Source organism: Streptomyces sp. NPDC059861 (assembly GCF_042731435.1).
In the GTDB taxonomy this organism is placed as follows: Bacteria; Actinomycetota; Actinomycetes; order Streptomycetales; family Streptomycetaceae; genus Streptomyces.
Genome location: NZ_JBHWJQ010000057.1, coordinates 1 through 41,054, shown reverse-complemented (window position 1 = coordinate 41,054; position 41,054 = coordinate 1). Strand labels below are relative to the sequence as shown.

Genomic DNA, 41,054 nt, shown 5'->3' with positions numbered 1-41,054 from the left:
GGACGGCAGGAGCCGTCGGCCCCGGGCGCCGTGCCGTGCGTCCCGGTCAGCCGGAGGCCCGGGCGCCGTCCGTCGCGTCCGTGGAGTGCAGCAGGCGCAGGAACGCCTTCACACCCGCGATGATCTCCTGGTTGTCGGTGAGACGGTTCACCGTGGCCTCGAACTCCCTGCCCAGCGCGGCGATTCGACGGTCCGCCTCCTCGGCGCGTTCGTACGTGCTCATGGCGAGCGCGTCCAGCGTGCGGCGCAGTTCGGCCAGGGCTCGGTACTGTTCCTCGGTCTTCTCCTCCAGGACCCGCGTCCCGGCCTCGGTGCGGTCCAGTCGGCCGTGCAGTTCCACGACGTCGTCCCGCGGATGGGTGACGTCCTTGAGGAGAGCGCCAAGGCGCCGCCGGAGCTGGCCGAAGTAGGCACCCGCCGGGCGGAAGAACGTGCTCAGCAGAAAGAAGGCGGCGAACCAGTACCCCGTGAACTCGCCCGTCGCCCAGGTGACCGCCAGGACGAGCGCCGCGGTCAGGATGTGGCCCGCGACGGCCGTCCGGAGCATCGTGCGGGCGATGCGGGTGGCTTCGGCGTCCCGGGCAGGGGAGACCTCGATGCCCTTGTCACGGCTCACCGCGATCTCGGCGAGCACCGCGTGGGCCCGGAAGTACAGGTTCCACGGGAGCGTGAGCAGGAGCAGCAGCCACAGAAGACTCAGCACGCCCGCCCCGGCGGCGAACACCACCTGCGGCGGCGCCCCCGCCACGTAGGCGAGGACGAGTGCCCCGGCTGCCGTCATGACCGCCAGCACCGCCGCCAGAAATCTCCCCATGCCCCCGCCTCCCGGCTTCCGCCCCGACGTCCGGAAAGCCCATCGTCCCGGACCCGGTGCGGGCGGGCATGAGTAGGCGTACTCAGGACGCTGCTGGTCGAACAGGGGTGTGACGACAGGGCCTAGGGCCGAGGGGCCCGCCGGTCCTTGCGCTGCTCCAGTTCCTCGTCCTCGACGAGGACGAGCATCGGTTTGTCGGGTTCGCACATCATCGTGACGACGAACCGACTCGGCATGTCGGTGCGGTTGTTGCCGTCCTGGTAGTGGATCACGTCGCCGCCGGGCTCCCAGAACGCCTCCCCGGCCCGGACCACCCGTTCGGGTTCGCCCTCCAGCTCGAACAGCATCTCGCCTTCCAGCACGTAGCCGAAGGCCGGTCCGAAGTGCCGGTGCGGGGGTGTGCCGGGGTCTCCCGGGGGAAATTCGACGAGCAGTGTCATGACGTGTGCGCCGTCCGGAACCGAGGGCGGTTTCGCCTCCTGGATGACGGTCACGGCGGCCTTCCAGGCTTCGGATCGCCGGCCCTTGCTTCCTGGAGAGTTTGCGTCTGGTCCGTTGTCCGGCATCACGCGACCTCCTGTCCGTGCCTCGCAGCACGGGTGCGACACACCAGAACAGATTACTCTTTTTCTGTACATTCCAGCGATCAGAAGGGTGTGGTCATGAAGTTCACCGTCCTGGGGGGAAGTGGCCTGATCGGCTCACAGGTGGGGGAGCGACTGAGGGCGGCCGGCCACGAAGTGGTGTCCGCTTCACTGTCCAGCGGAGTCGACGTGATCAGCGGGAAGGGCCTGGACGAGGCTCTGCAGGACGCCGATGTGGTCGTGAACCTGACAAATTCGCCGACTTTCGACAACTCCTCCATCGACTTCTTCGAAACGTCGATGCGCAACGTCGCGGCCGCGGCCGAGGCGGCCGGCGTCCGTCACCATGTGATCGCCTCGATCGTCGGTGTGGACCAGGTGCCCGATCTCGACTACTACCGGGCCAAGATGATCCAGGAGAAGGTGCTCCGGGAGAGTCCCACGCCTTACTCGATCGTGCGGGCCACGCAGTTCTACGAATTCGTCGAGGCGATCATGTCCTGGACCACCGAAGGTGACGCCGTCCATCTGCCGTCCACTCCGGTGCAGCCGATGGCCTCGGCCGACGTCGCGGCGGCGGTCGCGCGGGCAGCGTCCGAAGCTCCGCTGCAGGGCATCCGCAATGTCGCCGGTCCGGGGGTCTACAACCTCGACGAGCTGGGCCGCATCACGCTGGCGGCGCACTCCGACGGACGCCATGTGGTCACCGACGAGGAGGCGGGCATGTTCGCCCAGATCAGTGGCGACGTGCTGACGGCTCCGAAGGACGCCGACCTGGCCACCACGACCTACGAGGAGTGGATGCAGCGGCAGAAGCAGAGGTAGCACGCGCACCGGGTCATCCACACCTTTCACACGGTCACACGGTGGGACCACCCGGCCCACGACTTGTCTCGCGAGCGAGATATGCTGGGTTTCGCGGAATAGGCCCCGCCCGATGGAGCACGTCAACAAGCAGTTCTGCCAGGCAGCGCCGTGCATTCCGGTGCACCCACCCCCACCGCGGTGCGCATCGACGATCTTCTCCTGCCATGAGGACCTTGTGGACTCCAGCAACGAGGCCGAACGCGGCCTGACCGACATCGAGGGCTTCCTGTACTGGGAGGCCCATCGCCGCACCGCCTACTGCCGCGCGACCGACTTCGTCTCACGCGTGACCGGGCTGAGCGAGACGCAGAAGGCCGAGATCGAGTCGTGGTACGTGCGGGAGCAACTCCGTGTCTGCCGGTCGATCACGCGGCACATCACCGACCACATCACGGCGGTGGAAGAGCATCACGCCAAGCGATACACCAGTTGCGCCGTGGTGCGTACGCCGCGACGGCGCTCTTCACCACTCTGATCCTCACCGTGTGCGTCGCTGTGCTGCTCGGCACCGCCGGGTGATCGCGTCCGTCGACGGGTGACTCATGGCGCCGTTTCGAGCCTCACCAGCAACTTACGCAGAGCGTCGGCAACGGCGGCCTTCTCTTCGGGTTCCAGCACGGACACCAGATTCCGCTCCAATGCGAAATAGGCCGCGATACGACGGTCCAACTCCGGCAGTGCGTCCTCCGTCAGACTCACCCGCGAGCTGCGCCGATCATCGGGCGAGGCGGTGCGGTTGATCCAGCCCGCACGCTCCAGCCGCTTGAGCCGGCCGCTGAGTCCCGCGGAGGAGACGATCAGTGACTCCCTGAGCTGACCGGGCGTCAGCACATAGGGAGGACTTGCCCGGCGCAGCGCCAGGAGCACGTCGAGATCCCCCACGTTGGCGATGCTCCTGCCCTCCTGGCGTCGCAGCCCGTCCTCCATCAGCTCCTCGGTCAGCCGTGCCGCACGGAGCACGCGCCCGATCACGCCACCGGAAGAGACGTCCAACTGGGGCCGCTGCCGCTGCCATTGCCCCAGCATGGCATCCATGCTGTCGCCCCCGCCCGGATCGATGTCAAATCTTGTATCCATGTTGTGATCAGTGTGAAGCGCGGTGCCGTCGGGAGGGCCCGCTGCATCGCACGGTGTCGGCATCACGTCGGACGGCGTCGCGTCGGCTACGAGCGCTTGGCGCGATAGAGACCCCGGCCGGTCCGCCGGATACGGGAGGTGCCGACGAGACGGTCAAGGGTGCTGCGGACCGCGTTGATGCTCCCGCTGTCGGTGTCGCGCCCGAGTGCCGCGGCCACGTCACGGGCCCGCACGTCCGCCTGACCGACCGTGGCGAAGTACTCGAGGATCTGCTCGGTGAGCTGGCCGTACTTCCTCTGCCTGTCGGCGTCGGCGTCGGCGTCCGTGTCGGCGGAGGCGGAGGCCTCCGAGTGGACGGCATCCTCGGCGGCGGGCAGGTCCGCCTGCGCCTGCGCGTTCGCCGGCGCTGCGGCGGTGGTGTCACGCATCAGGGCCTCGATGGCGCTGAGCGCGCGCTGGACGGAGCCGAGGTGGGCCACGACCGCGGCCAGTTCCCTCTCCAGTGCCTGCTTCTGCAGCTCCAGGCGTGCCAGGTCCTTGTGGAGGCTTTCAGCGGTGACCGCGATGGTATGCGGAGCGCGGGTGCCGGAGACCATGTGTTCCTCTCGTTCTCAACCCATTGTGTCGCGTCCCTGATGACGCGTACTGCGGTGCCGCTCGGCCGTGCACCGGAATGGGCGCCTTCATCATAGGCATTACGGCACCCCGGAAGACAGACGATGCGCTCGAATGCGCAACACGGTGCTGCGCGGGGGAGGTGAGCGCCACACGCCTGACACCGACTCGTGGAACGAAATGCTGTCACAAAATGTGGACGGGCCTGGTCAAAGGTGCAGACGTGACGGATCAGCTGTGACTGATCGCGGCCAGGAACGGAGACAGCAGGACGATGCACCTCGAGACGTCCCCCGAGGAGAGTTCCCTGGAGGAGGCCGTTTCCGTCTTCGTGCACTGCCGCCCGCGCCTTTTCGGCATCGCCTACCGGGTGCTGGGAAGCGCGGTCGAGGCGGAGGACGTCGTACAGGAAGTGTGGCTGCGCTGGCAGAAGACCGATCGAGCGGCGGTGGTCAGCCCCGTGGCGTTCCTGTCGACGACGACCACGCGCCTGGCGATCAACCTGGCCCAGTCCGCCCGTGTGCGTCGCGAGACCTACATAGGCCCGTGGCTGCCCGAACCCATCGACACGAGCAGCGACCCGCAGGTGGGCGCCGAGCAGGCCGAGGCTCTCGAACTGGCCCTGCTCCTCCTGCTGGAGAAACTGAATCCCACCGAGCGCGCCGCGTACGTCCTGCGCGAGGCGTTCGACTACTCCTACGAGGAGATCGCCGAGATCCTTCAGCTCACTCGTGTCAACGTGCGCAAGGTCGTGAGCAGGGCCCGCAAGCATCTCGCGGCGGAGGGGCGCAGGACTGTCGACATGGAGGACCACCGACGGCTCCTCGACGCCTTCGTCCGTGCGTCGCGAACGGGAGACGTCGCCACCCTGGAGGCTCTCCTCGCGCCGGAGGCCGACCGCCCGGACGACCGCGACGGCAGTCGCGAGGCCGCTTCCGACCCGGACCTGAGCGCGCCTGCCGCGGCGCCGCCCCCACGGCGCTCTCGTCGTTGCTTCCGTAGATGACGTTCGCGCCGGACAGTCCGGCCGTGCCGCGTCCAGCGAGGCGGCTCAGGATGGGGCGCCGTCGTCCAGCTCGCTCCAGGTGCTGAGTTTGTCCGGATTGAGGATGACGCAGATCCGCTGGATCCGGCGTCCGGTGACGCCCAGGCTGATGACGGCGGCCACCTGGCGGTCGGAATACACCACGAGACCGGTCAGTCCGTTGACATCACGGGTCTGCAGGCTGGTGCGGGGGCTGCTGGGCAGCAGTGTCAACAGGGTGCGGGTGACCTGGCGGCTGCCGTGCACCGGCGTGACCAGGGCCCTGACCTTGCCGCCGCCGTCGAAGACCGCCGTGGAACCCGGTGCCAGCAAGGACTCAAGGAGCGCCTCGTCCTCCGTGAGGCATGCCCGCCGGAAGGCATGGGCCACCTCGTCCTGCCGCTGCGCTCCCGGGGGCGGGGAGCGTCGGGGCCGGGGGCTGTCGAACGCCGTGTGGGTCTGTTCGGTGTCTTCCGGCTGCGCGACGGTGCCGGCCGCCGCGCCCGGCGCGATCCCGAACACCTCGTTGAGCATGAACGACGCCCGCTCGGCCGGAGAGAAGGACCGCAGCGCACGCCGCAGCATCGCGCCGACCTCGTGCCCGAGCTTTTCCTCCGGCTGTGCCGCCCGGCCGTTCCCAGGGCCCGTCCCGGCCAGCCGGGCCCGGCAGATGCTGCCGGCGACGTCGGCGAGCCAGGGACCGGGCGCTTCGATCCGCGCCCGCGCCGGACCGGGCAGCTCGTACCACCGCCGGTACGTCTCGGCGATGACGCTTTCGGCCGCACTGGTGCTGCCCAGCATCCGGTAGGCGAGTTCCAGCAGATGCCGTCGCTCGTCGAGCAGATCCACGAGCGGCGTCGCGTCATAGGCACGGTCCATACGGCATCCTCCCTCTCTCGCACGGCGCTACGCCGCAGCCGGGAGCCCTGGAGACTCAGTAGGCAGCTTGCTCGTTCCACATCTCGTGCGTTCTACAACTGAGACCGGACGCGTGCTGCACTTGTGACATCGGCCCGGCGGAATCGCTGCTCGGACCTGTCGGTGATCGCCTCGAGCGTACGGAATGCCACGGTGTACCGTTCCGGCTCGTGAATCACACTATGAGGGGGGATGCCCTGGGGGGACGTCGGTGAGTCTCATTCCTCGACAGCGGTGGACTCGGCCCCGGAACGGGCCAGTCGATGCAGCGCGTCGGATACGGACAGCATCTGCTCATTGATCTCCGCGATCGCTCGGAGCAACTCGTTGACACGTGTTTCGAGTTCGGCGGCCTTGCCGGTCAGTGCCTCGATCGTGGCCGTGAAAGCGATGCGGTTCTCACAGGACGGGGGTGTCAAACCGTGGCCTCCTGGGCGACCTGCGCGCCGTGCACCAGGTCAATGAGCGCATGGCTGGTCGCCTCACTTGTGCGATGGGTGCCGGCTCGGACGGGCCGGAGTACAGGGTGGCCCCTGCCGCGCGGGGGCCACCCTTGAGGACGCGTCTACTGCTGCTGCGCGAGCCAGTCGGTGAACCGGGTCTCGGCGATCTGCGCGTCGGGGCCGGGAAGAAGGCTGGCTTCCTCCAGTTCGGAACCGAAGTACTGGGCGTGGGCATCCGCCACCACGGTGCGGGGGTCGTTGTGGGGAGCGAGGCCCTGCTCGATGAACTCCTTGAAGTCGAAGGCCTCGGGACCGGCGATCTCCACCACGTCGTTCAGCGGCGCGCCGACGGCCGTGCGGGCCACGGCGGAGGCGACGTCGTCGGAGTACATGGGCTGGATCTTCGCGGTGGGGACACGCACCGTGTCGCCCTCCGTCATGGAGTCCGCGATGCCCGTCACGAACTCGAAGAACTGAGTGGCGTGGACGATGGAGTACGCGATCCCCGACGCCTTGATGAGCCGCTCCTGCGCCAGCTTGGCGCGGAAGTAGCCGTTCTCCTCCAGCCGTTCGGTGCCCACGATGGAGAGCGCGACATGGTGGGTCACACCTGCCTCCGCCTCCGCCGCGAGGAGGTTCGTGGTGGAGGTGCGGAAGAACTCCATGACGGCGTCGGGCGCGAACGAGGGGGAGTTCGACACGTCGACGACGACCGAAGCGCCCTTCAGGACGTCCGTCAGACCCTCACCCGTCAGTGTGTTGACGCCGGTGTTGGGCGAGGCTGCCACCGCCTCGTGACCGTGGTCGTTGAGCTTGCCGACCACCTTGGAGCCGATGAGGCCGGTCCCGCCGATCACTACAACCTTCATGTGATTACCTCGAAAATGCTTGATGGTCCGTGCACATGAACCGCGCGCGCGGCGCGGCTCATGAGCTCTGCACAAGGGAAGACAGAACGCCGACCGTGTTTGTGACAGGTCGGCCGAAGCGGTCGGCTACTCCACGAGCTTGCCGTCGGTCGAGACCTCGTGCATCAGAGCGGAGATCTCCTCCGGAACGGCGGGAATGGCTTCGCGGGTGACCCCCGTGCTCGGCGACCACACGAGGTTGACCCGCAGCTCGGGATCCATGTCCGGGTAGTCGCTGCGGTTGTGGCAGCCGCGCGTCTCACGGCGTTCGAGCGCCGCTTCGAGCGTGGCCCGCGCGGCCAGGGCGGCGGCCTTGAGGTCGAAGGCGTGCGCGAGGTCCTGGAAGCCGGCGATGTCGGGATGAACGCCGATGTCGTCCATGCGCTTCTCGATCGCGCTCAGCTCCGCCAGCCCGGTGCGCAGCCCCTGCTCGTCGCGTACTACGCCGGCGTGTTCTGTCATGGTGTTGCGCAACGCGCGCTGCAGGGCGCGGACGTTCTCGTGCCCGTCGGCCGCGAGCAGGCCGTCGACCTCGGCACGGGCCGCGGCCACCGCGGATGCCGACCGGGGCTGCGCCTTCAGCGACTCCGAGTACGCGGCAGCCGCCTGGCCCGTGATGCGGCCGAAGACCAGCAGTTCGATGAGGCTGTTGCCGCCGAGGCGGTTGGCGCCGTGCAGGCCGCTCGACGCCTCGCCGATGGCGTACAGGCCACGGACGTCGGTGCTGTGGTCCTCGGGCCGGACCCAGACACCGCCCATCGAGTAGTGCGCCGTGGGCGCGACCTCGATCGGCTCGCGGGTGATGTCCAGCATCTGCAGGTCGAGGAGCGTCTGGTAGACCCGGGGAAGCCGGTTCATGATCGTCTGCCGGGGGAGGTGGGAGACGTCGAGCCACACTCCGCCGTTGGGCGTGCCGCGGCCTTCCTTGATCTCCGTGTAGGACGCGAGGGCCACGCGGTCGCGGGTGGAGAGCTCCATCCGCTCGGGGTCGTAGCGGTCCATGTAGCGCTCGCCGAGCGCGTTGCGCAGGATGCCGCCCTCTCCGCGCGCCGCCTCGCTGACCAGGGTGCCGGCCGCGTTCTCCGGCTCGATGATCCCGGAGGGGTGGAACTGCACCAGCTCCGGGTCGCGGAGCCGGGCCCCGGCCTCGACCGCGAGCCGGAACGAGTCACCGGTGTTCTCGTCGCGTCGCGAGGAGGTGCGGCGCCAGATGCGGGTGTGGCCGCCGGCCGCGAGGATCACCGCGTCGGCGTGGATCAGGTAGCGCTTCCCGTTCGTCAGGTCGAAGCCGTAGGCCCCGAAGACGGCCCCGTCGTGGACCAGGAGCCGGGTGATGTACACGCTGTCCAGCATGGGCACCTTGAGCTGAGCGGCCCGCGCGACGAGGGTGCGCTGGATCTCCAGGCCGGTGTAGTCGCCGGCGAAGGCGGTGCGGCGGAACTTGTGCGCGCCGAAGAAGCGCTGCGAGATACGGCCGTCCTCCTCCCTGGCGAAGGCCATGCCGTAGCGCTCCAGGTCGTCGATGCCGCGGGCGGCACCCTGGGTCACCATCTCGACGGTGCGGGGATCGGCGAGGAGGTAGCTCTCCTTGAGCGTGTCGGCGGCGTGCTGCTGCCACGTGTCCCCGGGGTCCATGGTGGCCAGGGCCGCGTTGATGCCTCCCGCGGCGAGGGCCGTGTGCGCGTCCTCCTTGGCGCGCTTGCCGACGGCGAGGACGTCGATTCCGGCCTCGGCCAGCTCGATCGCCGCCCGCAGGCCGGCTCCACCGGTGCCGATCACCAGCACCATGGTGGAGAGACGTTGTTCAGTGAGAGACACGATTGCTCCGATCGGCTTGTTGGTCACTCAGTACGACCGGACGATCGAGGTATGTGTGACACATGAGCGGGCTTCCGGCGTAAGGGGCCGGAGGGCGGAGCGCCCGTCAGGTGACGAGGGTGTCCAGCGGGACACCGGGGTCGCTGAGGCGGGCGTCGTCGATGTCGGCCCTGGAGAGGACCAGGTCGCGGATGGGGTCGATGACGTCCCACACGTTGACGTTCATACCCGCCAGGACCCGGTTCCCCGACATCCAGAAGGCGATGAATTCCCGTGCCGCCGTGTCACCCCGGAAGACGACGCGGTCGGAGCCGCCGGGCTCGACGTAGCCCGTGTACTCCATGCCGAGGTCGTACTGATCCGTGTAGAAGTACGGCAGCCTGTCGTACACGGCCTCCTTGCCCAGCATGCTGAGCGCGGCCGTTCCCGGCTGGTTCAGGGCGTTGGCCCAGTGCTCTACGCGGAGGTGTCGGTCCAGCACCGGGTGGTAGGCGTTGGCGACGTCGCCGGCCGCGAAGATGTCGGCCGCCGAGGTCCGCAGATGCGCGTCGGTGACGATGCCGTCGCGTACCTCCAGGCCCGCTTCCTGGGCGAGGCGGACATTGGGGGTGATGCCGATGCCCACGACCACCGCGTCGGCGTCGAGGTGGGTGCCGTCGGCGAGCTGGACGCCGTCCACACGGCCGTCGGACCCGGTGAGGCGCTCGACCTCCGCGTGCGGGCGCAGTGCCACGCCGTGATCCCGGTGCAGCGCGGCGAACACCTCGGCGGCCTCACGCCCCAGCACCTTCAGCAGCGGCAGCTCCGAGTGTTCGAGCACGGTCACCTCCGCCCCGGCCGTCCGGGCGGCCGCGGCGGTTTCGAGCCCGATCCATCCGCCGCCGATCACGACGATCCTCGCCCCCTTGGTGAAGGTGGCCTTGAGGCGCTCGCTCTGTCCGACGCGCCGCAGGTACAGAACGTTGTCGAGATCCGCACCGGGGACGGCCAGACGACGCGGGGACGAGCCGGTCGCCAGGAGCAGCTTGTCGTATGCCACACGGCGCCCGCCGTCCAGCTCCACCTCCTTGGCGCCCGGATCCACCACTCGCGCGCTCGTGCCCAGCAGCAGCTCGACCTCGTGCTCCGTGTACCAGTCCTCGGAGTGCACGAAGATCGAGTCCCGCTCCTCCTTGCCCAGCAGGTAGCCCTTGGACAGCGGTGGCCGGATGTACGGCCGCTCCTGCTCGTCGCCGACGATGAGGAGCGGGCCGCTGTGGCCCTCTTTCCGCAGCGCCTCCGCCGCCTTGCCCGCGGCCAGACCACCGCCGACGATCACAAAAGTGTTCGAAGGGGACATGATGCTCCTCGTCTCAGATCCGCAGCGCCGCTGTGCGCTGCTGCGGGCCGTAGCTGTGAAAATCATCCTTGAGGCCGCCTGAGCGCGCCCCCTGTGACCGGTCGCCCGCTACGTCGTCCGGGCCTGGGAGCCGCCGGGGGGTGCGACGACCGTCGGCACGGTGACCACCGAGACGTCCCCCGTCAGCAGCCGATGCACAGGGCAACGGCCGGCCACCGTCAGCAGCCGCTCCGTGTGCCGGGGGTCCAGGTCGCCGGTGAGCCTGATGCTCTTGACGATCTGCCCCCGTGAGTCGAACTGCACGTCGACATCGACCCGGTCGAGAGGCCACCCCTGCCGGTCCGCATAGGCGCGGACCGCCATGGAGGTGCACGACCCGAGCGCGGCCAGGAGGACTTCCACCGGAGTGGGCCCCGTGTCCGCGCTGAGCGGCTCGGGCTCGTCGGCTGTCAGGTTGTGCGGCCCGACCGCGATGGAACGGGCGAGGCGCCGGCCTTCACGGACCGAAACGGGGCGTCCGGACATCAGTGTCCGCCTCTCCGGGGGTGGGGGGTGCACCGCTCAGGTCGGTGATCACCGGATCAGGGGAGCGAGTCGCGGGAAGGCGGCTCGCCCGGTACCAGTAGGACAGCGCGGGTACCGCCCGTGTGACAGCGTCCGTTTCGCGCGTCCCCGGTCGTCCGGCCGGGGACGGAGCGAGTGCCCGCCGTCGAAGGGCAGGGCCGGGTCAGCCCTGCCAGTGGTAGCGGTCGCGGGCCTTCGTGACCGTCTCCTGGTCGACAGCCCCCGTCCGGGCCAGCCGGTCCAGGGCCGCCACCACGATCGATTCGGGGTCCACGTGGAAGTAGCGGCGCACCGCCTCCCTGGTGTCGGAGAGTCCGAAGCCGTCCGTCCCCAGGGACGAGTAGTCCTGCTCCACCCACTGACTGATCTGGTCCGGCACCTGCCGCATCCAGTCGCTGACAGCCAGGACCGGACCTTGCGCCCCCGCGAGCGCACGGGTCACGTACGGCTCGCGCTGCTCACCGCGCAGTCGTGCCCGGTCGGCGCTCAACGCGTCGCGGCGCAGCTCCGTCCAGGAGGTCACCGACCAGACGTCCGCGTGGACGCCCCAGTGGGACGCCAGGAGGTTCTGGGCCTCCAGCGCCCAGTGGATCGCCGTTCCGGAGGCCAGCAGCTGGATCCGCGGCCCGGCACCGAGGGCCTCGGCCTGCCGGTAGCGGTAGATGCCGCGCAGGATCGCCTCCTCGATCGACGGTTCGGCAGGCATCGGGGGCTGCGGCTTCGCCTCGTTGTACACCGTCAGGTAGTAGAAGACGTCCTCGGGCCGCTCGCCGTACATCCGCCGCAGCCCCTCCCTGACGATCACCGCGATCTCGTAGGCGAAGGCCGGGTCGTAGCTCACCGCCGCCGGATTGGTGGACGACAGCAGGTGGGAGTGCCCGTCGGCGTGCTGCAGGCCCTCCCCGGTCATCGTCGTACGGCCGGCTGTCGCGCCGATGACGAAGCCGCGGCCCAACTGGTCGGCGAGCGCCCAGAACTGGTCACCGGTGCGCTGGAACCCGAACATCGCGTAGAAGATGTAGAACGGGATCATGGGTTCGCCGTGCGTGGCGTACGAGGTCGCCGCAGCGGTGAACTCGGCCGTCGAGCCGGCCTCGGTGATGCCCTCGTCGATGAGCTGGCCGTTCTTGGCCTCCCGGTAGTGGAGGAGCTGGTCCGCGTCCACCGGGTCGTAGGTCTGGCCGTCCGGTGAGTAGATCCCGGCCGTGGGGAACAGCGACTCCATACCGAAGGTACGGGCCTCGTCGGGGATGATCGGCACCCAGCGTCGCCCTGTCTCCGGGTCGCGCATCAGGTCCTTGACGAGGCGGACGAGCGCCATCGTCGTGGCCACCTCCTGCTTGCCGAAACCCTTGTGGAGCGCCTCGAAGGGCCGGGACGGCGGCGGTGGCAGCGGCTTGGCGACGACCCTGCGCACCGGGGCCGGGCCTCCCAGGGCGGCGCGGCGCTCCCGCAGATACCGCGCCTCCGGTGACTGTGCCCCGGGGTGCCGGAACGGCACCACGTCCCCGTTCAGCGCGCTGTCGGGTATGGGAAGCTCCAGCGCGTCGCGCAGATCCCGGAACTGGCTTGGCGTCAGCTTCTTCATCTGATGGTTGGCGTTGCGCGACTCGAAGTCAGGCCCGAGCATGTGCCCCTTCACCGTCTGTACGAGGATGACGGTCGGCGCCCCCCGGTGCTCGACCGCGGCCCGGTAGGCGGCATACACCTTGAGCGGCTCGTGGCCGCCGCGCGAGTGCCGGAACATCTCGGTGAGCCGGGCGTCGCTCAGCCCCGCGGCGACACCGGCGAGCGCGTCGCCGGTGAAGAAGTGCTCGCGCAGGTAGGCGGCGTCCCGCGCGGCGTACGTCTGCATCTGGGCGTCGGGCACCGCGCCGAGGCGGCGTACGAGCGCGCCGTCGGTGTCCTGGTGCAGCACGGTGTCCCAGGCCTCGCCCCAGAGGGACTTGACCACGTTCCAGCCGGCACCGCGAAAGCGCGCCTCGAGCTCCTGAACGATCTTGGAATTGGACCGTACCGGACCGTCGAGGCGCTGCAGGTTGCAGTTGACGACGAAGGTGAGGTTGTCGAGGCCCTCGCGGGCGGCGAGCGTCAGCGCGGCCGTCGCCTCGGGTTCGTCCGTCTCTCCGTCGCCGAGGAAGGCCCAGACCCGCGAACGCGAGGTGTCCTTGATTCCCCGGTCGTGCAGATAGCGGTTGAACCGGGCCTGGTAGATGGCCGCCAGGGGGCCGAGGCCCATCGAGACCGTCGGGAACTCCCACAGCCACGGCAGGCGCCGGGGATGCGGGTAGGAGGGCAGGCCGTTGCCGCCGGTCTCGCGTCGGAAACCGTCCAGCCGGTCCTCACGCAGCCGCCCTTCCAGAAACACGCGGGCGTAGATGCCCGGCGACGCGTGCCCCTGCACGTACAGCTGATCGCCGGAACCGTCCTCGTCCTTGCCCCGGAAGAAGTGGTTGAACCCGATCTCGTAGAGCCACGCCGCCGAGGCGTAGGTGGCGATGTGGCCGCCGAGACCCAGGTGGGAGCCGCGGGACACCATCGCTGCCGCGTTCCATCTGTTCCACGCCGTGATCCGGGATTCCATGGCGAGGTCTCCGGGAAACGGCGGCTGCGCCGAGGCCGGGATCGTGTTGACGTAGTCCGAGGAGAGGAGCCCGGGCAGCGCCACGCCGGATCGGGCCGCGTGCTCGTGGACGCGTCGCAGCAGGTAGGCGGCCCGTTCCGGCCCCGCGTTCCTCATCACCGCGTCCAGCGAGGCCTGCCATTCCGCAGTCTCCTCGGCATCACGGTCGGGTAGCTGGTCGAGCTCGCTCGTCGCAGCGGCCTCTACGGGGCGGGCCGGGTCACTCATGGCAGCCTTCCTGTCACGGCATGGGGGAGGGGGAACGGCGGTGACGGACCCGGACGTGTCGGGTGCCGGTCGCTCTCGCCCGACAACAGCGGCGCTGCCAGTGTTGTGACACCGTTGCACGCGACTGTGCCACCGACGAGTGCCGTCGTACTACTGACCGGGCCCCTGGCCGGAATGTGACACGGCCGGCCGGGCGGCAGGACGGTCACGGTGAGCGGCAGGCTCGCGCTGCTCGCGCGATAGTGGAAGGGGGCCGGGGACCTTCGCCGTGAGCCGTTGCTCGAAGGGAGCCCGTCATGTCGTTTCCCGAATATCCGACACCGCGCTATCTCGGGGACGGGGGTGAGATCAACGCGGTCTTCAGGGACGCCGACACGCCGGCCGACCTGACCGCCGGATCGGGCAACCGGACCAGTTACGTGGCGACGCATGCCACGACGGGCGGCGAGTTCGGCCTCTACCGGGTCGAACTGGTCGCGCGTTCGCCCGGACCGAGCACGCACTTCCACCGGTCGATCTCGGAGTCGTTCTTCGTACTGGACGGGCAGCTGAGCCTCTTCGACGGCGAGCGGTGGGTCACCGGGCGCGCCGGGGACTTCCTGTACGTACCGGTCGGCGGGCTGCACGCGTTCCGGAACGACTCGGACGCGAGCGTGACCATGCTGCTGCTGTTCGTGCCCGGCGCGCCCCGCGAGGAGTACTTCGAGCGGGTCGGGGAGATGGCCGCCAAGGGCGGCGAGGAGTTCCAGAAGTTCCTCGCCCGGCACGACTCGTTCTTCGTCGAGACCGAGGGAGGGCCGGGCAAGGCCTGAGCCCGCCCGGCGACGAAACGTCCGCCCGGCCGCGACCGGGCGGACGTCACCGCACCGACGTCACACGGAGGGCTTCCCCGTGAGGCGTGCAAAGACCTCGGTCGTGCCCGACGGGACGCTGACGAGTGTGCCGAGTTCCGTCGACTCGGCGGACGACGGCGACCCGGCGTCGAGCCGCGCCTCCGCGCCGGCCAGCAGCACCCGCCACGCCCCCGGCGCGCCCTCCGCCACGACGCTGACCACGTCACCGTCCCGGCGGGTACGGAACACGGCGTCCGCCGAGCCGTCCGCGGCGGGGACCGTGGTGACCGTCGCGACGCCGTCGGCCGGCGCGTGGACGCGCAGTGTCACACCGTCCGCCCAGTCGTAGACCGCCGAGTCGTCGCTGCCGCCGAACGGGATCACCGACCCGGGACGGGCGAGGAGCGGCAGGCTGTCGAAGCCGTACCGCTCGCGTCGCCACCCGGGACCCTCGATCCGCTCACCCGACAGCACATGGGTCCAGGTGCCTGCCGGCACGTAGTACTCGACCTCGCCGTCGGCCGAGAAGACGGGCGCGACGAGCAGGTCGCCGCCCAGCATGTACTGCCGGTCCAGGGTGTGGCAGCCGGGGTCGTCGGGGAACTCCAGCACCATGGCGCGCATCAGCGGAGTGCCGTGCTCGGCTGCCTGCCGAGCCACGCCGAACAGGTACGGCATCAGCCGGTGCTTCAGGCGCGTGAAGTCACGCGTGACCGCCACCGCCTCCTCGTCGTAGTCCCACGGCACCCGGTACGACTTGCTGCCGTGCAGTCGGCTGTGCGACGACAGCAGCCCGAACTGCACCCACCGCTTGAACACCTCGGGCGTCGGCGTGCCTTCGAAGCCGCCGATGTCATGGCTCCAGAAGCCGAAGCCGGACAGGCCCAGTGAGAGTCCGCCGCGCAGCGACTCGGCCATCGCGCCGAAGTGGGACTCGCAGTCGCCGCCCCAGTGCACGGGGAACTGCTGGCCTCCGGCCGTCGCCGAGCGGGCGAAGAGCACGGCCTCGTCCGCGCCCCTGGCCTCGGTCAGCACGTCGAAGACGGTCTGGTTGTAGAGCTGCGTGTAGTAGTTGTGCATACGCTCCGGGTCGGAGCCGTCGTGCCAGACCACATCGGTCGGGATGCGCTCGCCGAAGTCGGTCTTGAAGCAGTCGACGCCCTGCGCGACCAGCACCCGCAGCTTGTCGGCGTACCACTCGCGCGCGTCCGGGTCGGTGAAGTCGACCAGGGCCATGCCCGCCTGCCACAGGTCCCACTGCCACACGTCGCCGTTCGGCCTGCGCACCAGATAGCCGTGGCGCTTGGCCTCCGCGAACAGCGCGGACTTCTGGGCGATGTAGGGGTTGATCCACACGGAGACGCGCAGATCGTGCTCGTCCTTCAGGCGCCGCAGCATGCCCTCCGGATCCGGGAAGACGTCCGGGTCCCAGACGAAGTCACACCACTGGTACTCGCGCATCCAGAAGCAGTCGAAGTGGAAGACGCCCAGGGGGATGTCACGCTCGGCCATGCCGCGCACGAAGCGGTTGACCGTCTCCTCGTCGTACGAGGTCGTGAACGACGTCGACAGCCACAGGCCGAAGGACCAGGCGGGCGGCAGGGCCGGGCGGCCGGTCAGCGCCGTGTAGCGGTCCAGGATCTCCTTCGGCGTCGGGCCGTGCACGACGAAGTACTCCAGCGACTGGTCCTCGACGCTGAACTGCACCCGCCCGACGGCCTCGGAGCCGATCTCGTAGCTGACCTTGCCCGGGTGGTTGACGAAGACGCCGTAGCCCCGGTTGGTCAGATGGAACGGGACGTTCTTGTAGGCCTGCTCGCTCGCCGTGCCGCCGTCCGCCTGCCAGACGTCCACGGTCTGGCCGTTCTTGACGAACGGCGTGAAGCGCTCGCCGAGCCCGTACACCAGCTCGCCGACGCCGAGCGAGAGCTGGGCCAGCGAGTGGTGGGCGCCGTCATCGGTGACCGCGAAGCCGGTGCCCCGGGCCTCGGCGGAGGTCAGGACCCGTCCGTCCGCGACGAAGTCGAGCCGCCAGGGGGCCGAGGTGTCCACGCGCAGGGACAGGTCGCCTGCCGTCAGCTCCAGCAGTGCGCCGTCCCGGGTGACCTTGGCCGCGTGACCGGGTTCGCCGTGCAGCGCGAAGTCGGGGCCACGCTCGGCGGCCCCCGCGTGATGGGTGGCGCGGACGCCGATGACGCCCTCGGCCGGCGACCAGCACTCGACCGTCAGCAGCGGGCTGTTGAGGGTGTGGCCGCGATCGGTCACATGGCGCACGGGTGCGTAGAGGGTGAACCGGTCGTCGGTGACGTGGACGTCGGCGACCTCCGCCGCGTACGACGCGCGAACGCCGTCACGCATCAGCCAGTAGCCGTCGGTGAACTTCATCAGGTGTTCCTTGGGGTGGCGGTGTCAGGGGCGCCGGTGCGGGCGCGGTGCGCGGCGATCAGCTGCCGGTACCAGTGGTAGCTGTCCTTGGGGATGCGCTGCAGCGTGTCGTAGTCGACACGGACGATGCCGAAGCGCTGGTCGTAGCCGCGGGCCCACTCGAAGTTGTCGAGCAGGGACCACACGTAGTAGCCGCGGACGTCCACGCCCGCGCGCATGGCGGCCGCGAGAGCCTCCAGATGGCTGCGCAGGTACTCGACCCGGTCGGTGTCGCGGACGCGGCCCTCGGTGTCGACGGTGTCGGCCTCCGCCGAGCCGTTCTCCGTGATCAGCAGCGGCGGCAGCGTGGGATAGCGGCCCGCCAGGTCGACCAGCAGGTCCGTGAAGGTGTGCGGGACGACGGGCCAGCCCATGGTGGTGTGCCGCACGTCGTCGCGCCAGGTCTCCGCCGCCCGGACGTCGACTGCCGTGCGCGAGGCCGGGTCCGGGTCCTCGTACGGGGCGTCGGCGACCGTGATCGGCCGGTAGTAGTTGATGCCGACGAAGTCGAGCGGAGCGCCGATGAGGTCGAGGTCGCCCTCGTGCCGGAACGATTCGCCCGACTCCAGGAGCTCGCCCCAGGTCTCTGCCTCGTGCGCCGGATAGCGCCCGGCGAACAGCGGCTCGAACCACACGTCGTTGTGCAGCGTCTCGACGCGGCGTACGGCGGCCAGGTCGGCGGGCGACTCCGTCGCGGGCAGCAGCCGGTCGGGGTTGAGCGTGATCCCGACCTCCTTGACACCCGCGGCCCGCAGCGCGCGCACCGCGAGCCCGTGGCCGACGAGGAGATGGTGGGCGGCGGCGAGCGCGCCGCGGCCCTCGCGGGCACCCGGGGCGTGGCCGCCCGCCGCGTAGCCGACGAAGGCGCTGCAGAACGGCTCGTTGAGGGTGATCCAGCGGTCCACCCGGTCGCCGAGCCGGTCCGCCACGATCGCCGTGTACTCGGCGAAACGTTCCGCGGTCCCGCGCACCCGCCAACCGCCCCGGTCCTCGAGCGCCTGCGGCAGGTCCCAGTGGTAGAGCGTGGCGGCGGGAGAGATCCCGGCGGCGAGCAGTTCGTCGACGAGCCGGTCGTAGAAGTCCAGTCCCGCCGCGTTCGCCGGGCCCGACCCGGTCGGCTGGACGCGCGGCCAGGCGACGGAGAAGCGGTAGCTGTCCACGCCCAGCTCGCGCAGGAGGGCGACGTCCTCGCGGTAGCGGTGGTAGTGGTCGCAGGCGACATCGCCGGTGGCGCCGCCGGCGACGCGGCCGGGTTCACGGCTGAAGGTGTCCCAGATGGACGGGCCTCTGCCGTCCTCGTCGTACGCGCCCTCGATCTGGTAGCTGGCCGTGGCGGCGCCGAACAGGAAGCCGTCCGGGAAGCCGGGGAAGCCGGAGAACTCAGGCAACTCAGCAATGCTCACGGGAGAACCGTCCTACTTGACCGATCCGCCGGTGATGCCGGCGGCGATGTACTTCTGGGCGACGACGAGCAGCACCGCGGCCGGTACCGCGGAGAGCACGGCGGTCGCCATCACCGCGCCCCAGTCGCTGACGTGCGCGCCCACGAACTGGTAGATGCCGAGCGTGATCGGCTTCACGTCGTCCGTGGTGTTGAGCGTCAGCGCGAAGATGAAGTCCGACCAGGCGAACAGGAAGGTGAACAGGCCCGCCGTGATCAGTGAGTTGCGGCTCATCGGCAGCACGATCCGGACGAACGCCGTGAAGCGGTTCGCCCCGTCCACCATCGCGGCCTCCACCACCTCGGTGGGGATCGAGACCATGAACGCCCGCAGCAGCACGATCGCGAAAGGCAGCCCCAGCGAGGCGTCCGCGAGGATCAGGCCCAGGTACGAGTTGACCAGCCCCAGCTCCGCGTACGCGCTGTACATGGCGTTGGCGATGACGATGCCCGGCACCATCTGCGTGATGAGGGTGGTGAAGACGATGCCCTGGCCGCCGCGCAGGCCGAACTGGGCGAGCCCGTACGCGGCGGGCGCGGCCAGCGCCAGACAGACGACGACGGCGCCCAGCGCGACCCCGAGGCTGGTGAGCAGCGCGCCGCCCTGGGTGCTGATCGCCGTGTCGAAGTTCTTCAGGCTCGGAGCGGTCGGGAACCACTGGGTGGCGGCGATGCTCGACTCGGGCTGGAGCGCGGTGTTGAGCATCCAGTACACCGGGAAGAGCAGGACGGCGAGGATCAGCAGCGCGGCGGTGGTGTTCCAGGCCGAGCGCAGACGGACGGAGCGGGTGGGCCGGTTCGCCGGCACGGTCGTGGGTTGCTTCATCGTCGGTCACTTCCCCTTGCCGAAGTCGGCGCGGTTGGCCCGCAGGTACAGCACGGCGAAGACCGCGCTGATGAGGATCAGGACATTGCCGACGACGGCGCCCTGGCCGAAGTCGAGCTGCAGGAAGGACAGCTGATACGTGACCGTGCCCAGCGTCTGCGTGGAGTCGGCGGGGCCGCCGGAGGTGAGCGCCAGGATCAGATCGAGGATCTTGACCGTCGACATGAAGCCCAGCACCAGTACGACGGTGATCACCGGCCGGAGCATCGGCAGGGTGATGCTGCGGAACGTCCGCCACGGGCCGGAGCCGTCCAGCGCCGCCGCCTCGTACAGGTCGCGCGGTATCTCCTGGAGCCCGCCATAGAGGATCACCATGTTGAACGGGATGCCGATCCAGATGTTGACCAGGACCGCCGACAGCAGCGCCACACTCGGACTGCTGAGCCAGGGGACACCCTCCGCGGGCACCAGGCCGACCGCGTGCAGCGCGGTGTTGAGCATGCCGTGTTCCTGGTCGAGGATGCGGCGCCATACGACGGCGGACACCACCATGGGCACGAGCCACGGCAGCAGCAGTACGGCACGGACGAGCCCGGAGAGCCGGAACCGCCGGGAGAAGAAGACGGCGAGGGCGAGACCGATGGTGAACTGGCCGAGCAGCGAGCCGACGGTGAACAGCATCGTGTGCCACAGGGCGTCGGTGAACAGCTCGTTGGCGAAGACGGCCCGCCAGTTGTCGAGCCCGTTGAACGGGGCCTCGCCGGTGAAGTACGTCTTCGGTGTGTAGCGCTGGAAGCTCATCACGATGTTGTTGACGAGCGGATAGCCGAAGAACAGCGCCATATAGGCGAGTGCCGGGGCGACGAATAGCCAGCGCAGCAGCCGCTGGCGCCTGGGCGCCCGGTGCGTGCGCGTCCGCGTCGTGCCCGCGGCCTTGGCGGGCGCGATCGAGGTGATGGTGGTCATGGCCGGCTCCTCACTTCCCCGCCGAGGCCTGCTGCTGCGCCCGGTGCATGGCCTGTTCCGGGCTGGTACGCCCGGTCAGCACGGACTGGAAGGCGCCGGCCAGCGCGTCACCGACGACGGGCCATCCGGTTCCGACCTGCGCGGTGCGGGAACGGGCCGTGGTGACCAGGTCGGCGAAGGCGGCGAGCTTCGGGTTCTGAGCCGCGTACGCCTGGGCGGCCGCGGCGCGCGTGGGCACGTTGTTCACGGACTCGCCCCACTGGAGCTGGTTCTGCTCGGAGTTGAGGCAGTTGAGCAGCTCGCCGGCCTTCTTCTCGCGCGCCGGGTCGTCCTCGTTCTTCGGTACGGCCATCACGGTGCCGCCGATGGGTGGTACGGCGGCCTTGCCCGCCTCGGGCACGGGGATGCTCGCGACGGCCCAGTCCACGTTCTTCTGGGCGCTGAGGACCGGCACCTGCCACGGGCCGTTGATCATCATGGCCGCGCGACCCGCCACGAACTGGTCGTTGACGTCCTGCTGGTTCCAGTTGACGACCGACCTCGACGCGGAGCCGTCCGCCACGAGGTCCTTCCAGAGCTGGAGCGCGGCCTCGCCCTTGCCGTTGTCGAGCTTCGCCTCGTCGCCGCCGGCGGACCAGAAGAAGGGCAGGAACTGGTACACGCCGTCCGCGTTGGGACTCGCGCTGAACGCCATCCCGTAGGTGTCGCCCGCGGTCAGCTTCTTCGCGGCCTCGCGCAGCTCGGCCCAGGTCCGGGGCGGGTCGATGCCCGCGTCCTGGAGGAGCTCGGTGTTGTAGATCAGGGCGAGCGAGTTGACGGAGCGCGCGATGCCGTACTGGACACCGTCGTAACTGCCGAGGGAGGTGGCGCTCGCGGAGAAGCCGGACGTGTCGACGCCGGCCTCCTTCAGCGGGCGCAGTCCCTCGGTCTGTGCGAACTGCGGCAGCTCCGAGCCGTCGAGCTCCAGGATGTCGGTCAGGGAGTCGGACGACGCCATCCGCAGCACCTTCGACGCGACCTGGTCGGCGGGCACACTGACCTGTTCCACCTTCACGCCCAGAGGCTTGGCGCATCGGTCGAAGAACTGCTGGTTGGCGGTGTGCTCGGCGGTGTCGGTCGCCGAGTTGAGCACGGTGACGGTGCCCGGGTCGGGCTCCGCGGCGCAGCCGGTCAGGCCGAGTGCGGCGGTGGCGCAGGCGAGCGTCGCGGCGAGCGCGGGAACGCGCAGGCCTCCGGCTCTCGCGGCTCCAGCTCTGATGCGTCCTGCTAGGGACGGCATGGTCGTCTCTCCCTTACATGTGCGGCTCTGGACATGCAGTGATCTGGCGCGGGCAGGTCGGGCCGTCCCGTTGCGTCCGGACGGCCCGGCCTGCTCAGCCGCCGGCCGGCGGGGCGATGGTGGGCCCGGCCATCCGGGGCTGGATCGGGTGGTACGGCGCTCCGGGGGACGCGTTCGAGGCGGGTGCCTCGGGTGCGTCGCGGGTCTTCGCGCGGAGCGGGGCGGAGGGGGACTTCGTGGTGCCGCAGCCGAGCTCGACCGCCTCGATGGCGAGTCGGGCCACGGCCGCGGACATCTCGGCGACGGGCAGGTCGATCCGGGGCAGATGCCGGATGCCCAGTTCGTCTGGGAGGCTGCCGACGAGGACGAGGGACAGGTCGTCGGGGATCCGCCGCCCGGCCGAGGCCACCGCGTCCAGCAGGTGGGGGAGGAGGATCAGGTGCTGGACGACCAGCGCGGTCGGCGCGGGGCCGGCGGTCAGCGCCTCGCGCAGCCGGCGCCCGAGGACGTCCGGATCGCGGTGCGAGGAGACCACGCGCACCTCCGCGCCGGTCTCGTGGGCCGCGCGCCGGGCGCCGTCGAGGCCGTGCAGCGCGTAACCGCGGCGGGCGGCGATCTCGTGCTCGGCGGACGACAGGAAGACGATCCGCCGGTGGCCGGCCGCCGCGGTCTCGTGCAGCGCGAGGGCGACGGCGGCCTCCCAGTCGAGATCCGTCCAGGGCAGTCCGGCATTGCCGTCATGGCCGAGCAGCGCGGCGGGGAAGCCGAGCTCGTGCAGGACCTCTATGCGGGGATCGCGCTCCTCGACCGCCATCAGCACCGCCGCGTCCGCGAGCCCGCTGCGGGCCACCCGGCGCAGGCCGCCGACGCCGTCCTCGTCGGTGATGAGAAGGACGTCGTGGTCGTGGCCGCGGGCGGCGTCGGTGACGTCGACGGCGAACCGGCCGTCGATCGCGCGGTACTCACCGGGCACGCGCGGCACCGCCAGCGCGAGCACGCGGGTACGGGCACTGCGCAGCGTGCGGGCACTGGCACGCGGGTGGTAGCCGAGCTCGTCGATGGCGGCCCGGACCGCCCGCCGGGTGTCCTCGGAGATCTTGCGTGAGCCGCTCAGAACGTAGGAGACGGTACTCGGCGCCACACCCGCCCGTTCGGCAACGTCCTTGATCGTGGCCATGTCCCGCCCCTGTCCGCCCGTCACAGCTCTGTCCGGTTCAGATCGTCGAATCGATTCGACAATCGACGACACGCGGCACGTCGAATCGATTCGAGGATGGGCGAGACTGTAGGCAAGGGGTGCGGGTGAAGGCAATACCTTGCCCGCTATCTCACATTGAGTCCTCTTTGCCGGAATCTACTGCCGTCGGCCTGGCACGCCGAGCAGGTCCAGGGCGCCGTGAACGGCGCGTTCGAAGGGATTGACGGACTGTTCGGCGCGGGCCAGCGCGTATCCGCCCTGGACGAGGGCCGCCAGCGCCGCCGCGGTCTGCTCCGGACGCAGGCGTGCGTCCAGTTCGCCCGCGGCCTGGGCCTCGGTGATGGCCTCGGTCAGGTGGTGATTGAGGACGCCGAAGGTGTCCCGGACGGGTTCACGCAACGCTTCGTCAGCGATGATCTCCGGATCTCCCGCCAGTCGCCCGACGCTGCATCCCCGCAGCACGTCCCGTTCCAGCAGCAGATAGGCGACGATCCGCTGCAGTCCGGTGCCCTCCCCGGTGAAGATCTCACGGATCTGAGCCTGCATCAGCTCGGCGCTTCTGCGCTCGGCGGCCAGCACGAGGTCGGGCTTGCCGCCGAAGTGGTGGTACATGCTGCCCTGCCCGACGCCGGAGCGGCGCAGGATCGCGGTAGGGCTGGTGCCCAGGTAACCGCGGTCCCACAGCAGCTGGCGGGTGCCTTCGATCAGGCGGTCCTTCGCGTCCGAGATCTTGTCCATGACCCCACCATACATACATGTATGTATGGTGGGCCGACGACGAGGCCACATGGCCCGCCGAACCGTTGGAGGACGACATGGCGCGCAGGAATTCGGTCGAGATCGTGGAGGCGTTCTGGGAGCAGGTGTGGAACGCCCACGATCCGCAGAAGGTGGACGATTTCGTCGTGGAGGACTTCGTGATCACCAACGCCGGGGAGGCCATCGAGGGACGCGAGAACTTCAAGGCGTGGATCAGGGCCTTCCTCGACCAGGTCCACGACTTCCGGCTGGAGGCGATCGAGACGTTCCAGAACGAGGACGGCAGCAGGGTCGCCTCCCGCTGGCGCGCGCACGGGCGGAACAACGGCGTGATGGGCACCGAGCCCGACGGACGGCCGATCTCCTTCAGCGGCACCGCCGTGTGGGCCGTGCGCGAGGACGGCAAGCTCCTGCACAACTGGGTGGAACGCGCGAGCTGGGAGCTGTACCAGCGTCTTGCCGCATCGCCGGCCTGACACATCCAAGCGCGACGGTGCGCCGCGCGCCCTGCGAGGCGGGGCCGGTGTGAGGCGGTGGCGCTGGTCAACGCTCGCACACAAAGGCTCCCGAGGGCGGCGACGCACCCTCGGGAGCCTTCAGGCCATGAGCCGTTCGGGAGAGGTCAGGGGAACTGGACGATCTTGGAAGGAACGGTGTCCGTTCCCGACGTGCCGACTCCGGTGTCGTTGATCACGTGGCGGTACTGGCCCTTGCCGCCCAGCGAGATCACCATCAGGTGGCGCATCTTGACGCCCGGCTTGACCGGCACCTGGAAACCGTGGTGCTGCACGATCGTGTCGTCGGACGTGTAGTTGCAGTAGCTGCCGAGAGCCCAGGCCTCATGGTCGTTCACCGTGTCGGCGACCTTGTAGGCCGCGTATCCGACGATGCCGTCGTGGGTGATGGGGGCCTCGTTCGGGGCGTCGTAGGCCTTCTCGTTCTGGAAGAAGATCGTGCGGCCGCGCTCCCCGTTCCAGAGCACGTCGTACTTGTTGAAGTGCTCCACGAACAGCCCGGTGGTGAGTACGTCGTCGCCGTTGACGCGCAGGCCGTAGTCGGCCCGGTTGGTCTCCCAGCCGACGCCCTCACCGTGGTCGGCGCGCCAGATCCAGGTGTGGTCGATCAGAACGTCGTCGCTGTTGACGACCACGGAGTTGGTGGCGAGACCGGGGCCCGCCCCGCCGATGCGGACGAACACGTCCTGCATGGTGGTGGGGTTGGCGGAGTGGTCGGCGGAGGACCCGGCCGGGCCGATCTGCAGCAGCGTGTCGGAGTTCCGCGCGCCGGCGTCGATCAGGAAGCCGGCCAGCCGGACACCGTCGACGTCCGCGACGTGCATGGCGTCGATGCCGCCGTCGGGGACGATCGTGGCCAGACCGAGGCCGAGCACCACGGTGTCGGCGCGGTTGACCTGGATGGTCCGGTCGATGTGGTAGACGCCCGGGGTGAACAGCAGATGGAGGCCCTGGGCGAGTGCGGCGTTGATGGTCGCGGCCGTGGCGCCGGGCTTGACCACGTAGAACTGGTCCAGCGGCAGGGAGGTGCCCCCGGCGTTCGCCGGCCAGGACACACCGCGCGAGCTGGTGCGCTTGGCGGGCACGAAGACCTTGTAGGTGCTGCCGTCCAGGTAGAGGAACGGCTTCTCCCGCGAGATCGGGGTGGTGTCGAACGCGGTGTACGGCCCACTGGCGAAGTTGGTCGCGGGCGCGCCCTCGACACCGGTGAACGTCATGTTCCACACGCCGTTGGTCCAGCCGCCGACGGAACTGTCGCGCGTGTACCACTGCTGCTGCGAGTAGGGGCCGACGGTGCCGTCGATCTTCGAGTCGGCGATGTAGCCGCCGGAAGCCCAGCCGTAGCCGTTCGGGGCGAGGTTGAGGCCGCCCTTGACATGGATCCGGCGGAACGGTGCGGCCTGGGCGACCGCCCATCGGTTGGTGCCGTTGACGGGGTTGATGGCGAGGTTCTCGGCCGAACGCCAGAAGTTCTGTGTGGCGTTGCCGTTGAACCAGCCCGCGTCCACGGTGAGGTCGCCGTTGATCTGGACGTCGTCGGGGTTGAGTCCGAGCCCGGAGACCGAGGTGTAGAAGCCCAGTTGGGCGTTGATGCCGTTGTACGTCCCCGGCTTCAGCAGGAACTGGTAGCGGCCGCTGCCGAACTGGCTCTCCTCCTGCTGCTCGAAGACCTGGTCGAACTTCTGCTGCAGATCGGGCGTGGACGGGTCCACCACGATGACGTTCGGGCCGAGGTCTCCGCCGCCCTGGATGGGGCCGGTGCCGCCGGAGGTGGTGTGGACGCCCACCTCCCACAGGGAGTAGCCGTAGCCGGTCGCGCGGGCCGTGCCCAGGATGCGCACGTGGCGACCGGAGCCGTTCACCTCGTACGAGGTCTGGCCACCGGTCGCGCCCGTGACCTCCTTCAGCGTCCTCCAGTCCTGTCCGTCGGCGGAGGTCTGGATCTGGAAGTTCCTGGCGTGCGCGGCCTCCCAGTTCAGGTCGACCTTGCACAGGTCACGCACCGAGCCGAGGTCGACCTGAACCCACTGCGGGTCGGAGGGCCGGCTCGACCAGCGGGTGCCGCTGTCACCGTCGAACGCGGCCGAGGCCGGCGTACCCGCGTTCTCGACGGAGGAGGCGGAAGCGGGCTTGCCGCGGGCGGCGTCGGCGCTGTCGCAGGTCGCGGGCGGGGTGCTGTCCGTCGTCCCGAACACCTGGAACTCCCACAGGGAGTAGCCCCACGGTGTGGCGCGTTGCAGCCCCTGCATACGGACGTAGCGGGCCTGTCCGGAGACGTCCACGGTGTCGACGGCCCCGTCGCCGCCGGTCACCGTCCTGGCGTCACGCCAGCCGGCGCCGTCCTGGGAGAGCTGGACCTTGTAGTCCTTGCCGTAGGCCGCTTCCCAGTCGAGGACGACACGGGTGACGGAGGCCGTGACGCCCAGGTCCACCTGCAGCCACTGGTCGTCGCTCGCGGCCGAGGACCACCGGGTGCCCTGGTCGCCGTCCACGGCGTTGCGCGCGGGCGTTCCCGCGTTCTCGTCCGACGACGACGTGACGGTTCTGCCCTGGGACAAGGGGGTTTCGGCCGCCGTGGCGGGCAGCTGGCCGGGGAGGGTGACGAGCGCCGCGGTCGCGATCAGCGCGACCCCCAGTGATCCGCGTCTGAGGCGTCTCGTGCGAGTCGTATGTCTCATGCGTCAGCTTTCTACGGGTGCTTCTACGGGTGCGGTGCGAGGTGCCGACGAGCAGTTGTTTGCGACGCGCGTGGTTCGTGCGGCGGTGCCACGGCGAAGTGCGGGTGATCCACTCGCCTGAGGGCATGACGAAGGACCAACACGGCTACACAGCGTCTTAGTTCAGGCTTTGATTTAAGTGGTGAGGCAATAGGTCGGCAAGCCCTCGGACGTAAATTGCCGTGCACCTCGGGGGATTCCTCCCCTGGAGCGGATGCGGGGCGTCGTCCCGGAGGCGCTGTCGTGACGCGGCGTCAGACCTCGCGCGGGGCGAAGAGTTCGAGGTGGCCGCAGTGGGAGCAGCGGTAGGCGTCGATCTGGTAGCGCGGACGCCCCCAGCGCTTGGCTCCGCCGAAGATTCCGCGTTCCAGGGGCCCGGGTATCCAGCGCGAGAACCCGCTCGCGTGGTCACCGCCGTCCTCGATGAATCCGGGCTGCAGATCACCGGCTTGGCACTGGCTGCACTTGATCTCCACGCACGTACTGTATGTGAGTCACCGGCCCGCCTGACGGGGTGAGGTCGTCCCTACAAAGGACAAGTCCCTACTTTTGACATAAGCCGCGTGTGCCGAGCAAGAGAGGGAATCGTCCCTTCGGCGCCACCCTCGCCACTCCGAGCGGCGATGAGGCCGCGAGTGCTGGGGGACGCTGCTTCGAGCCGACGAAGAAGGACCTCATCGCCCTGTTCACGGTGGCTGCAGGCTGACTGCCCGAGTGCCGCCCAGGTGGCGAGCAGGAGTTCGGTACGGTCCGAAGCCCTTCCGCACCCGCGCGCCGAGCCGCCGGCCCACGGCGATCTCCCTCACCCGGACTCCTGGCCTCCCAGCCCGTACCGCTGGGCGGCCACGCTGTCCAGGAGCATCTCCAGCGCGGTCGGATACGCACTGGTCGTCATGCGGGAGGCGAGGAGGGGCGCCGCCTCGGCGATGCGGGGGTAGGCGCCGGCAGGCAGCGTCGCGTACGTCGAGCGCCACATGTCCTCGTCCGAGCGCAGCGACTGCTGCGGCAGGGCGAGCGACGCGGCGTCGAGGGCGGCGAAGGCCAGTGTCTGGTCGATGAACGCGTGGTAGATGCGCACGGTGTCCGGCGAGGGGAAGCCGGCCGTGCGCAGAATGTCCAGGACCGCTTCGTCGGCGGCCAGTTCGTTGGGCCGTCCCGAGACGCGGCTGGCGGTCAGCTGGGCCGCCTGGGGATGGGCGGTGTACGCGGCGTGGATGCGAAGGCCCACGCCGCGCAGATCCGCCCGCCACTCTCCGGTGGGCTTCCAGCCGTCCAACGCCTGCCCGATGAGCCGGTCGCCGATGGCGAGGATCAGGTCGTCCATTCCCCGGAAGTAGCGGTACAGGGCGCTGGGGTCGCAGTCGAGGACCAGGCCCAGGCGGCGGGCGGTGAGCCCCGCGCTGCCGTGTTCCCGCAGCAGGCGCAGGGCGGCATCGACGAACAGCGCGTCGGAGAGCACGGTGCCGCTCCTGGTGGGGCGGCGCCGCCGACGGTGTTCCTCGCGGATGACGGGCTTCGGCATCTCGGCTCCTCTTGGCGGGCGTGTCTTATGCCAACGTCATTGACCTTATGTGCGCGGGGCGCCTTTGATTCCGGCCAGGGGCCCTCCAAACCGATGGAAGCTCGACTGAGAGGCGAAACTGATCATGCGCGTACTTCTCGTGGGAGCCGGTGGCGTGGGCACGGCGATCACCCGGATCGCGGCCCGCCGGCCGTTCCTCGACACCATGATCGTGGCCGACTACGACCGTCCACGAGCCGAGGCGGCCGTCGCGTCCCTCGGAGAACGTGGCCACCGCTTCCGGGCGGAGCAGGTGGATGCCCAGGACGAGCAGGCGGTCACGGCACTGCTGCGCCGCCACGGGTGCGACGTCCTGCTCAACGCAACCGACCCGCGCTTCGTGATGCCCCTGTTCCAGGCGGCGCGCGCGGCGGGCGTCACCTACCTGGACATGGCGATGTCGCTGTCCCGGCCGCATCCCGAGCGCCCGCACGAGGAGTGCGGCGTGAAGCTCGGCGACGCGCAGTTCGCCCAGGCCGACCAGTGGGAGGAGAACGGGGCCCTGGCGCTGGTCGGCATGGGCGTCGAGCCGGGCCTGTCCGACGTCTTCGCACGCCACGCGGCAGACGAACTCTTCGACCGGATCGAGGAGATCGGCATCCGCGACGGAGCCGATCTCACCGTCGACGGACTGGCCTTCGCGCCGTCCTTCAGCATCTGGACCACGATCGAGGAATGCCTCAACCCGCCGGTGGTCTACGAGGCCGGGCGCGGCTGGTTCACCACCGCGCCCTTCAGCGAACCCGAGGTGTTCGACTTCCCCGAGGGCATCGGCCCGGTCGAGTGCGTGAACGTCGAGCACGAGGAGGTCCTCCTCGTACCACGGTGGATCGAGGCGCGGCGCGTCACCTTCAAGTACGGCTTGGGCACCGAGTTCATCGACACCTTGAAGACCCTGCATCTCCTGGGGCTCGACCGGACGGAACCCGTCACGGTGCCCGGCCCCGAGGGCGCGGTCGCCGTCTCGCCTCGGGACGTCGTCGCGGCCTGTCTCCCCGACCCGGCCACCCTGGGCGAACGCATGCGGGGCAAGACCTGCGCGGGCACCCTGGTGCGCGGTCTGAAGGACGGCAAGCGGCGCGAGGTGTACCTGTACCACGTCGTCGACAACGAGTGGTCCATGGCGGAGTACGGCTGCCAGGCCGTGGTGTGGCAGACCGCGGTCAACCCGGTCGTCGCCCTGGAACTCCTCGCGTCGGGCACCTGGACCGGCAAGGGCGTCCTGGGCCCGGAAGCCTTCCCGGCCCGCCCCTTCCTGGACCTGCTCACCGAGTACGGGTCTCCTTGGGGCATGCGGGAGCAGTGAGGGCGTTCGCGTCGCCAATGCGCATCGGCCCGCCGCGGCGGTGAACCCCAACCGCCGCGGCGCCCACCGGATCCGCGATGCACTCCGGCGGATTCCCGGGCCTGGCCCGGTCGCTACGCGGCGCGGCGCCGGACGAATCGCCGGAGGATTCGTGCGCTACGCGGCGATGACGGCGACGCCCGTCCTGCCCCCGTCGACGTCCACAACGGTCCCGTGCACGAAGGCCGCTTCCTCACTGGCCAGCCAGACCGCGGCCTGCGCGACGGCGTCCGGAGTGCCGACGCCGCCGGCCGGCGTGCCCTTCATCATGATCTCGCCCGCATGGGGCTCGCTCCCTTCGGGAGCCGGAGGCAGGATCACGCCGGGCGAGACGGCGTTCACGCGCACCCCCGTCGGCCCGAACTCCGCCGCCCAGGCCCGTGTGAGCGTCTCCACGGCTCCCTTGGTGGAGCTGTAGAGAGCGCCGAGCGGAACGCCCAGCCGCGCGATCCACGAGCCCAGATTGATGACCACACCGCTACCGGCCTCCTGCATGGCCGGGACGACGGCAGCGGTGAGGAAGAACGGTGCTTTCACGTTGACCGCGTAGACCTCGTCGAAGGTCTTCTCGTCGGTGGCGACGGTGCCCGGTGCCGGATAGATGCCGGCGTTGTTCACCAGGATGTCGATCCGCCCGCCCAGGATCTCGCGGGCTCGTTCGGCGAGGTCCTGGGAGGCCTGCTTGCTGCCGTCGAGGTCCGCCACCAGGAAGTCCGCGCGGCCACCGGCTGCGCGGATCTTGTCGGCTGCCTGAGCCCCTCGTTCCTGATTCCGCCCGGACACGACGACGTGGGCCCCTTCCGCGGCGAACGCTTCGGCGATCGCCAGTCCGATGTTGCTGGTCGATCCCGTGACCAGTGCTGTCTTGTCCCTCAGCCGCTCGCTCATGACGCCCGTCTCCTTCGTGCTCCGTAAGCCATCACGGTGCCTCGCCAAAAATGGACCGGCAAGTCCAGAGGTTTGGCGTCCAGCGGGTGTCGGGGCGCGTGGACGTAGAGTGGACCTGCTGGTCCAGCGAGGCAGCCTAAAGGGAGCGAGATGCCGCACGCGCCGACTGCGAAGGGACGGGCCACCCGGGCCCGCATCATCGAGGGGGCTGCCGAGGTCCTGCGCGAGCAGGGCGTCGCCTTCACGACGCTCGACGACATCCGCGGCCGGACCGGCACGAGCAAGAGCCAGCTCTTCCACTACTTCCCCGAGGGCAAGGACGAGCTGCTGCTGGCGGTCGCCCAGTTCGAGGCTGACCGTGTCCTGGAGGAGCAGCAGCCCCATCTCGGGCGGCTGGACTCCTGGGAGTCCTGGCAGCAGTGGCGGGACCTGGTGGTGGAACGCTATGAACGCCAGGGCGACCACTGCCCCTTGGGCTCACTGTTCCTGCAGGTCGGGCGTTCCCGCCCCGGCGCCCGGGCGATCGTCACCGAGCTCATGCGCCAATGGCAGCGGCAACTCGCCCGCGGCATGCGCGCCATGCAGGCGAACGGCGTGGTGTCGCCCGCCCTGGACGTGGACCGGTCGGCCGCCGCGCTGCTGGCCGGTATCCAAGGAGGGGTGGCCATCATGATGGCCACGGGCGACTCGACCCACCTGAAGGCGGCACTCGACACCGGCATCGAACACCTCAGGGCGAGCCGGGCGCCGGTTCGGCCCTGACGGCCGGCAAGTGCTGCCAGGCTGGTGGAAGAGGCGTACGCCTCGCATCGCCGGTCGGTCGCGACCCGAGCTGAGGCATGTCGATCACGGTGGCAAGGAACGCGTCTGCGGGCTGCTGCTCAGAACGCGGCCGGCCGGGCCGGGCGCGCCCAACGCCGGCCCTCGTGGCAGATCCGAGGTGTCACTGTCCCGGTACGAGAGCGGCAGTTCGACACGCACAGTGGTGCCCGCCGTGTGCGGACTGTCGACACTGATGCGGCCGCCGAGCGCCTCCACACGGTCCTTGAGCCCGACGAGGCCCGTACCCGCGTCGAAGTCGGCACCCCCGACGCCGTCGTCGCGGACCGCCAGGTGCAGCACCGTGTCGTCCGCCACGACGGTGACCGTGACGGCCGTGGCGCGCGCATGCTTGACCACGTTGGTCAGCGCCTCCGATATGACGTAGTAGCCGCTCACCTGGACCTGCTTGGGCAGGCTTCCCGCGGTGTGGACCGCGAGATCGACCGGTATGGGGCAGCGGCGGGCAAGGGCCTTGAGCGCGGAGACGAGACCGCCCGTCGCGAGGACCGAAGGGTGGATGCCCCGTGCCATCTCGCGCAGTTCCTCCGACGCGTCCGTCAGGCCGTCGCCCACTTCATGGAGCCGCGTGCGGAGCTCGACCTGCCCCGGTGGCACCATCTCCTGCGTCGAACCGACGAGCAGCACCAGCGACACCAGCCGTTGCTGGACGCCGTCGTGGAGGTCGCGCTCGATTCGCCGGCGCGCCTCGTCAGCGGCGTTGACGATGCGGGCGCGCGAGGCCGAGAGCTCGGCACGGGCCTCGGCGTTCTCCACGGCGGTGGCGACGAGTTCGGTGAAGCTGGCGATCTTCGCCTCCGTGTCCCCGGGGAAGGGCTTGTCCCTCGTGGAGGCGGCGATCACCCCCCACAGACGTCCGCCCACGGTGACCGGGCAGCCGACCGAAGAGCGGATGCCCATGGCGCGGGACTCCTGTGCGATCGGCCCCGTGGCGTCCGCGAAGCTCTCGATCCGCACCGGGCGACCGCTGCGCCGCACATCGCGGGCGACGCTCAGCCCGCTCAGGTCGAATCGGGTCCCCACGCGCAGAGGGTCGGATTGCCTGCTCCGGCTCCAGGCGGCGACGCCGGTGACGGTTCCGTCCGGCTCGTAGCGCTCCATGCGGGCCACGTCGGCGCCGCAGAGCAGACCTACCTCGCGTGTGACGGCCTCGAAGACTTCCGAGGGCGGACCCGACCGGGCGACCAGTGTCGCGACCTGGCGCAACGCGACGTGCTCCCGCGTCAGGCGTTCCGCCGACCGCACCGCTCGCCGCAACCGGGCCGCCAGCTGTCCCACGACCAACGCGGTGAGGACGAAGACGATCAGGGCGACGATGTCCTCGGAGTTCGCGATCGGGTACGCCTGGAACGGTGGTACGAACAGGTACCCGTAGACAACGACGCACAGCACCGATGTGATCAGTGCCAGTCGGGTCCCCCAGACCACGGCGACGGGAAGGACCACGAGCAGATAGAGCACCGAAAGGTGCAGAGAGGCTGTGTGTGGCCTCAGTAGTGCGATGAAGCCCGTCATTGCGGCCACCATGGTCACGCTGGCGAACAGCCGGTTCCACCACCGCAGACCCGGCGAGCGGATCCGACGCCGTCCCATCCCATCGCTTCCCTGGCCGACCAAGAATTGACGTAATTACCCAAAGTATGACATATCACGGCAATCGGGCCGGGGCTGACCGAACTGGGGTAGGGGCGCTTCGGGACGGTCTGCGACGAGGCGGCCCGGTCGCGTCACAGTGCGTAGGCGATGTCCGCCCAGTGGATGGCGCGGCCCGCTTCCCGGCGATCGCCGTGGGCCGCGGCGAGCTGATCGACGATCATCAGTCCCCGGCCGTGTTCGTCGTCGGCGAGACCGGCTGCCCAGTCGTCGGAGGCAGGACCTCCGTCGGAAACCTCCACGTGCACGTGCCCGGTGTCGTGGTTACAGCCCAGCCCCATGCACAGCGGCGGTTGCGCGTGCTGTACGGCATTGGCGACCAGTTCCGAGACGGTCAGCAGGACCGAGTCCGCGACCTCACCGGCGACCCCCCACCCGCTCAACAGCTCCTGAGCGATCGTACGCGCTTCCCCAGCGGCTTCCGGAAGGTGTGCCAGAGCCCAGGGACGGGCCGACTTCTTCGCGCTGTGGTCGTGCGTCACTGCCCTCACCTCCTTCCTCGACGGCGCCGCCGAGCTCGGAGTGCCGTCCGTGCCAGTTATTCCCATGTTCGGCTCCGGTACCCGTGTGTGTCTTCCAAGCCAGCGCCCAACGTCAGTACCGGTCAGCGGGAATGAATGGCAGAACCGCAGCTGACGACAGTGCACGGGGGATGGTGAGTGCGCCTGTCGGCGGCGGACACGAATGCGGCGCGAACGGCTGCGAATACAGCTAGCAGGGATGCCACCGAGGTGCCGCCCTGGGATTCTGAAGGCATGCTGCGTTGCCTGATCGTCGATGACAACGACTACTTCCTGAGCGCCGCTCGCTGCCTGCTCGAGCGCCAGGGAGTCGCCGTTGTGGGCGTGGCATCCGACAGCGCCCAGGCGCTGCGGCTCGCGGAGCGGCTCCGGCCGGACGTGGCGCTGGTGGACATCAACCTCGGCTCCGAATGTGGCTTCGACCTGGCCGTCCGCCTGCACGGGGAGGCCGGTCCGGCGGCCCTCCTGGTGATCCTGATCTCCAGCCACGCCGAGGACGACTACGCCGATCTGATCGAGGCGAGCCCCGCGGTGGGCTTCCTGAGCAAGACGGCACTGTCGGGCGACGCCATCGGTGCTCTGCTCGCCGGCGCGGGCGAGAGCTACCGGCGCGGCCCGGTCAACGGGCCTCCAGGAAGGTGATCACTGCCCGGACACGGCGGTGGTCGTCGTCGGTCTCCGGCAGGTTCAGTTTGGCGAGAATGCTCCGCACGTGCTTCTCCACCGTGCCTTCGGTGACCCAGAGCCGCCGGCCGATCCCGGCGTTGGACCGGCCCTCCGCCATGAGCTCCAGCACCTCGCGCTCCCGCGCACTGAGCACGTCCAGGGGATCAGCCCTGCGACGGACGGACACCAGTTCCTGCACCAGCGCCGGGTCCACCACCGAACCGCCCCTGGCGATCCGCTGCAGTGCCTCGAGGAACTCCCGCACGTCACGCACGCGGCTCTTGAGCAGATAGCCGATGCTGCGGCCACTGGCCAGCAACTCCATCGCGTGCTCCACCTCGGCGTGCGCCGACAGGACGAGAATGCCCATGGTGGGGTACTCCTGCCGGATGGTGCGTGCCGCCTCCAGCCCTTCTGTGCTCTGTCCCGGCGGCATCCGGATGTCCACCACCACCAGTTCCGGCGTCACCCGCCGGACCAGGTCCAGCAACTGCGGCGCGTCGGCGGCCTGACCCACCACCGCGCAGCCGGACCGCTGCAGCAGGCTGGCCAGTCCTTCGCGGAGCAGAACGTCGTCGTCGGCGAGGACGACGCGCAGATCCGCCACAGCCGGTCCCTCGTCGCCGGGCCCGTCCCCGGTGCTGATGGTTCCTGGCGTCATACCCACATTGTCGGCGAGGCGCGGTGGGTGAGCACGCGGCGAGCGCGGGCGATGCCGCATCGAGGCACGACTCAGGGCTGGTCGGTTCGACCGACCAGCCCGGAGTCGAGAGCGGGACGCTCACCCGCCCTTGGTGCTGCTCAGTGGCCTCCGCCACCGTGACCGCCGCCGCCGTGGCCTTCGCCACCGTGACCGCCGCCGTGGCCTCCGCCATGACCGCCGCCATGGCCTCCGCCGTGACCGCCGTAGCCGCCGTGACCGCCATAGCCGTTGTCATGGCCGTAGCCACCGTGGTCGTTGTCGTAGCCTCCGTCGTAGCCGCTGTTCCACCAGTTGCCGACGCCGTCATCGTGGAAGTGACGACTGTCGAAACCTCGAGCGTTGAAGTGGCTCGTGCTGACGGAGCCGCTGTGCGCCTCCGAGGGGGCGGTGGCGGCACTGGCGGCGCCGACCCCCGCGAAGCTCAGGGCTGCCACGGCGACAGGAACGGAAGCCAGGCGCGCGATCTTGGATGCCTTTGCGTTCATGATGTGTCCCTCCAGAAAACGGAATAGTCGGCTGCGGGTCGCTCGAGCCTGCGGCGGCAACTTCTCCGCCTCCGCGGGCGGCAACCGAACTGCCTCCAGCTTTGCGCCCACAGGGAGCGGTGTCTTTGCAGCCAGCGGTGGTTCTCACCTACCGCTAGCGGGAATCGAGTGTGCGGAATGCCACATCGACCCTGCTCAGAGAGGCAGGCGAGACGAGCCGGGCGGCCACGCCAGTCTTCGGAAGGTGTGCGTCGGCCGTCGCGGTACGCCGGCTGGCGGGCGTGTCAGGCATGCCGATGGCGGGCTCCCGCTGACCCGCGCGAGCCCGGCCACTGAACGTCGTGCCCCGATCAATCCGACGGTGACCGCCATCCAGACAGCAGGATTCCAAGTCCGAACGCTGATTGAGGGCTTGGTTGACGACGGGTCACTCGGGCCCGGTGTCAGGTCTCCAGCAGCGGCAGACCAGGCAGTATCTTCTCGATGGTGATCGGGAAGTCGCGTACGCGGATCCCGGTGGCGTTGAACACCGCGTTCACGACCGACGCACCGGCCCCACAGATGCCCACCTCACCGACGCCCTTCGCGCCCAGCGGGTTGGCCTTGTCGTCGTACCCGTCGAGGACGACGGCGTCGACGCCGGGGATGTCGGCGTGGACCGGCACCAAGTAGCCGGCGAAGTCGCGGTTGACGAAGGCGCCGGATCGCGGGTCCACGACGGCCTCTTCCTCAAGGGCCGCGCCGACTCCCCAGATCATGCCGCCGATCAGCTGCGAGCGGGTCGTCATCGGGTTGAACACGCGGCCCACCGAGAACACGCCGAGCATGCGCCGCAGTCGGATCTCGGCGGTGTCCGCGTCGACGCCCACCTCGGCGAAATGCGCACCGTAGGTGTTGATGGAGTACTCCGTGTAGTTCGGCTCGTCACCCATGAAGCGGATCTGACCCTCCGCCTCCAACCCTTCGGGATGGCTGCGCGCGACGATGTCGCTCAGCTCGTCGGAGGCCCCGCCGATGCGCACGCCGCCCGCCTGGAACTCGGCGCCGGCCGCATCCAGGCCGTGCAGGGGGGAACGCTCGTCACCGCAGGCCGCCTCCAGCAGCTTCGTGCGCAGTGCCGCGCACGCCCGGTCCGCCGCGGAGCACGAGTTGGTGGCACCCCACGAGCCTCCTGACCCCCAGCTGGTGGGGAAGTCGGAGCGCCCGAGTTCCACCCGCACCCGTTCCAGCGGCAGTCCGAGCCCTTCGGCGGCCACCTGGGTCAGGATGGTGTACGTGCCCGTCCCGATGTCGGTCATGTCCGTGAGGACGACCGCCTTGCCGTCGGCACCCACCCGTACGCGCACGCTTGTCGGCCCCTGGAAGTGTCCCCGGATCGCGGCCGACATGCCGTACCCGATCAGCCAGCGTCCCTCGCGGCGACTCGCCGGGGCGTCCGGCCGGTTCTCCCAGCCGAACCGGCGCGCACCCTCGCGCATGCACTCGACCAGATGCCGGTCGCTGTACGGCACGTCCCGCTCGGGATCGACGGTCGGCTCGTTGCGGATCCGCAGCTCGACCGGATCCATCCCGAGCGTGTGGGCCAACTCGTCCATCGCCGACTCGACGGCCAGCATGCCCGGCGCCTCGCCCGGCGCCCGGACGTCCGTGCCACGCGGCAGGTCAAGTGCCGCCAGCCGGTGGCTGGTCAGCCGGTGCGGCGCGGCGTAGAGGCTGCGGGTGGTGGCGGCCGTCTGCTCGGCGTACTCGATGTCCGGGTTGGTGTGCATGGTGACGTCGTGGGCGATCGCCGTGAGCCGTCCGTCGCGCTCCGCGCCCAGCCGTACCCGCTGGCTCGACGTGGGGCGCATGCCGACGAGCTGGAACACCTGCTGACGAGTCATCGCGATCTTGACCGCGCGGCCCAGTTCGCGGGCGGCCATCGCCGCGAGGATCGTCTCGGAATGGATGCCCAGCTTGGAACCGAACCCCCCGCCGACGAACGGCGTGACGACGTGCACGCGCGCCGGGTCCATCCGCAGCGTGGCGGCGACCGAGGCCTGCGCCGCGTCGACGATCTGGGAGCTGACGTAGACGACCAGGTCCTCGCCGTCAGGAGCCGCCATGCACGAGTTGGGCTCGATCGGCAGCGAGAACTCGTACGGCGTCGTGTACTGCTGGTCGATCTGGATCTCCGCACCGGCGTACCCGGTGTCGAAGTCGCCCACCGCGGTGTCCGTGGGCAGGCCCGCGTTCACCACCTTGGGGATGTACACGTCGTCCTCGAACTCGCCGAAGTCGAAACGACCCCGCCCGGTGCTGTAGGTGACGTCGACGAGATCGGCCGCGGCCCGGGCCTGTTCGAAGGTCGTCGCGACGACGAGCGCCACCGGCTGTCCGAAGTAGTGGACGTCGGCGTCGGTCATCTCCGGCTGGGCGCGCCAGTACTCGAACGGGATCGACTCGTCGCGCGGCCCCTGCTCCGGGGCGTTGAGATACGTCATCACCCACTGCACACCCGGTGCGCGCTCGGCTTCCTCGGTGTCGATCCGGCTGATGCGGCCCTTGCCGATCGTCGCGCCGACGATGAAACCGTAGAGCGGTTGACCGGTCTCCCAGTGCTCGTAGGCGTAGGTCGCCCGACCGGTGGCCTTCAACGGGCCGTCGACGCGGTGCACGGCATGCCCGATCATGTCGCCTCCTCAGCTCGACCCGGCCACCTGCGCCAGCGTGCGGCACAGTGTGCGCCTGGCCAGGTCGATCTTGAAGTCGTTGTGTCCCTGCCCGACCGCGTCGCGCATCGCCTCCTCGGCCGCGGCGCGATACGTCGCCATCGTTGCCGGACGGCCGATCAGCGCGGCCTCCGCCTCGACGGCGCGCCAGGGTTTGTGCGCCACGCCGCCGAACGCCACACGCACCTCACTGATCATTCCTTCGTCGGTGGTCGAGACGAGGGCCGCGACGGACACCAGCGCGAACTCGTACGACGCCCGGTCGCGCACCTTGCGGTACTTCTGCCGGCCCGGCGGGGGCGGGGGCAGGACGACAGCCGTGATCATCTCGCCCGGCCTCAGCTCGTTCTCGATGTGTGGTGTGTCGCCCGGCAGCCGGTAGAAGTCGGAGAGGGCGACACGGCGTACCGCCTGCTCGGCGTCGACCAGTTCGACCTCCGCGTCCAGCGCGGTCATCGCGACGGCCATGTCCGACGGATGGGTGGCGATGCAGGAGTCGCTGGCACCGAGGATCGCGTGTATGCGGTTGAACCCGCCGATCGCGGAGCATCCGGATCCGGGGTCGCGTTTGTTGCAGCCCGCGGCGGTGTCGTAGAAGAACGGGCAGCGGGTGCGCTGCAGCAGATTCCCGCCGGTGGACGCCTTGTTGCGCAACTGCCCCGAGGCGCCGGCCACCAACGCCTCCGACACCATGGGCCAGCGGGCGCGCACACGATGGTCGCCGGCCACCACGGAGTTGACGGCCTGGGAGCCGATGCGCAATGTGCCGTCCGGGAGTTCCTCGATGTCCCGCAACGGAAGCCGGCTGATGTCGACCAGGTGACTGGGCGTCTCGATGCCGAGCTTCATCAGGTCGAGCAGGTTGGTGCCGCCGCTGATGTACTTGGCTCCGTTGCCGGACACCGCGGCGATCGCGGTCGGCACGTCCGTCGCGCGCTCGTAGGTGAACGACCTCATTGCGGCCCACCTCCCGCCGTGCTGCGGATGGCCGCGACGATGTTCGGATAGGCGGCGCACCGGCAGATGTTGCCGCTCATCCGCTCGCGGATCTCCTCATTCGTCAACGCGACGTCCGGCGAGCCCACGTCGGCGGTGGCATGGCTGGGCCAGCCCGCCTCCACCTCGGCGAGCATGCCGACGGCCGAACAGATCTGGCCCGGCGTGCAGTAGCCGCACTGGAAGCCGTCGTTCTCGACGAAGGCGCGCTGCATGGGGTGCATGGCGCCGGGATCGCCCAGACCCTCGACGGTGACGATCTCGTCGTCCTCGTGCATGACGGCGAGCGTCAAGCAGGAGTTGACGCGCCAGCCGTTGATCAGCACGGTGCAGGCACCGCACTGCCCGTGGTCACACCCCTTCTTGGTCCCGCTCAGGTGCAGATGTTCGCGTAGCGCGTCGAGCAACGTGGTGCGCGGATCCACCTCCAGTTCCCGCGCCTCGTCGTTGACGCTCAGCCTGACCGCCGAGAGTGGGCTCGGACCGACCTGGCTCCGCCCCGTGGCGCCCGTATCCGCTTCGGTCATCGCGGCCCGCCTTCCTCGCTAGGTGCGGGTGTGTGCTGGATGTGCGTCGCCGCTCTTGTCAGCCCTTGAGATGGCCCGTCGGGCATGGTCCCCGCTCTCAGGGTCTCGCGGAATCCACCAGGTCGCTCGTCGGGGCGGAAGCCCTGGTCGCCGGTGGTTTCGGCCGGGGCGCCGTCCGTCGCGATGAGTTTCGGCCGGGGCGCGAGTCTGTTCCGGTGACCGTGGCGGAACGTCGTACTACGGCGCTGCCTGGCACACCCACGACACACCACGGAGAACATCATGACGACCCCGCCGGACGACCCGACCACCGCGCTGCCCGGGCACCCGCCCGTCGTCGACCTGGCCACCTGGCAGGCCGCCCGGGACGAGCTCCTGGTCCGCGAGAAGGCCCACATCCGCGAGGGCGACGCCCTCGCCGCGGCCCGCCGCCGGCTGCCGATGGTGGAGCTCGACGGGAAGGTCGAGGTCGTCGGACCCGACGGCCCGGTGCCCTTCCTGGACCTGTTCCAGGGCCGCGACGAGCTCGTGGTCTACAAGCACATGTGGTACGACGGCGCCCCGCACCAGGGGCAGTGCGAGGGTTGCACCACCACGGCGTGGCACCTGAAGGACGCCGTCTACCTCAACGCGCGCGGCGTCTCGTTCGCCATCCTGACCACGGGCCGCTGGGACGAGGTGGCCTCCTACGTCGAGTTCATGGGCTACACCCAGCCCTGGTACTCGGTGCGCGACGTGGCCGCGCCGGTCGGTGGCCCCATGGGTTACCTCACCAGCTTCCTGCGCGACGGCGAGCGCGTGTTCCTCACCTACTCCACCACGGGCCGTGGCAACGAGCGGGTCAACGGGTCACTCGGCCTGCTCGACATGACGCCCTACGGCCGGGGCGAGGCCTGGGAGGACAACCCCGAGGGCCGGCCCGAGGGACGCGGCCCGTGCTGGTCCTGGCGATCGGACGCGGACGGCAACGCCACCTGGGGCCCGACCAGCCGCCCCGTGCCGCAGTGGATCCGCCCCGGAGCGACTCCCGCGGAGACCCTCGGCCGGCACGGCCACCACCACTGAACGCGCCCGCCGGGCGGCCGGGTTCTTGTCGGAGGCGGCATCCCGTGCACCCCGTACGCCGACCGGCGCCGGTGGCCCAGGAGAGCCTGGGCCACCTCGGACGCCGGCCGGACCGAAGACGCCGTCACAGTCCTCGAAGAGCGTACGGAGGCCCGCGCCGGACGGCTGTCAGTTACGACGGTGAAGCGGGGACCGGGTGGGCCGGTCGGGGTGGTGGATCAGCCGAACTGGCCGGGCTGGTAGCTGCCGGCGGGCTGCTGGTTGATGACGTTGATGCGGTTGTAGGCGTTGATGACGGCGATGAGGGAGATGA

37 protein-coding genes and 2 pseudogenes are annotated in these 41,054 nt (G+C 69.8%); 9 read left to right on the top strand and 30 right to left on the bottom strand.

Annotation, left to right across the window (positions count from 1 at the left end; translation table 11 throughout):
• Nucleotides 1–46: 46 nt before the first annotated feature.
• Nucleotides 47–814: a hypothetical protein gene (locus tag ACFV6X_RS33405; protein WP_385389995.1), complete on the bottom strand. Its 768-nt coding sequence runs from the start codon at nt 812–814 to the stop codon at nt 47–49.
• A gap of 122 nt (nt 815–936) precedes the next feature.
• Nucleotides 937–1,380: a cupin domain-containing protein gene (locus ACFV6X_RS33400; protein ID WP_385389994.1), complete on the bottom strand. Its 444-nt coding sequence runs from the start codon at nt 1,378–1,380 to the stop codon at nt 937–939.
• Between the two features lie 96 nt (nt 1,381–1,476).
• Between ACFV6X_RS33400 and ACFV6X_RS33395 the strand changes: the two genes are divergently transcribed.
• Both ACFV6X_RS33395 and ACFV6X_RS33390 read left to right on the top strand, forming a co-directional pair.
• Entirely contained in the window at nt 1,477–2,223 is a 747-nt protein-coding gene (locus ACFV6X_RS33395) for an SDR family oxidoreductase (RefSeq protein ID WP_385389993.1), read from the top strand.
• Nucleotides 2,224–2,440: 217 nt separating this feature from the next.
• Entirely contained in the window at nt 2,441–2,740 is a 300-nt protein-coding gene (locus tag ACFV6X_RS33390) for a hypothetical protein (protein WP_385389992.1), read from the top strand.
• A 65-nt stretch (nt 2,741–2,805) separates the two neighbouring features.
• Here the strand turns inward: ACFV6X_RS33390 and ACFV6X_RS33385 are convergent, their stop codons facing one another.
• Together ACFV6X_RS33385 and ACFV6X_RS33380 are read right to left on the bottom strand one after the other, a co-directional pair.
• On the bottom strand, nt 2,806–3,342 hold the full coding sequence (locus tag ACFV6X_RS33385; RefSeq protein ID WP_385389990.1) for a MarR family winged helix-turn-helix transcriptional regulator: 537 nt from the start codon (nt 3,340–3,342) through the stop codon (nt 2,806–2,808).
• An 86-nt stretch (nt 3,343–3,428) separates the two neighbouring features.
• Nucleotides 3,429–3,938 carry a hypothetical protein gene (locus tag ACFV6X_RS33380; protein ID WP_385389989.1) on the bottom strand — a complete coding sequence of 170 codons (510 nt, stop codon included), beginning with the start codon at nt 3,936–3,938 and terminating at the stop codon, nt 3,429–3,431.
• A gap of 293 nt (nt 3,939–4,231) precedes the next feature.
• On the opposite strand from ACFV6X_RS33380, the pseudogene ACFV6X_RS33375 reads away from it, so the two are divergent.
• Nucleotides 4,232–4,924 (top strand): annotated as a pseudogene (locus ACFV6X_RS33375) (sigma-70 family RNA polymerase sigma factor); the annotation flags it as partial.
• An 84-nt stretch (nt 4,925–5,008) separates the two neighbouring features.
• Here ACFV6X_RS33375 and ACFV6X_RS33370 read toward each other — a convergent pair.
• The 7 genes from ACFV6X_RS33370 to aceE all read right to left on the bottom strand — a co-directional run bounded on the left by ACFV6X_RS33370 (nt 5,009) and on the right by aceE (nt 13,822).
• Complete coding sequence (locus tag ACFV6X_RS33370) at nt 5,009–5,860, bottom strand: RNA polymerase subunit sigma (protein ID WP_385389987.1); 852 nt, start codon at nt 5,858–5,860, stop codon at nt 5,009–5,011.
• A 257-nt stretch (nt 5,861–6,117) separates the two neighbouring features.
• Nucleotides 6,118–6,318, bottom strand: coding sequence for a hypothetical protein (locus ACFV6X_RS33365; RefSeq protein ID WP_385389986.1), 201 nt, complete (start codon nt 6,316–6,318; stop codon nt 6,118–6,120).
• 146 nt (nt 6,319–6,464) lie between these two features.
• A complete protein-coding gene (locus ACFV6X_RS33360; RefSeq protein WP_385389985.1) occupies nt 6,465–7,211 on the bottom strand; it encodes an SDR family oxidoreductase in 747 nt (248 codons plus the stop codon).
• A gap of 126 nt (nt 7,212–7,337) precedes the next feature.
• Nucleotides 7,338–9,038, bottom strand: coding sequence for an FAD-binding protein (locus ACFV6X_RS33355; RefSeq protein ID WP_385389997.1), 1,701 nt, complete (start codon nt 9,036–9,038; stop codon nt 7,338–7,340).
• 136 nt (nt 9,039–9,174) lie between these two features.
• Nucleotides 9,175–10,407, bottom strand: coding sequence for an NAD(P)/FAD-dependent oxidoreductase (locus ACFV6X_RS33350; protein WP_385389984.1), 1,233 nt, complete (start codon nt 10,405–10,407; stop codon nt 9,175–9,177).
• A gap of 108 nt (nt 10,408–10,515) precedes the next feature.
• A complete protein-coding gene (locus ACFV6X_RS33345) occupies nt 10,516–10,932 on the bottom strand; it encodes an OsmC family protein (protein ID WP_385389983.1) in 417 nt (138 codons plus the stop codon).
• Between the two features lie 202 nt (nt 10,933–11,134).
• Entirely contained in the window at nt 11,135–13,822 is a 2,688-nt protein-coding gene (gene aceE / locus ACFV6X_RS33340; protein ID WP_385389982.1) for a pyruvate dehydrogenase (acetyl-transferring), homodimeric type, read from the bottom strand.
• 296 nt (nt 13,823–14,118) lie between these two features.
• On the opposite strand from aceE, the gene ACFV6X_RS33335 reads away from it, so the two are divergent.
• On the top strand, nt 14,119–14,634 hold the full coding sequence (locus ACFV6X_RS33335) for a cupin domain-containing protein (RefSeq protein WP_385389981.1): 516 nt from the start codon (nt 14,119–14,121) through the stop codon (nt 14,632–14,634).
• Nucleotides 14,635–14,694: 60 nt separating this feature from the next.
• Here ACFV6X_RS33335 and yicI read toward each other — a convergent pair whose 3' ends face one another.
• The 7 genes from yicI to ACFV6X_RS33300 all read right to left on the bottom strand — a co-directional run bounded on the left by yicI (nt 14,695) and on the right by ACFV6X_RS33300 (nt 23,527).
• Nucleotides 14,695–17,040, bottom strand: a complete 2,346-nt coding sequence (yicI, locus tag ACFV6X_RS33330; RefSeq protein WP_385389979.1) for an alpha-xylosidase — start codon at nt 17,038–17,040, stop codon at nt 14,695–14,697.
• Complete coding sequence (locus ACFV6X_RS33325) at nt 17,040–18,482, bottom strand: GH1 family beta-glucosidase (protein WP_385389978.1); 1,443 nt, start codon at nt 18,480–18,482, stop codon at nt 17,040–17,042. Before ACFV6X_RS33325 ends, yicI begins: the two co-directional genes overlap by 1 nt.
• Nucleotides 18,483–18,494: 12 nt before the next feature.
• Complete coding sequence (locus ACFV6X_RS33320) at nt 18,495–19,346, bottom strand: carbohydrate ABC transporter permease (RefSeq protein ID WP_385389976.1); 852 nt, start codon at nt 19,344–19,346, stop codon at nt 18,495–18,497.
• Nucleotides 19,347–19,352: 6 nt separating this feature from the next.
• Entirely contained in the window at nt 19,353–20,312 is a 960-nt protein-coding gene (locus tag ACFV6X_RS33315; RefSeq protein WP_385389974.1) for a carbohydrate ABC transporter permease, read from the bottom strand.
• Nucleotides 20,313–20,322: 10 nt separating this feature from the next.
• Nucleotides 20,323–21,591 (bottom strand): ABC transporter substrate-binding protein, encoded by a 1,269-nt coding sequence (locus ACFV6X_RS33310; RefSeq protein ID WP_385389972.1) that lies wholly within the window; start codon nt 21,589–21,591, stop codon nt 20,323–20,325.
• Nucleotides 21,592–21,685: 94 nt separating this feature from the next.
• Entirely contained in the window at nt 21,686–22,768 is a 1,083-nt protein-coding gene (locus ACFV6X_RS33305; protein WP_385389970.1) for a LacI family DNA-binding transcriptional regulator, read from the bottom strand.
• A gap of 177 nt (nt 22,769–22,945) precedes the next feature.
• Entirely contained in the window at nt 22,946–23,527 is a 582-nt protein-coding gene (locus ACFV6X_RS33300; RefSeq protein WP_385389968.1) for a TetR family transcriptional regulator, read from the bottom strand.
• A gap of 17 nt (nt 23,528–23,544) precedes the next feature.
• On the opposite strand from ACFV6X_RS33300, the gene ACFV6X_RS33295 reads away from it, so the two are divergent.
• Nucleotides 23,545–24,024: an ester cyclase gene (locus tag ACFV6X_RS33295; RefSeq protein WP_385389967.1), complete on the top strand. Its 480-nt coding sequence runs from the start codon at nt 23,545–23,547 to the stop codon at nt 24,022–24,024.
• A gap of 146 nt (nt 24,025–24,170) precedes the next feature.
• Here ACFV6X_RS33295 and ACFV6X_RS33290 read toward each other — a convergent pair whose 3' ends face one another.
• From ACFV6X_RS33290 to ACFV6X_RS33280, 3 genes are all read right to left on the bottom strand, one after another.
• Nucleotides 24,171–26,741, bottom strand: coding sequence for a discoidin domain-containing protein (locus tag ACFV6X_RS33290; RefSeq protein ID WP_385389966.1), 2,571 nt, complete (start codon nt 26,739–26,741; stop codon nt 24,171–24,173).
• 293 nt (nt 26,742–27,034) lie between these two features.
• Complete coding sequence (locus ACFV6X_RS33285; RefSeq protein WP_385389996.1) at nt 27,035–27,250, bottom strand: hypothetical protein; 216 nt, start codon at nt 27,248–27,250, stop codon at nt 27,035–27,037.
• Nucleotides 27,251–27,582: 332 nt separating this feature from the next.
• Nucleotides 27,583–28,302 (bottom strand): TetR/AcrR family transcriptional regulator, encoded by a 720-nt coding sequence (locus ACFV6X_RS33280; RefSeq protein ID WP_385389964.1) that lies wholly within the window; start codon nt 28,300–28,302, stop codon nt 27,583–27,585.
• Between the two features lie 124 nt (nt 28,303–28,426).
• On the opposite strand from ACFV6X_RS33280, the gene ACFV6X_RS33275 reads away from it, so the two are divergent.
• Nucleotides 28,427–29,647, top strand: a complete 1,221-nt coding sequence (locus tag ACFV6X_RS33275) for a saccharopine dehydrogenase family protein (RefSeq protein WP_385389962.1) — start codon at nt 28,427–28,429, stop codon at nt 29,645–29,647.
• A gap of 156 nt (nt 29,648–29,803) precedes the next feature.
• Here ACFV6X_RS33275 and ACFV6X_RS33270 read toward each other — a convergent pair whose 3' ends face one another.
• Nucleotides 29,804–30,574 (bottom strand): SDR family NAD(P)-dependent oxidoreductase, encoded by a 771-nt coding sequence (locus ACFV6X_RS33270; protein WP_385389961.1) that lies wholly within the window; start codon nt 30,572–30,574, stop codon nt 29,804–29,806.
• Nucleotides 30,575–30,724: 150 nt separating this feature from the next.
• On the opposite strand from ACFV6X_RS33270, the gene ACFV6X_RS33265 reads away from it, so the two are divergent.
• Nucleotides 30,725–31,336, top strand: coding sequence for a TetR/AcrR family transcriptional regulator (locus ACFV6X_RS33265; protein ID WP_385389959.1), 612 nt, complete (start codon nt 30,725–30,727; stop codon nt 31,334–31,336).
• An 84-nt stretch (nt 31,337–31,420) separates the two neighbouring features.
• Here ACFV6X_RS33265 and ACFV6X_RS33260 read toward each other — a convergent pair whose 3' ends face one another.
• Together ACFV6X_RS33260 and ACFV6X_RS33255 are read right to left on the bottom strand one after the other, a co-directional pair.
• Entirely contained in the window at nt 31,421–33,007 is a 1,587-nt protein-coding gene (locus tag ACFV6X_RS33260) for a DUF4118 domain-containing protein (protein WP_385389958.1), read from the bottom strand.
• Between the two features lie 134 nt (nt 33,008–33,141).
• Nucleotides 33,142–33,549, bottom strand: coding sequence for an ATP-binding protein (locus tag ACFV6X_RS33255; RefSeq protein WP_385389956.1), 408 nt, complete (start codon nt 33,547–33,549; stop codon nt 33,142–33,144).
• A 273-nt stretch (nt 33,550–33,822) separates the two neighbouring features.
• Here ACFV6X_RS33255 and ACFV6X_RS33250 point away from each other — a divergent pair, with 273 nt between their 5' ends.
• Nucleotides 33,823–34,230, top strand: a complete 408-nt coding sequence (locus ACFV6X_RS33250; protein WP_385389954.1) for a response regulator transcription factor — start codon at nt 33,823–33,825, stop codon at nt 34,228–34,230.
• Here ACFV6X_RS33250 and ACFV6X_RS33245 read toward each other — a convergent pair.
• The 5 genes from ACFV6X_RS33245 to ACFV6X_RS33225 all read right to left on the bottom strand — a co-directional run bounded on the left by ACFV6X_RS33245 (nt 34,208) and on the right by ACFV6X_RS33225 (nt 39,676).
• Nucleotides 34,208–34,915, bottom strand: a complete 708-nt coding sequence (locus ACFV6X_RS33245) for a response regulator (protein ID WP_385389953.1) — start codon at nt 34,913–34,915, stop codon at nt 34,208–34,210. The two genes, ACFV6X_RS33250 and ACFV6X_RS33245, sit on opposite strands and share 23 nt — an antisense overlap.
• 140 nt (nt 34,916–35,055) lie before the next feature.
• Nucleotides 35,056–35,553, bottom strand: a complete 498-nt coding sequence (locus ACFV6X_RS33240) for a hypothetical protein (protein ID WP_385389951.1) — start codon at nt 35,551–35,553, stop codon at nt 35,056–35,058.
• A 332-nt stretch (nt 35,554–35,885) separates the two neighbouring features.
• Nucleotides 35,886–38,114 (bottom strand): molybdopterin cofactor-binding domain-containing protein, encoded by a 2,229-nt coding sequence (locus tag ACFV6X_RS33235; RefSeq protein ID WP_385389949.1) that lies wholly within the window; start codon nt 38,112–38,114, stop codon nt 35,886–35,888.
• A 9-nt stretch (nt 38,115–38,123) separates the two neighbouring features.
• Nucleotides 38,124–39,110 carry an FAD binding domain-containing protein gene (locus tag ACFV6X_RS33230; protein ID WP_385389947.1) on the bottom strand — a complete coding sequence of 329 codons (987 nt, stop codon included), beginning with the start codon at nt 39,108–39,110 and terminating at the stop codon, nt 38,124–38,126.
• Nucleotides 39,107–39,676, bottom strand: a complete 570-nt coding sequence (locus ACFV6X_RS33225; protein WP_385389946.1) for a 2Fe-2S iron-sulfur cluster-binding protein — start codon at nt 39,674–39,676, stop codon at nt 39,107–39,109. The genes ACFV6X_RS33230 and ACFV6X_RS33225 overlap by 4 nt, the downstream gene beginning before the upstream one ends.
• 282 nt (nt 39,677–39,958) lie before the next feature.
• On the opposite strand from ACFV6X_RS33225, the gene ACFV6X_RS33220 reads away from it, so the two are divergent.
• Nucleotides 39,959–40,741, top strand: coding sequence for a DUF899 family protein (locus ACFV6X_RS33220; RefSeq protein ID WP_385389944.1), 783 nt, complete (start codon nt 39,959–39,961; stop codon nt 40,739–40,741).
• Between the two features lie 218 nt (nt 40,742–40,959).
• On the opposite strand, the pseudogene ACFV6X_RS33215 reads toward ACFV6X_RS33220, so the two are convergent.
• Nucleotides 40,960–41,054 (bottom strand): annotated as a pseudogene (locus tag ACFV6X_RS33215) (carboxymuconolactone decarboxylase family protein); the annotation flags it as partial.

Coding starts and splice junctions, on each gene's coding strand:
- ACFV6X_RS33405 (WP_385389995.1), bottom strand. CDS start 814: ATGGGGAGATTTCTGGCGGCGGTGCTGGCGGTCATGACGGCAGCCGGG.
- ACFV6X_RS33400 (WP_385389994.1), bottom strand. CDS start 1,380: ATGCCGGACAACGGACCAGACGCAAACTCTCCAGGAAGCAAGGGCCGG.
- ACFV6X_RS33395 (WP_385389993.1), top strand. CDS start 1,477: ATGAAGTTCACCGTCCTGGGGGGAAGTGGCCTGATCGGCTCACAGGTG.
- ACFV6X_RS33385 (WP_385389990.1), bottom strand. CDS start 3,342: ATGGATACAAGATTTGACATCGATCCGGGCGGGGGCGACAGCATGGAT.
- ACFV6X_RS33380 (WP_385389989.1), bottom strand. CDS start 3,938: ATGGTCTCCGGCACCCGCGCTCCGCATACCATCGCGGTCACCGCTGAA.
- ACFV6X_RS33370 (WP_385389987.1), bottom strand. CDS start 5,860: ATGGACCGTGCCTATGACGCGACGCCGCTCGTGGATCTGCTCGACGAG.
- ACFV6X_RS33360 (WP_385389985.1), bottom strand. CDS start 7,211: ATGAAGGTTGTAGTGATCGGCGGGACCGGCCTCATCGGCTCCAAGGTG.
- ACFV6X_RS33355 (WP_385389997.1), bottom strand. CDS start 9,038: ATGGTGCTGGTGATCGGCACCGGTGGAGCCGGCCTGCGGGCGGCGATC.
- ACFV6X_RS33350 (WP_385389984.1), bottom strand. CDS start 10,407: ATGTCCCCTTCGAACACTTTTGTGATCGTCGGCGGTGGTCTGGCCGCG.
- ACFV6X_RS33345 (WP_385389983.1), bottom strand. CDS start 10,932: ATGTCCGGACGCCCCGTTTCGGTCCGTGAAGGCCGGCGCCTCGCCCGT.
- aceE (WP_385389982.1), bottom strand. CDS start 13,822: ATGAGTGACCCGGCCCGCCCCGTAGAGGCCGCTGCGACGAGCGAGCTC.
- ACFV6X_RS33335 (WP_385389981.1), top strand. CDS start 14,119: ATGTCGTTTCCCGAATATCCGACACCGCGCTATCTCGGGGACGGGGGT.
- yicI (WP_385389979.1), bottom strand. CDS start 17,040: ATGAAGTTCACCGACGGCTACTGGCTGATGCGTGACGGCGTTCGCGCG.
- ACFV6X_RS33320 (WP_385389976.1), bottom strand. CDS start 19,346: ATGAAGCAACCCACGACCGTGCCGGCGAACCGGCCCACCCGCTCCGTC.
- ACFV6X_RS33315 (WP_385389974.1), bottom strand. CDS start 20,312: ATGACCACCATCACCTCGATCGCGCCCGCCAAGGCCGCGGGCACGACG.
- ACFV6X_RS33310 (WP_385389972.1), bottom strand. CDS start 21,591: ATGCCGTCCCTAGCAGGACGCATCAGAGCTGGAGCCGCGAGAGCCGGA.
- ACFV6X_RS33305 (WP_385389970.1), bottom strand. CDS start 22,768: ATGGCCACGATCAAGGACGTTGCCGAACGGGCGGGTGTGGCGCCGAGT.
- ACFV6X_RS33300 (WP_385389968.1), bottom strand. CDS start 23,527: ATGGACAAGATCTCGGACGCGAAGGACCGCCTGATCGAAGGCACCCGC.
- ACFV6X_RS33295 (WP_385389967.1), top strand. CDS start 23,545: ATGTATGTATGGTGGGCCGACGACGAGGCCACATGGCCCGCCGAACCG.
- ACFV6X_RS33290 (WP_385389966.1), bottom strand. CDS start 26,741: ATGAGACATACGACTCGCACGAGACGCCTCAGACGCGGATCACTGGGG.
- ACFV6X_RS33280 (WP_385389964.1), bottom strand. CDS start 28,302: ATGCCGAAGCCCGTCATCCGCGAGGAACACCGTCGGCGGCGCCGCCCC.
- ACFV6X_RS33275 (WP_385389962.1), top strand. CDS start 28,427: ATGCGCGTACTTCTCGTGGGAGCCGGTGGCGTGGGCACGGCGATCACC.
- ACFV6X_RS33270 (WP_385389961.1), bottom strand. CDS start 30,574: ATGAGCGAGCGGCTGAGGGACAAGACAGCACTGGTCACGGGATCGACC.
- ACFV6X_RS33265 (WP_385389959.1), top strand. CDS start 30,725: ATGCCGCACGCGCCGACTGCGAAGGGACGGGCCACCCGGGCCCGCATC.
- ACFV6X_RS33260 (WP_385389958.1), bottom strand. CDS start 33,007: ATGGGACGGCGTCGGATCCGCTCGCCGGGTCTGCGGTGGTGGAACCGG.
- ACFV6X_RS33250 (WP_385389954.1), top strand. CDS start 33,823: ATGCTGCGTTGCCTGATCGTCGATGACAACGACTACTTCCTGAGCGCC.
- ACFV6X_RS33245 (WP_385389953.1), bottom strand. CDS start 34,915: ATGACGCCAGGAACCATCAGCACCGGGGACGGGCCCGGCGACGAGGGA.
- ACFV6X_RS33235 (WP_385389949.1), bottom strand. CDS start 38,114: ATGATCGGGCATGCCGTGCACCGCGTCGACGGCCCGTTGAAGGCCACC.
- ACFV6X_RS33230 (WP_385389947.1), bottom strand. CDS start 39,110: ATGAGGTCGTTCACCTACGAGCGCGCGACGGACGTGCCGACCGCGATC.
- ACFV6X_RS33225 (WP_385389946.1), bottom strand. CDS start 39,676: ATGACCGAAGCGGATACGGGCGCCACGGGGCGGAGCCAGGTCGGTCCG.
- ACFV6X_RS33220 (WP_385389944.1), top strand. CDS start 39,959: ATGACGACCCCGCCGGACGACCCGACCACCGCGCTGCCCGGGCACCCG.